Genomic DNA, 57,671 nt, shown 5'->3' with positions numbered 1-57,671 from the left:
TTTACAAACTGACCCGGTTCGGTAATTACTTTTCCAGGCTGAAAAACCAGCTCTTTTCCATTTTCCAAAAGAGCCTTCAAAAGTGCAGGATCTGTTATATTGGGTAATTTTTGTCTTAAATCTTCTAATTCCATAATCAAAGTTTGGTCAAAAATATCCTCGTCACAGAAGCAATTTAGTGACATCTGTCACAAAAAAAAAGCTGATGAAACAATCAGCCTTTTTAACCTTTATAACCCTATGAATTTAAATGTTGAATCCGCCATCCACTACATGGGTTGCCCCTGTGATATATTTGCTTTTGTCGGATGCTAGGAAAATGACCGTGGAAGCTATGTCTTCATTGGTAGCATACCTTCCCAATGGAATCTGACCCTCAAATCCTTTCTTGACCTCTCCTCCTGCACCGGGTGCAAACCCTTCTTCCAAAGACCGCATCATTCTATTATCCACAGGGCCTGGATGGACAGAATTGACCCTAATCTGATACGGTGCTCCTTCCAAGGCAGCAACCCTCATCGTTCCTATTACCGCATGCTTGCTTGTGGAATATGCCATCATCTGTGCAGTACCTGTAAGTCCGGCCACTGAGGAAGTGATGATTATGGATCCCCCAGATTTTTGCATGTGAGGAAAAGCATACTTCAATCCAAGCCAAACACCCTTGACATTAATATCAAGGACTTTGTCGAAGATATCCTCAGGATAATCTGCCAATGGTTTGACAACCCCTTCATAGCCTGCATTTAAAAATACAATGTCTAATTTTCCAAATAGCTCCACAGCTTTATCGGTGTAAGCCTTCACGTCATTGGCCTTGCTGACATCTGCTACAAAGGTATGCACACCAGGATTATCTAGTTTTTTCTTTACCTCATCCAATGCCTTTTGATTTAAATCTACCAAAAGGACATCCTTGCCGCCTTCAACAAGAAACATCTGTGCTGTAGCCACCCCAATACCGCCGGCTCCACCTGTGATAATTATAGATTTATTGTGTAATGGTTTCATGATTTTTTGATGTTGATTTACCAAATCTATCTCATTGACAATTACTTAAACAGGAATATAATCAGATTCATACATGATTTTGATCATAGAATCTTTTCCGGTAATTCAACACCTTTGTAGTATTAGCAACCAAAAATCCGAAAACCATGAAAAGAATAATCGTACCTGTAGACTTTTCCTCCTATTCAGATTTTGCCTTTTTGAGTGCTTTGAAAATAGCCCAAAAAGCCAATAGCAGCATTACTTGCGTGAATGTTGTCAGTACTTTATTAGATTGGAATAATCTTTCCAATGAACAAAAAGCCAAAAACACTGAAATTCAGGATCTGGAAGCGGAAGCAAAAGACAAATTAAAAGCATTTATTTTGGACCATAGACTTCATGGAGTACCTGTAGAATCTGTGATTGAAATCGGGGTTCCCCAGCATGTCATATTGGAAGTCGCCAAAAAACACAAAGCTGAGTTAATCGTAATTGGGGCTTACGGTACAGGATACCAAGACGGGAAATTCATAGGATCAACTATCCAACATGTACTCAGAAACGCCGAATGCCCTGTGATGGCCGTCAAAAAAACACTCACAGGAAATGACCTTAGAAAGATGGTCTTTGCCTCTATGTTCAATGAAGATTCCAGGCCCGCATTTACCAAAATGAAAGCAGTTTTAAAAGATTTTCAGACTTCTGTCCATTTCCTGTTTGTAAATACCCCGAGCCATTTTGTCAATTCCGAGATTGCAGAATCTAGAATGGATGCTTATGCCAAAGGATTTGAGGACCTAGTGATACACAAGCATATCTATTGTCATACAGAACCCGAAAATGGAATAGTTGAATTTGCGAAAACAAGAAAAATCGGATTTATTGGAATCGCTTCCGGAAATCGAAAAGGTATGTCAACGTACCAAGTGGGAGTGACTGATACGGTCCTTTATAAATCTGACATCGCTGTTTTAAGCATCAAAATAGAATAACCCAATCAACCATTTGTGGCAGGGGGCCTTTGAAACCTATTTTCAAAGGCCTCTTGGTTTTTTTTTCAAGGCATCACGTCTATAACCTCCTTTTTTTGGTGCTTCCAATGGATAATCGAACTGCCTAAGTTGTCCATGCTGGAAATCACCTGTTTGATGACGTTGGTAAGTGTAGAAATCGGAAATTCGAGATTATTGGACTTCAGGTCCTCGTATAATTCAGAAATCCAAATCTTGTACTGCTTTGCATTTTCATTGATCCAATCAGGTTCATTTTCGGGGATTACTTCCAAGGCTTTATACTCATCCATTTTTTCAAGGAAAGCCGTAACATAAGTCTTGATCGCACCGTGAAGGTCGACGACAAGCCGATCTTCTTCCCCTTCCATGTCTCGGATATTGTGCATGACATCTTTGATGTCCTTGGCAGCAAACACCATTGTTCTGAGAGAAAGCATCAGTGAAGTGAGTTTTTGGGCTTCCTTTTCATTGAGAAATTCTTCCTGAAGGAGAATGTGGTATTTGGTAATCTCATCTTCAAGTTTTTTGATTTGGCCATATTCTTCAAGCAGATTCACGGGTTGATAGAGAATTTTACGCCAGATGGATTTGTGATTTTCCTCCAATTCGCCATTTTCCAAGACATTCATGATAAAATTCACCGTGGAATCATAGGTCAGCAATATTTCTTTTTCCAATGCTTCCAAAGCCACGGAGGGCAGTTTTGGGCTCACGTTTTTGATGAACTTGGATAATCCCTGCGGTTCATCTTCTTTAAAGAGCATTTTGAGCACTCTTTCCAATTGGATAATGAAAGGGTAGAACACAATAATTCCTACAGCATTGAGGAAAGTGTTGAAAAGAACCAATTCCATAAGGGGATCATGGATTTCAAAAATCTTCATTGTAAAATCAATCACCCATTCTAAAAACAGAAATATTAAAAAACCTGTGACTGCATTGAATAAAAAATGGGCGAAAGCCAAACGTTTTTTGTCTGCCGTACCCCCCAAAGACCCAATCCCAAGGGTAACAGTAGTTCCGATATTGGCACCTATGACCATCGCAGCACCTTCGGTCAGACCGATCATGCCGGCATTCATGGTACTCAGCACGATCACTATAGCGGCTGAACTCGACTGCATAACAGCCGTTATCACAAGACCTACAATCAAGTAAATCCAGGAGCCATAACCTTGAAACTTCTCCATATCCATTCCATCGGCGATTTCTTCGATGGAGGTTTTCATAAAATCTAACCCCAAAAACAATAAACCAAACCCTATAGATATGGCTCCAAAATTCTTAAGGAAGGGCCTGTCTTTGAAAAAAAGGAACATCAAACTCCCAATTCCTAAAAACGGAAATGAAAAAGCTTCTACACTGAATTTAAACCCCAAAGTGGCCACAATCCAAGCAGTGGCGGTAGTTCCTAGATTGGCACCCAACACAACACCAAGGGCATTTTTAAGATTTAATACACCTGCCCCTAAAAATGCCAAAACCATCAAAGTCACCAATGAACTACTTTGTAACAATGCCGTCACGAGAGTTCCAATCAAAATCCCTTTCCAAGGCGCATCAGTAAAGCGGTGCAGCAACTGCCTAAAAGAATTTCCTCCTAGTTCTTTGATAGCATTTTCAAGGTGAAAAATCCCCCAAAGGAATATTCCAATGCCTGCAAAAAATTTCCAAAAGTCAAAGTCTATTTGATCCATAACCTTTCAGCCTAGACCAAATATAGAAAGCAATGGTGACAATTAGAATGATTTAAGTGACCTTCTGGTTTTTTAATTTTTTAATCATTTTAGGCAAATACCATAGAAAAAAACCTGTAAAACAAAGCAGTAGCAAGACAACTGAAGTCAAGGTGCTGTAGGTAATTTTGGAAATTTCTGAATCGGAAACCATCAAAAAATCTAAAATACTTCCATCATGGATTTTTTCCACCAAATCGGAATTTCTTTGACTTACTGACAGAATCTCGCCGGAAAATCCATCCACTTGGATTTCGGTAAAATGCCTTTGGAAGACAATCTTTGCAATGCCCTTTTCAGGTCTGACATCTATCCTGTCGATCAAATCACTTTTTTGTAGGCTGTCTCTTGCAAATGTCTGCCCGATAGCCATCATTCTCTCCAAGGGAATCCAATTGGAAGGATTCTCAACTTTAGTGGTTTGGGTTTTGGGGATGAGACCCAATTCTTTTTTCCAAGCCAAAAGAATAGCCGTAATGCCAATGACCACAAGGAAAAACACAAAGACTATGCTAATCCATTTGTGTATCCGCCTGTAGATTCGGGTTTGATGGGCTTTTTTGGAAATCATAAGAAATACTCAGTAACGATCGACGAAAATAATTAAAATCGAGGCAGATGTATTTTATTTTTTTTCAGACGGTCTTCTTATTGAGAAGACGAAACACAGTTTCTAGAAAATTATTGGAATTTGAAAAGCAGCCAGAACTCAAAATTCTGCAATTATTCTTCCGATAGTATTTACTTCAAAACATTAATAAATGAACCTTTCGTAGAAAATTCATGCTATTCAAAATTCTTTTCGCAAATATTCAACCAGAAAAGTTTATCGTTATTAGGATAAAAAAAATCTATTCACGATCCACCCTCTTTGCTTCATTTTCGTAGAAATCAAAAAAAGAAAATTTTGAAAAAGGCTACTTTGATTTTTCTTATTCTCAGTTATTGGGCTGCAAATGTAGAAGCGCAGGACAGTTTTCACAAAATTGGACTGGAAAGTCAATATGGATGGATAATTGCCCATAACCCTGAACTCCGGGATATAGCTTCTAGCCGACCCATTTCCCTTAACATATCTTCCCAATGGATGAAAACAACCCGCAAAAATTGGGAAGCCTGCAATTGCTTTCATTATTTAGGGCTGAATCTTTCAGTCGTAGATTTTCAAAATCCCAAGGAGTTGGGGCAGGCCTGGAACCTTTCAGGTAATTTTGAACCATACCTTTTCAGAACTGACAGGTGGTCGGCAAGTCTTTCTACAGGAATGGGTGTAAGTTACCTTACCCGTATTTATGACCCTATCGATAATCCAAGGAATACCTTCTTTAGTGCTCCAATCAGTTTTTTACTTTTTGTCGTTCCCAAACTTTCCTTTGTACTTAGCCAATATTGGGAATTGCAGGCCTCATTTTCATACAACCACATTTCCAATGGAGGACAAAGTCAACCCAATCGGGGGATGAATTTTCCGATGTGGGGTTTAGGAGTTGTTCATTACACGCGAAAAACTGATTTACCTAGCTATGAAAAAAGCCCTCTACGAGACAAATGGTCAATTTATGCAGACTTGGGATTCAATACTCAGGATTCTGACAATGGAACCCGTCAACCAAACTTTACCCTTGCGGGAGGTGCCTACCGTAAATTTACCGGAATAATAGGTTTGGGAGGAGGAATTGAGGTCGCTAAGGACTTTTCCCTGCCAATCCAAGAAAGCCGAAAAGAAGCTGTGATTCCTGGAATCTTTTTGGAGAATCATTTCCTATTTGGAAAATTTGATTTCAGTCAGCGAATAGTCAAGTACCTGTACAGACCAATGGGTTATCAAGAGGATAGGGAGTTTTACCAGCGGTATACATTGAATTACCTGATGGGAGAAAATATCCGTATTGGTGCAGGACTCAAGGCACATGGGCATGTTGCTGAGTATATGGATTTCAGAATAGGATATCTTTTTTAAAAAGAATTTTTCTTTTGTTTTAAAAAAACAAAGTTTATCACCTCCGAAATCTTTTCAATGGAACACCACTTTGGCCAGTTTCATCACCTCATCGAATTCCATCCTATTGAGGTCCAATTCATACCCTTCCTGTTCCAAAATCCGGATCAAGGATTCTGTGGCCACATTACCTACAAGGTCGTCATTGGCCATGGGACAACCTCCAAATCCCAATACCGCACTGTCAAACCGTAAACATCCTGCTTTCAATGCCGCTGTAATTTTGGATGAAAGCTGTTCCGGATGGGTATGTAAATGCATGCCAAACTCAATATTAGGATAGGAATGAGAACTGATCGTATACAGTTCCGAGATAAGTTCAGGTTGGGCAGTACCAACAGTATCGGCAAAAGAGATGATTTTGATGCCCATTTGATCCAAATTCCTTACAAATTCCGCTACCAGATCAGGGGAGTATGGATCACCATAAGGATTTCCAAACCCCATACTGAGGTAGGTGACCAAGGTTTTGCCTTTGGTCTCACAGAGGTTTTGGATTTCTTCTACCGCCTCCAAAGCTTCAGCAATTGACTTATTGGTATTGCGCTGCTGGAAAGTCTCCGAAAGGGAAAGGGGAAAACCCAAGTAATCTATTTCTTCGAAATAAGAAGCGTCTTCGGCACCGCGGACATTTGCCACAATGGCAAGTAACTTGGATTTGGTCCCAAAAAGATCCAATTGCTCCAAAACATCTGCCGTATCCCTCATTTGGGGTATGGCTTTGGGGCTGACAAAGCTTCCAAAGTCAATGGTGTCAAAACCGACCTGAAGGAGTTGGTTGATGTAGGCAGCCTTAATTGAAGTATCTATGAATTCGGCCCTGCCCTGCATGGCATCCCGGGGACATTCCACCAATTTGATCATGCTACTAATGTAACAAAATCCATTAAAAGACTTCTTTGGCTATTTTATAAGTGGCGTCAGCTTTACTCATGGTATAATAATGCAATACTTCCACCCCGTTAGCAACCAATTCTTTGCTTTGTAGGATAGCCCATTCAATGCCTACTTCTTTGACCTCAGCATTCGTTTTGCACTTTTCGAGCTCATCCATCAAAGCATCGGGCATATCAAGGAAAAAAGTCCTTGGCAACATGCTGATCTGACCCAAAGTGGTGATGGGCTTCAACCCAGGAATGATAGGAACGGTGATTCCCAAGGCCCTCACATTCTTCACAAAATCAAAATATTTTTGGTTGTCAAAAAACATTTGGGTAACGATGTATTCGGCACCGGAATCTATTTTTTCCTTCAGATGCTTCAGGTCAAATTTCATATTTGGAGCCTCAAAGTGCTTTTCCGGATATCCTCCTACCCCAACACAAAAATCAGTATGGAATCCAGTCTCTGTCTCCTCATGCAAATACCGTCCATGGTTCATCCCCACGATCTGCTTAACCAGATCCTTGGTAAATTCATGTCCATTGGGCTCAGGCTTAAATGTTCCCTCATTTTTTGGGGCATCACCTCTCAGGGCCAACACATTCTGAACACCAATAAAATTGAGGTCAATGAGTGCGTTTTCAGTTTCTTCTTTGGTAAACCCTCCACAAAGCAAATGGGGCACGGCATCTACTTTGAACCTGTTCATCAAGGCTGCGCAAATCCCGACTGTACCCGGACGCTTTTTGGTACTCACTTTTTCCAAAAGCCCGTTTGGATGCTTTTTATAAATAAATTCTTCCCTATGGTAGGTGACATCCACAAAAGGTGGCTTGAATTCCATCAAAGGCTCAATCCCGATACAAAGTTCATTTAAACTCTGTCCTTTTAAAGGGGGTAATATTTCAAAAGAAAACAGGGTTTTTTTCGCCTGTTCTATATGTTCAGTGATTTTCATGTCTTCTATTCTTGTACTTGTAACATTGGTGAGTATGCTAAGTTTGGCGATAACCATCTTTCTGCCTGCGCCTTACTGACTCCTTTTCGATTGGCATAATCCACAACCTGGTCCTCCCCTATTTTACCTAAACCAAAATACTTGCTTTCGGGATGTCCGAAGTAAAATCCGCTAACTGAGGATGTCGGATACATTGCAAAGCTGTCAGTCAGCGTGATTCCGATACTTTTTTCAATTTGCATCATATCGAAAAGTGTTCTTTTTTCGGAATGTTCAGGACAAGCCGGATATCCCGGTGCTGGGCGGATTCCTTGGTATTCTTCTTTGATCAATGATTCGTTTTCCAGCATTTCTGACTTGGCATAACCCCAAAGTTCTTTTCTGACAAGCTCGTGCAGATACTCTGCACCCGCCTCAGCAAGCCTATCCGCTAGAGCCTTGAGCATGATATCATGGTAATCATCGTGGTTTTTTTGGAATTCCTCCAGTTTGGATTCGATTCCCCAACCTGCGGTCACCGCAAATCCACCCATATAATCTGTCTTGGTAGGATGGATATAATCCACCAAAGACCTATTGGGAACACCTTTCCCCTTTTTGCCCTGCTGACGAAGGAAATGGAAGTTGAAGCCGGTCTCAACTCCTTGGGAGAGAACAGCTACATCTTCCCCATTTCTTTTTACAGGAAACATATTCGCTACTGCTTTGGCCTGAAGCCATTTTTCAGCAATCACCTGATCGAGCATCTTGTTGGCTTCATCAAATAATTTTTTTGCCTCATTTCCCACTACTTCATCCTCAAAGATTTTGGGATACCTTCCTGTCAGCATCCAAGTGCTGAAAAACGGTGTCCAATCAATGTATTTTCTCAACACTGAAAGATCAAGATCTTGGAAAATGGTTTCTCCCAATTTAGCTGGAATCACAGGTTCATAATGCTCCCAATCGATATACACAGGATTGGATTTGGCTTCCTCAAAAGTAACTAGCTGTTTCACATGTTGCTTTGCCTCATGCTCCATGCGCAACTGCCTGTAGGTTTCCTTAATCTGTTTGTGGTAAGCAGTCTTGGTATCCTCATTGATGGATTCTCCTGCTATCGGAACCGACTTGGAAGCGTCAGTCACATGGATGACTATTCCGCTGTAGACTGGATCAATCTTGACAGCAGTGTGGATTCTTGAAGTCGTAGCACCACCGATTAGCAGTGGAATCTGCATTCCCTGACGCTCCATTTCGGAAGCGACGTAAACCATTTCGTCCAGGGAAGGCGTGATCAGACCGCTCAATCCGATAATATCCACTTTGTTTTTGATGGCTTCATCGATAATTTTTTGGGCGTCTACCATCACGCCAAGGTCAATGATCTGATAGCTATTACAAGCCAAAACCACCCCGACAATGTTTTTTCCAATATCGTGGACGTCTCCTTTGACAGTAGCCAAGAGGATTTTTTTGATGCTGCTTTGCTCGGCATTGTAATCCAAATCCCCGATTTTGGGCATAAAAGGCTCCAAATAAGCAACGGCTTTTTTCATCACCCTCGCAGATTTCACCACTTGGGGAAGGAACATTTTGCCCTCACCAAATAAATCTCCGACCACATTCATCCCGTCCATCAGAGGCCCTTCGATGACTTTGAGTGGGTTTTGGTATTTCAACCTCGCCTCTTCAGTATCTTCAATGACAAAGTCAATAATACCTTTGACCAATGCATGTTCTATCCTTTTTTCAACAGGAAATTCCCTCCAGGCTTCATTGACAATTTCTTTCTTTCCGGAAGATTTTACGGTTTCTGCAAAAGCAAGCAACTGCTCTGTTGCATCTTCCGTCCTATCAAAAAGGACATCCTCCACTCTTTGGAGCAAATCTTTTGGAATATCGTCATAGACCTCCAGCATAGTCGGATTTACAATTCCCATATCCATACCATGACGGATGGCGTGGTAAAGGAAAGCGGCGTGCATGGCTTCTCGCACAGGATCATTGCCTCTGAAAGAAAAGCTCACATTACTCACACCACCACTTACTTTGGCTCCGGGGAGATTTTGCTTGATCCATTGCGTAGCGTGAAAAAAGTCAAGGGCGTTTTTCCGATGCTCGTCCATCCCGGTTGCAACAGGAAAGATATTCGGATCAAAAATGATATCCTGAGGATTGAATCTGACTACATTGACCAAAATATCATAGCTCCTCTTGCAAATATCTATCCGGCGCTGATAAGTATCGGCCTGACCTTTTTCATCAAAAGCCATGACCACCACCGCTGCACCAAATTTCTTTATCGTCTTGGCCTGATTGATAAACTCAGTTTCGCCATTTTTTAAACTGATCGAATTGACAATTCCTTTTCCCTGTATGCATTTGAGTCCTGCAAGGATTATTTCCCAACGTGAACTGTCTATCATAATCGGTATCCTGCTGATTTCCGGTTCGGAGGCAATGAGGTTAAGGAACTTTTTCATAGCCACCACACCGTCAAGCATGCCTTCATCCATGCATACGTCGAGTACCTGGGCGCCGCCTCTGACTTGATCCAAGGCAATTGTTAGGGCTTCATCATATTGGCCGTTGAGAATCAGTCTGGCAAATTTCTTTGACCCGGTGATATTTGTTCTTTCACCGACATTGACAAAATTGATTTCAGGAGTGAAAACCAAGGGTTCCAGTCCTGACAATTTCATAGCATTATATTTTTGGATTTTACTCATTTTCTGCTGTGACAAATTCAACCTTACGTGGGGCGTATTTTTCAGCCGCTTTGGCTATGGCAGCAATATGTTCGGGTGTCGTTCCGCAGCATCCTCCCAAAATATTGACATACCCTTCTTTCAAAAACTCCTCGATCTGACCCGCCATTTCAATTGCTCCTTGATCGTATTGGCCAAATTCATTTGGCAAACCGGCATTGGGATAGGCAGAAACCAAAAATGGTGCGTTGTCTGCCATAACTTTGAGATAAGGTCTGAGCTCCTTGGCACCAAGTGCACAATTCAACCCCACACTGAAAAGCGGAACATGAGAAACTGAAATCAAAAATGCTTCTGTCGTCTGTCCTGAAAGTGTCCTGCCCGAAGCATCAGTAATGGTTCCTGAGATCATGATGGGAATGCCACCTTCTTCAGGATTCAATGGGATATTTCTTTCCTCAAATACTTCCTGAATGGCGAAAAGGGCTGCTTTTGCATTGAGGGTATCAAAAATTGTTTCCACCAATAGAATATCAGAGCCTCCATCCAATAATCCCCTTACCTGTTCTTTGTAGGCTTCAGACAATTGGTCAAAAGTTATGGCCCGGTATCCCGGATCATTGACATCAGGAGAAAGAGATGCTGTTTTATTGGTCGGTCCCAATGCACCTGCCACAAAACGTGGTTTGTCCGGATTTTTGGCTGTGAATTCATCAGTAACTTCTCTGGCGATTTTCGCCGATTGGAAATTGATCTCGTAGGCAAGATGCTGCAAACCATAATCCTCTTGGGCTATGGATGTGCCGCTAAAGGTATTGGTCTCAATGATATCTGCCCCAACTTCAAGGTAGGCTGTATGAATGGATTTGATGACATCCGGTCTCGATAACGAAAGCAGGTCATTGTTGCCCTTCAATGGTTTGGGGTGATTTGCAAGTTCGGGTGTTCTAAAGTCTTCCTCATTGAGCTGAAAACGCTGAATCATCGTGCCCATGGCACCATCAAGGATAAGAATTTTTTTCTTGGCTAAAGAGAGTAATAACGCGGTTCTGTTCATGAATTATGGAGTATCAAAAACTTATGCGAGCAAGAACCGGAAAAAAGACTTTATTTTTCCGCTCATCTTCTTCCGGCTTCTCCGGAATAGGAATTAGCACCTTGTTTATTCAGGTTGCCAAGACGTCATAGGGCCTTTCCCTCGGTCTTTCTCGATAAGCTTTTCAAATTTAAAAGCAATTCTTGGATTTTATGGATTTTTATAAAGATTCTTTAATAGAATAGGCATATATTTCTCCTATATGCAAAATCAAATAGAATCCAGTAAAAAAAACAACTGATAAAACCCACTTCATCTTATTCTATGAAATTAAAATTAACTTACCCCAGATTCATTTTATTTATTTTCTCACTAACGCAATTGTACATTTCAACTTCCTGTAATTCTCCAGAGGCTAAAATTCAAGCAAAATCTGAGGTCAGTTGGGATGCTAATCAAAAACTTGTGGAATTGGGAATAGTTTTGCCTGAGGCAAGTTCTCCTGTGGCCAATTATGTCAATGCGGTCAGGAGCGGCAACCTCCTTTTCCTTGCAGGTAAAGGTCCCGGACTACAGGACGGTACATTTATTACCGGAAAGGTAGGCGAAGACCTGACTATAGAAGAGGGAAAAGCAGCCGCCCGTATGGTGGCAATCAACCAATTAGCGGTTCTCAAAGCTGAATTGGGCGATTTGAATAAAGTCAAACGCGTAGTAAAGGTATTGGGTATGGTGAATTGCAATTCCGATTTCACCCAACAGCCACAGGTTATCAATGGATTTTCAGATTTGATGGTGGAAGTTTTTGGTGAAAAAGGGAAACATGCAAGATCTGCCGTTGGCATGAATGCATTGCCGATGAATATCTCAGTGGAAGTGGAGTTGATAGTGGAAATCGAAGACAATTAATGTTTGATCCCTATACTCATCTGAAAATAAGGATTGGACATATAGCCAGACATTGGCATGTCGAGTAGTTTGTAATTGGCCAAGGGGATTTCATATCCACCATTAACTCCAAACATGATTTTGGAGGCGTGATTTGGTGATAATGGAATCCCATAGGCAACAAATACTTCAGGTTTAGCCATCAGTCCTCCTTTTCTCAAAAATGCATCATGAAGGGGCTCTTCAAATAATCTCGGAAAATCAGGTTTTGTATTATCAATTAGGCTATATCGAATATTGCCATAACCTAGACCTGCGGTGCCTCCAAGTTCAAGGTTTTTTCTCTCAAAAAATTTAAGCCCAACATTTCCATAAATCCTCAAGCTGTTTAGTGTGTGACTTTTGGTTTCATTTGCTTCTCCTTCAAGTCCAAGATTAAATAAATCAACCCCATACAAAAAGCCCTTACTTTCTCCCATTACTTTCAATCCGACATTGTTTGGTCTTCCTTTGAAAGGCGCTAAACCATTTTCCTGCAAAACAGCATTGAATCCTTCAGGTTTTGTGAAGTGAAAACCATAAACCAAGTGAGCGCCAATTGCGGCATCTTTATAAAAGAAATTGTGATCAGGTATCGTAACGCCTGCTCCCAACCTGAAAAAAGCACCGCTTTGGGTACTATTAAATCTGATATTGTTCAATTTCCAAGAGTTCTCAAAAGGGCTGAAAGAATATCCAAACCTCGCCAAAAACTCTATGGCTTCTTCCCTACCCGGAATCGGTACATCATAACTCATCTGAAACCCGATTTCGGTCAAAAACCCGGTCATATTTAATGTTCCTTTATGCAGATTGCCGTCCCGGAGGATAAATCCATGTTCCGGGTTTTCGAAGAATTCTCCGAGATTTTGAGCGGGGTTTTCTTTTAACATCTGAAAATTGAGAAATCCTGTCCCCACTGACATGTAGTGGATCAACTGAAAATTACCCTCCTCTGTAAAGGCAAATCCTACATTCAAATAAAACCTTGTCGTGTTATAATCTATTTGAAATTCATCAAAATTAGATTTAGGCCCTCCATTTTGAAAAAGCTCCAAGCCAATAATGAAATCATTGAATCTGGTAATGTAACCAAAACTCAGGTTGGAGTAACTGTTTCTCATGGGTGAAAGCCCCTTATTGGAAAGCATTTGGTTAAATTCCCTTAAGTTTGCCCCGGTCCTACCATAAGTCATATACATGGTAGACCTGTTGGATTTCTGGGATTGAGAAAAAACAGGAAATCCAATAGAAAATGAAATCAATAGTCCTAAGAAAAACCTCATACCGTTTTGTTTGATTTCAAAATTATAATGAAAGAGAGAATGACTAGCTCCTTTTTTCAAATTTATGGCTTAAGGTATTTGAGTATTTTGGTATAAAGATTATCAGGGTTAAACGGTTTGCTGATATAGTCATCCATTCCCACTTTATCCAGTTGGTCTTTAACTTCAATCAACGAAGACGCTGTAAGTGCAATTATCGGAACATGCTTCTTTTTTTCATCCTCCATATTTCTAATGAATTCAGCTACATGGAAACCATCCTTTTCTGGCATCTGAAGGTCAAGTAATATCAGATTAAAATCTTGTTTGACATAGGCCTCTATAGCCTCGTTGCCATCATTTGCCATCACTACGTTCTTAACTCCCCATTTATGAAGGAATTTTTTTATCATGATCTGATTGACAAGGTTGTCCTCAGCGACCAAAATACTCGCATCCTCCAAGAATTGTAATCTATCCGGGTGGTCATCCTGAGAAAAAATGGCCTTTGAATTGGGTTTTTCAAAAATTGCTGTAAATGTAAACCTCGTGCCTCCTTCTTCTCTTTGAAAGGCTTTGATATCTGCTCCTAAAAGTTGGACTAGCCTTTTGACAATGGCGAGTCCAAGCCCCGTTCCTCCATATTTTCTGGTAGTTGCAGCACTAGCTTGCGTAAATGCCTCAAAAACAAGATCAAGTTTTTCTTTGGGTATTCCGATCCCAGAATCCTCAAAGTCAAACCTGATTGCTATTTTCCTCTCATCCTCATTTTCCTTATTTAGTTTGATTTTAATAAAACCTTTTTCAGTAAACTTGACAGCGTTGGAAACAAGATTATTTACTATTTGTCCCAACCTGACAGGATCACCAATGAGGTATTGGGGCAATGTTGGATCTGACTCAAAAATTATCTGAAGTGCTTTTTCCCTTGCCTGATAGGAATAAGAATGCAGGATTCGGTTGAAAACATTGCTGAGTTCAAAATTGACTTTTTCAAGTTCTACCTTCCCTGAATCAATCTTACTGTAATCGAGGATATCGTTGATCAGTCCAAGGAGGTTCTCTGCCGAAAACTGAAGTGTCTTTAAATTTTCAAGTTGATCCGGCCTAGGATCATCCTCGATTAAGAGGTGGGCCATGCCAATAACTGCATTCATTGGAGTCCTGATTTCATGACTCATGATGGACAGAAACTGGGATTTTATTGTCGATGCCTGCTCTGCTTTTTCTTTGGCATGGAAAAGCTCCTTCTGGGCTTCTTTAAGGTTTGTGATATCCCTTGCGATACCTGTATAATACATTTTCTTTCCTTCTTCGTCAGTAACCAGCTTTCCATTCGAACTGAATACCCTGTAATCGCCTGTAATATGTCGAAGTCGGAATTCGAGGTATTGATTTTTTTCAAAAAAATTCGGCTCTGATTCAGTTTTTTCTGAAAAAACGGAAAGGTCTTCAGGATGTAAAAAATCTGCCAAACTTTTATTCACAACATCCTCTGAAGGATAACCAAGAAACTGCTTCACATTTGGAGAAATGTATGTGAGGTTCATACCAAGATCAAGAGAGAAAATAATCTCAGTAGATTCCTCCACGAGTTTTCTATACTTTTCCTCATTTTTCTTCAAATTTTCCTTTGCCTGATATTCCTCATTGACATCTCTCAATATCCCTAAAGCATATTCAATCTCACCGCCATACATAATTGGTGTAACGGTGATTTCATATACCCTACGTCGGAAAACCATATGCTTTTGAATGATTTCATTTTTGAGCAATGCACGAGTGACTATGGGCTGAATTTCATTGAGATTGCCGGTGTGTACTTCTGCAAGGGTTTTGCCTTCAAAATCCGATGCAGTCATTCCCCAATCAGCAAAATTTGTCCCTTGTGCAGCGATATACCGCAAGTCCCTATCTATCAAAAAAATACTTGTGCCCGGAATGTTAGATGCCAGCACCCTATATCTTTCCTGGCTCCTGAGGATTTCTTCCCTGTTGTTTTTTCTTTCTGTAATATCTTGAAGTATCCCCTCATGGACAAAGATCCTTCCCTCCGAATCGTACACTTCTCTTGTTCTATCTTCGACCCATCTGTAGGACCCATCACCTTTCCTGATCCTATATTCCCCTGAAAATGCCGGAATTCCGGTTTCGCTTTCTCTTGAATAATAATAATCCAAAAGCCTGACCACATCATCCGGATGAATCAAATCGAGAATGCTTGTTTTGGAATTGACAAGCTTGGACGAATTGTAACCAAACTGCCTGATATTTTCAGTGATGTAGAGAATCCTGAAATTTTCATTTGGGTCGACTGTAAACAATACTGCAGGACTGTTTTCGACAATCATTTGTGCTTTGCGGGCAATGGCTTCCTGCCTCACCTGAAGAGACAAATTTCTGATAACAAAAGAATATCCGATTTTTTCTAAATCATCATTCAAAAATTGTTGAACAGAGACCTCATAAGGATATACCACTCCGGTCCTAAGCCTGAGTTGCATCTGTTTTGTAATTCCTACATTGGAATTTAAGCTTCCTAAAAGCCTTTCAAGAGAATTGGAGTCTTCAAAAATAAACTCAAAAAGGTCAGTTATTTTTCCTTGAAAATTTTCGCCTTCAGTGATTTTACACTCCTTCAGTCCAGCCTTGTTGATATAGATAATCTTGAGTGAAGCATCAGTCACTACTATAGGGTCATCAACTTGGGTTAGGATTTGAGATTGTAATTTCAGATAGTTTTCAGCATCTTTTTTGTGAGTAATGTCCGAACAATACCCAAAGACTTCCACATCCGAGCTCTCTTGGATTTCCCTCACCTGGATGGTAAAGCTTATAAATTTTTCTTTTTCCTCTTTGGTAAAAATTGAAAACTCTCCATATGTTGTACTCCGGGTTTTGACTGCCTGTTTTAATTTTTCCAAGAAACCCCTCCTATCAGACTTTTTTATTCTATTTAAAAAGCCTTGAAAATCAGAGGAATAAATATCCTCCGGCAAATCAAAGATCCTTTTTAAACCTGAGGAATAAAAAATCCTCCTTTTTGTATTGCTAAACCTCCAAGATCCTGATTTGGCCAAAATCTCCGTAGAAGCAAGTAATTTTTCGTTCCGTTCAAGCCTCTTTTTGATGGCTCTATTTATAAAACTTCCGGCATAAATATCCCCCAGCTGACGAAGTACATATTCATCCTTTTCATGCCAGGCTCTTTTTTCATGGACTGCATCTAATCCGAAAAAACCAATCAATTTATTTTCAGAAAAAATAGGAATAAGCACAAAGGATTTAATTCCCTGTTGTTGATAAATCTCCCTTTCTGTTTGGAATTTTTCAGGCATCAAATCTACATCAGGCACAACCAAAACCTCTCCTTTGCGAAGATATTCGATCGTCAGGTTTTCATCAGTAATGGGGAGATTTTTGAGGTGTTGGATCTGAGGTTCAATGTTTTCTGCAGTCCATTCGTAGACATTCTCGATCTCTTGAAGCTCATCATGGACTATAAATATGTATGCTCGGTCAGCCTTTTCAAATTCACCCAACATCTTAAGTGACAATTTGAAAACCTGATCCACTTGATTGTAACCAACATTGACAAACTTCGCAGAAATCCTGTTGATTAAATTTTCAAGTTCGTATCTCTTCAGCAAAGACTTTTTTGCTTTCCAAAATGCCGTATTGTCTCTGGCACTAAAAAGTATCCCTCTGATATTGGGATCATCAATAAGATTTCTACAGTAGCTTTCAATGTATACTTTCTTACCTTCAGGAATATGGACCCAAAAATTAATGTTTATCTCGGATTTTGATTTATATACCTGATCAAGATCTCCTTCTTCTATTCGGATTATACCTTCATTAATAAAATCCTTGTAGGATTTGCCAATTATTTTTGAGGTATCAATGCCCAACTTGTCAATGACAGCAGCACTCAAAAATTTATATTTTCCTTCCTTATCCAAAATAACCACCATGTCGTGGCTATGTCTTAGGACGCTTGCGACAAAATTAAGATCGAGGACCTCATTAAATTCACCATTCTCAAAATTTTCAATTTTTTCTAACTCTACAGGCTTACCGATAGCAGCACAATACCTCTGATCTCCTTTGCCATATACACATTTAAACTCCCATCTATAATTTTGGGGAATACCGTTTGAAAGAATCAATGAAGAACAAAAGCCGTTTTTGGGCAAGTCTCCAGTCTTGAAGAAAAACAACAAATCCTGATTGATTGCATCGGAATGGAAAATTTCCCTCCAATCTACAAATTGGCTAAAAATGTTTTCTCTGAAGTACTCATTGAAAAAAAGGTCATTTTTATCGGAAAAAACAACAATTGGATCTTGTATATGATCAAAAAAACCAACTATATCTAAATTTTTAACTATACTCATGTATCGTGGAAAGAATACTCTTGCTATTTGAAACCACATCCTCGATTTTCAAAATCAGGAATGAAATATACACAGTTACAAAGTCTAAGTTTAATCATTTAAATAATAAAATCCATACGATGTTTCAAATTAAAATTTTCTTGAAATTGGGGTTTGGGTATTTAAACTACTCCCTTAAAACAAAAATCATAAAGCAAAATTTTCCTTTGATATCTATGGCACTGCTATGTCTCTAGGATCAATATCAAATCTGGTTTTGATTTTGATAAATACCATCAAAAAATGAAACGCAATATGCCGAAGAAAGGAAAATTAGGTTTGAAATTATGGTCAAGTAAAACGAATAAATCTTTCAATAATGTAATCGAATTAAGAAAGTTGTAGAATAAAATTTTTTCCCTACAAAATATTATTTTTTTAATTTTTTGGAGTTAAAAATACCCAGTATTGGTTATTTTTTGTATACTTTTAAATCCATAAGTTTGATCAACTTTTAGAGTTTCTCTAAGAAGTGTTTAAGTTCAATGAAGGGTTTATCCCAAATTAAAAATCCCCGATATTATCGGGGATTTTTTTATTTAGAATTAATTATATAATTAATTCACAGCAGTGGTATCAGCAGCAGCAGCAGTAGAATCCACAGGTGCTTCTTCTACAACTTCAGGAGCTACTTCCTCAACAGGAGATTCAACTACTTCAACTTCCTCAGTTGTTTTGTTGCCACAAGAAGCCATAAATGCCGTAGCAGCGATCATCATTGCAAAGATTGTCTTTTTCATAGTTTTGTTTGTTTAATGTCCTTTAGGACGGTTTGATTTTTGATTTTTGATTTTTGATTTTATAATTAATTTTTAATCGGTTTTTTTGTTCCTTCAATAGCCATAGGGTGATGTGCTTTTCTTGTTAAGAAAACACGATTACCTACACATTAAATGATAGGTAACACAATATGGGCTTTGTTATTTTGGGGGATTGCTCAGCAGTATTGCCTGAGCGAAATACAGACGGAATAAAATTCAATCAGGGAGCATGTGTATTCAATGAATACTTAAGGTTCTCTAATTTTGGTAAAAATATATGAGCTGTTTTATCAACAGATTGCATTTCAATAAAAAGTAAATCCAATGCCAAAAAAAATATGAAATTCGATAACTGGATTACTTCAATCTTATCAAGTTTGGAAATTTTATTTCCGGAAGGTATTTGAAGTGTATTGGGTAATTCAATGAACTTGAATTCAGCTTCAGAAACAAATTCACCGGAGTAAACTATGTCGGGTCTTTTGACAAAACTATCAAGAACAGCCAATAAAGTAAAAAATATAGCCATGGAACAGACAAAAAGCCTTATTCCTGTTGAAAGACCATATTTCAATCCTGTATTCATTTTACAAAATTATATAATTTTTTAATTATCCTAACCTTTTTTTTCTAATGGGTCAAAAAATAGCAGTTCCTTTAACAATAATCTAAAAAAATACCTGAATCATTGATAAACACAAAAAGTAAACTTTACTTATAAATTAATGCATTTAAGTTATTCTATTTGATTTAAATATGAAATTATGAAAATAAGATCTATTTGAAAACAATATAATTTTCTGACAAAAAGCCTGCAATTTTGATTAAAAAAACCTTTCCTTAAATGAATAAATTCCGACCTTTACAACCCGATTATATTGAAAAATGGATAAAAGTTTAAGAATAATTTTTATGGGGACCCCTGAGTTTGCGGTTCCTTCCTTAGAAATACTTGTAAAAAATGAATGGAACATCGTGGCCGTAATCACGGCCCCAGACAGGCCGCAAGGCCGAGGTCAAAAATTAGTCCATTCACCTGTAAAAGTGGCTGCATTGAAGAGCGACATTCCGGTGCTACAACCTACCAACCTTAAAGCACCTGATTTTATAGCAGAATTAAGGAGCTATAAAGCTGATTTGCAAATCGTAGTTGCCTTCAGAATGTTGCCTGAGGCGGTTTGGAACATGCCATCTAAAGGAACTTTTAATCTGCACGCTTCACTGCTTCCAAACTACCGAGGAGCAGCACCAATTAATTGGGCTATTATCCATGGAGAAAAGGAAACAGGGGTGACTACATTTTTTTTAAAACACGAGATAGACACAGGCAGCATCATTTTCCAGGAAAGGGAATCTATAGCCACCGATGATAACATTGGTAGTTTATATGAAAGATTGATGAAAAAAGGAGCCAAGTTGGTTTTAAAAACCGTGGAGGCGATATCTGAAAATAATGTCACAACCCAAGTCCAAGATGAAAGTCTTGCTGTGCATCATGCTCCAAAAATATACAAAGAAACCTGCGAAATAGATTGGAAAAAGCCTGCCTACAGCATTCATAATCTGATCAGGGGGCTTTCCCCCTACCCTGCGGCATGGACTTTATTGGATGGCAAAACATACAAAATCTATAAGAGCGAAATATTAAATAAAGATCTGAATGGGCTCCAGCCCGGAGAATATATGACAGACGGAAAGAAGGACTTGATATTTCAGACCGGTAATGGGGCTTTGAAAATATTGGAACTTCAGATGGAAGGAAAGAAAAGACTTGAAATTTCAGACTTTTTAAGAGGGTACAAATTACCTTGAATATACACAATCAAAGAAAAACCAACATGCTATTGAGGGTTATAACCTAATATTTTTTTACACTCTACTTTCCAGAAATAGGCGCTGAATAGTCAAAATAATTAGCTCTAATTTGGAGACCATCCACCTCCCAAAGCCCTGTAAAGATTGACCCTTGTCTGAAGTTGTTGGATCTTCAACTCAACCAATTCTATTTCTGCTTGGAGCGCTCTGCTTTGGGCATTTAATACATCTAAATAATTTGCATAACCCACTGTAAACATTGTGTTGGAATTATCTACTGATCTTCTTTGCACCATAACCTCATTTGATTTGTTTTCTAACTGACTGTCAAGGGTTTGAAATTGATTGACTAAATCCAATACCTCAACATAGCTTTTTAATACTGCCTGTTCATAGTCATACCAAGCGATTCTTTGGGAGGCATTTGCAACTTCAAATTGCATTTTGATTCGATTCCGGTTAAAAATAGGGGCTGACAATCCCGCCCCAAGTTGATAGACCATGGAAGCGGGATTTAGAAATAGTTTGCTAAAATCAAAAGAATTAAAACCTGCCATTCCAAATAAATTTACAGAAGGGAAAAAGGCTGCACGTGCTGCATAGACATCTGCATTTGCAGCAATAAGCTCACGTTCTGCCATTCGGATGTCTGGCCTAAACTGTAATAATTCAGCAGGTATACCTATTTTCAATATTTTTGATTGAATAAATGCATCATCCATAGTAGCCCTTTCAAATTCAGTATGGTAAGTACCCAATAGCGTTGTCAGCTGTAGCTCGGCAGATCTTCTCATCCTTTGCTTTTCATGGACCAACGCTTTAGAATTAAGCAAAAGAGCTTCAAACTGGTCCACGGCCAATTGATTGCTTTTACCTGATTCTTTTAAATCTTTGGAGAGTATAAATGCGAGTTCCTGAAGTTTGATGTTTTCTTGAAGAATTAATATTTCCTCATCTAGTCCCAACAATAAATAGTATTGGACTGCTACTTGGGAAATCAACCAAGTTTGAACATTATGAGCCATTTCTTGGGATGCTAAATATCGGGCTGATGCCGATTTTCTCAGGTTTTTATATTTTCCCCAAACATCCACTTCCCAACTAAAACTACCACCTATTATGAAGTCTCTGTAAGGATCGGGAATTTTTTGTTCTTCAGAGGTATTATCCGAAAGATTTGTGTCAAAATTTCCAACGCCATCCATTGTAAATTCCCCAAATTTCCTTATGGAACCTCCAGCGATGGCATTTACTTCTGGCATCCATCCTACTTTGGAAATCCTAAGATTTGCCTGAGACAACCTTATTTTTTGAAGGGTTTTTAAATTATCTTGGTTATTTGCCAAAGCAAGTGTAATCAGCTGCTTTAGTTTTTCATCTTCGAAAAACCTTTCCCAGCTTAATAATGTGTAAACTTCAGCAGTATCCAATTCCTGCTGCTCAAATGCTGTAGGAAGGATGCGGGAATCATTAGGTTGGTTTATTTCTAATGTTTTACATGCCGGATTGAAAAAAAACACCGACAAGAGTCCAATAATTAGGTGAATTCTACTTTTTTTCATGAAGCACTTCCTGTGTTAACAATTTGTCTTTCATTTTCTTCTATAAAATCTTTCTTTTTATATCTGGTGGCTAATGATTCAAATACCACATACAATCCTGGAATTAAGAAAACCCCTACAATAGTGCCTATCAACATACCTCCTGCCGCTGCAGTACCTATTGTCCTATTGCCGATAGCACCTGCACCGGAGGCGATCGTTAACGGTATCAATCCAGAAATAAATGCGAAAGAAGTCATCAAAATTGGTCTCAATCTTTCCACCCCACCATTGATAGCGCTTTGTAAAATGGAAAGGCCTTTCTGCCTATTTTGAATAGCTATTTCAATGATAAGGATGGCATTTTTACCCAATAGGCCTATGAGCATGACCAATGACACTTGGGCATAAATATTATTTTCGAGACCGGTCAACTTTAGAAAAAGAAAAGATCCAAAAATCCCTGCCGGAAGTGACAGAATCACAGGCAAAGGCAAGAAATAACTTTCATACTGGGCTGCCAACAACAAATACACGAAAACCAAACAAAGCAAAAATATATATACTGCTTGGTTACCTGACTCTATCTGTTCCCTAGTGATACCTGACCAGCTTATTTCAAAACCTCTAGGCAAAGTCTCTGCGGCGACCTCCTCTACTGCTTTAATTGCATCACCGGAAGAGAAACCCACTCCCGCATCCCCATTGATGAGTGCTGAGGTAAACATATTGTATCTCGTAAGCTGTTCAGGTCCATAAACTCTTTCCATTGTCAGGAAATTGGAATAGGGAACCATCTGACCATCCTTATTTTTGGCGTACATATCCAGAAGAGATTCTGGAGTAGTCCTAAACTCAGGGGAAGCCTGAATCATTACTTTATACATTTGGCCAAATCGAATAAAATTAGAAGAATAAAAGCTGCCAATATAGCTTTGTAACGTAAGCATAGATTCTTCTACAGACACACCTAGTTTGGCTGCTTTATCATGATCAACTATCAGGAGGTACTGCGGGAAATTTGGATCAAAATTGGTTGAGACTCCTTTCAATTCCGGCCTGGCATTCAAATCGTTCAAGAATTTTTGTGAAACTGCAGCCATTTCGCCCAGACTACCCCCCGACTTATCCTGAAGCCTCAATTCAAAGCCTGAAGCATTGCCAAAACCCGGTACCGGCGGGGGTGAGAAAAACTGAATATCCGCACCCTTGACATGGGAAGTCCTCTCTTGATAGTCTACTATAAGTTCATTGACATTTTTATCTCTATTGCCCCAATCCACCAGATTTATCATTCCCATTCCATAAGAGGCCCCTGCTGTTTCTGTCAATAAAGAATATCCGGCAAGTGTGGAGATAGTTTCCACTTCATCGAGTGGCAGCAAACTCCCCTGCACCTGATCCATTACGTCACTAGTCCGTTCCACGGTAGCTCCTGGTGGGGTAGTGACAGATACATATATCATTCCCTGATCCTCATTGGGAATAAAACCCGTCGGTACTATGGACATAGTGCCGTAAGTGAGAAAAAAGAACAGAACGAGGAAACCATAGGTAAACACTCTTCTATCAGCAATTTTTCCAAGTATAAAAGCATACTTATTAGAAAAGGCATCATATTTCTTATTGAACCAAAAAAAGAATTTTTGTAACCATCCTTTGGAAGGATCGTGTTCAACATTGGCAGGTTTTAACAAAATAGCACATAAAGCCGGAGACAAAGTCAATGCATTAATTCCGGAAATCACGATTGCTATTGCTAGGGTCAATGAAAACTGCCTGTAGAAAACGCCTACCGGTCCTGATAAAAAGCTAACAGGTACAAAAACTGCAGACATCACCAAAGTAATTGCGACAATCGCCCCACCAATTTCACGCATAGCAGCTATGGTCGCATCAAAAGCACCCATATGGAGTGTATGCATTTTTACGTGCACAGCTTCCACCACCACGATCGCATTGTCCACCACAATCCCAATAGCTAAGACCAATGCAAAAAGTGTCAATAAATTAATGGAGAATCCAAATAGCTGCATAAAAAAGAATGTGCCTATCAATGATACCGGTACAGCAATAGCAGGAATCAAGGTGGATCGGAAATCCTGAAGAAAAATAAAGACTACAATAAATACAAGAATAAATGCTTCAATCAGGGTTTTTATAACCTCAAATATAGAAGCATCCAAAAATCTTGAAACATCATATGATACGTTGAAAGTCATGCCGGGAGGAAAAGATTCTTCCTCTAATTCTGACATTTTGATTTTAATATTCTCAATTACTTCACGTGCATTCGAACCAGGTCTTTGTTTGATCATGATTGACGCAGAAGGTCTTCCATCAGTCATCGAAACCATACTATATTCCAAGGCATCGAATTGGATATCTGCCACATCCTTCAATTTTAGCAATGATCCATCAGGCAATGCCTTTAGGGTTATGTTTTCGTAGTCCTCTACTTCATTGAATTTCCCAGTGTATTTCAATACATATTGAAGTGCCTGCGGGTCTCTGTCAGATGCAATGCCAGATTTACCAGGCGCAGCCTCGACGTTTTGCGACGTTATTGCCTCAGAAATATCCTGAGGAGATAAATTGTAGGAAACCAGACGGTCAGGTTTTAACCAAACACGCATTGCATAATCCTTGAACCCCATAATCTGGGCAAACCCAACTCCGTCTATTCTTTTGAGTTCAGGCAAAATATTTATATCTGCAAAATTGTAAACAAATTTTTCATCTTGGAGGGAATCTGATGTGACAAGATTTAGGTACATCAGCATACTGTTTACGTCTTTTTCAGTCGTCACTCCGGCTCGAATTACCTCTTCGGGTAATTCGTCCAACACTGTTGTTACACGATTTTGTACATTGACAGCGGCTTGATCAGGATCAGTACCAACTTTGAAAACAATGTTAATCAAACAAATTCCGTCATTTGTATTGACCGAGGTCATGTAAGTCATGCCGGGAACACCGTTTATAGCCCTTTCGAGTGGAGTAGCGACAGCTTTGGACAATACCTCGGCATTTGCCCCTGTATACTTGGCAGTAACAGTAACCGAGGGAGGAACGATTTCAGGAAATTGGGTGATGGGCAAGGTGAATAAAGCCAAAATCCCCAATAACGTGATGAAAACCGAAATTACCGTAGATAATATGGGTCTTCTGATAAATATTTCAAACATGTTTGGTTTCAGATATCATGAAAAATAAATTACAAACTTATGCTTAGGGTATCATAAGCCTCTTTCTGACTGATAAGGTTCGGCAAAATGACCATACCGTCTTTTACCTGTTGGATTCCCTCATAAATGATTCTATCACCAATCTCAAAACCCTCTGCCACATAAAATAGCCCAAAACGCCTTACAGGCTTAAAACTTCTGACCTTGACAGTGTTATTCTTGTCAAGAATATAGACATAGCTATAATCCTGAATTTCAAAGGTGGATTTTTGAGGTACTAAAAATACATTATTGAGCTGATTGTTCATTTGGATTCTTCCTGTAGATCCATGCTTGATCAATTGATCAGGATTAGTAAAACGTACCCTTAAGGCAATGGAGCCGGTTCCTCTTTCAAAATCCGCTTCCATCGTTTCCAACTTGCCGGGGTATTGATAAGTCTCTCCGTCTGCCAAAATCAATTTTACATTTTCACCAATATCCCCCTGCTCCCCTTCCATTTTCGCCCTCATATACCTAAGATATTCATTTTCAGTTATTTTGAAGTAAGCAAAGACTTCGGAGATATCAGTGATATTGGTCAATAATTCCCCTTGAGGGATCAAAGAACCTTTCTTGTAGGGAATTCGGTCTACAATACCATCAAATGGTGCCTTAATTGTCGTATAGGATAATCCCGTCTTTGCATTTTTCAACATTGATTCTGCCTCTAAAATCCCAGACTCAGCTACTGCTTTCTTTGACCTAGCCAATTGCAATTCAGATGGAGATATAATGTCTTTTTCTACCAAAATCTTCAACCTATCCACCTCCACTTGGGCTGCTTGAGCTTCGGCTTTTGCTTGGGCAAGTTTTGCGTTTGCGGAGTTGACCATTTCCAAAAATTCCATTGAGGATAGCTGAAAAAGATTTTGCCCTTTCCTAACAAACTGACCCTCATCGACATAAATCTGATCAACGTAACCTTCTACTTTGGCTCTTACTTCGACAAACTGCACTGCTTGAATGTCAGCCACAAAAGTGACAGGTACTTCGATGCTCATTGGCTTCATTTCAAGGATGGGAATACTTTGAAGATCAAGTGTATTTTGATCTTTGGTTTTACCATTTTGGCATGACAGGAAAACGGTAGAGAACAATAAAATAGACAATACTGACATGCGCAGCTGTCTCATGCTTTTCCAAAAGGAAGAGCTTGAATCATTTGATTTCATGATTTTTAGGATAAGGATTAGATTGTCTTTCTTAGATCAATAGACCTTGGAAATAAAAAAGGGGATAAAGCATCCCGAAAAACAACTTTTGATTTCAGGGTGCGTTTTTTAAAATATCACCCTTTAAGAAAATTGAATTAAAGTGGGGCACGTAAATTTTATGTACTAGAGGATTAAAAAATTTATAAATTTTGACTGCATTAAATGAAAATATCCTGTCAATTACATTGATAACTCCGATTCTTTGAAATTTGACAACTTTACTAGATGACGTTCTGGTTAGTGAAGAAAGAGAAATTACCACATCAATTTCACTTTCTGAAACCAATTCTTCATTTGTTAAATTACTGTTTTGGTCGTTGTATTCATACACCACCGATAAAACAACAAAAAAAATAGCTAGGGAAATTGTCAGGAATTTGACACTATTATTAAGATTGTAGTGGTATAAATTTTTCATTGTGCAAAAATAAATGAGAGAAAATCAGATTTGCAATAATTATTTGAAAGTAATAATTTCATTTTGACAGCTGTTAAACAAAAATGTCTTTTCAAATCATACTTGCTATATTTTAAAAACACGGGATTTGAAATTCAGGATCAAAATCTGGTTCGTTCATATCAATTTTCAAGTTAACGAAAGAGTTATTGAATTGTTCAAATATTTTTTCTGAAAATCATACCAAAGCAACAAAAATATTGAAATGATTTCCCAGACTCTTGATTTTGCATTTTCTGTTTTGAGTACTTTTAACCATAGGTGAGATACCCACCCAAACGGATTCTATGCAAGGCCAAACATTACCTGTAAAAAATCCTTCCCGGACATTGATTGCAATTTGAAAATAAAGGACTTGGTCTTTGTGGCCGGTTATGGGGCTTAGTAAATATTGGTTCTTCAGATGGAAGGAAATAAAAGACTTGAAATTTCAGACTTTTTAAGAGGGTACAAGTTACAGTAGGAAGAATTTAGAGGGAAAGAAAACCAAGTTGAATTCAATATTGACATTATTTTACTTGCCTTTCTAAGGCAAAAGAAATAATTTACATTCCAATATTTAATTGAATTCCTTTAATAACAAATAAGTTTTCTTTCAATTAACATTCACCAAAATGAAAATAACAATCCAATTTTTCTCTGCCTTTGTTTTTTTATTGACCTCATTTTCGGTCAATGCACAATTTATCAATAAATTAAAAAATGCCGCAGAACGCGGCGTAAGTAGGGCGATTGAAAAAAAAGTGGAAAGTGAAATGGAAAAAATTGCCAGAAGAAAGCTGGACAAGATGTTCAAGGATGTCTATGGAACAGACGATCCAAGTACTATTCCGACAATCGATTTTGAAAAATTGATGTCTTCTATATACAATGACATCGAAGTAGATGATTCTTATGATTTTGAAGGTTATTCGATCTTAGAAATTACAGGTCAGGATGAAAAAGGAAAGCAAAATGAACCGATCTTATTGACTTCGTATTTTTCAATAAATCCTGAAATAACAGGAATGAAATTTACAGATCCTGACAAAAAAGAAGATGGAACCTATGTGCTAATCTATGATTTCAACAGGAATGCAGGCATCACTTTACTTGAAAATGAAGGTGAAAAAATGAGGATGACATTTGCCTATAATTATATGGAGATGAGCGAGTCTGTGATATCTGAGGGGATCGATGACCCAAAAGTTGAGGATGTCACTTTCAAAAAAACAGGGAATTCAAAAACTATTTCTGGCCTGGAGTGCGAGGAATACCTTATCGAAACAGAGGAAAACATCACCCATTATTGGGTCACGAAAACTCCAATAACAGGACGAACCCCGTTTTGGAGTCAAAACAATCCTTTTTTAACAGCAAGGATGAAAGACCAAAACCCCGATATGTTCAACAACCTTCCCAATGGTAATATGATGGAAGCGCATGTTGTAAGCAAAGTTGACAAAAGTAAAATCGACATGGTCACAGTAGAATTAAAGGAAAACAGCAAAGAGCGATTTGTGATGGCGGATTACCCAAGTATAACACAATCCATGAAATAATTGAGGATTTTAATATTTTATTTTTTTTGAAACAGCACTTTCTTCCTACAGGGAGTAGATTAAGAATAGTGCATTCTTTTCAGCCGGGATTTCTTGATTAAATAAACCTTGGTAACTTAGCCCAAAACTCAAAAAATCTTGAAAATATCTATCATCGTTGCCAAAGCAAAAAATAATGTCATTGGCAAAGACAACCAATTGATTTGGCGTCTATCAGCTGATTTACAGTTATTCAAAAACCACACCATAGGTCACCACATTATCATGGGGAGAAAAACCTATGAGTCAGTAGGCAGGCCGCTTCCCAATCGAACCTCCATCGTGGTCACCAGGAATTCTTTTTTTGAAGTCCCTGAAGGCCATATGGTAGCCCATTCACTCGAGGAGGCTATACAGATATGTATCGGCAAAAGACTAGACAATGTATTTATAATCGGAGGTGCTGAAATCTACAATCAGGCTTTGCCCATAGCAGATGAACTGATGATTACCGAGGTAAATGCTTTACCTGATGGAGATGTATTTTTTCCTGAATTTGATAAAAGTGAGTGGAAAATCGTGTCGACTACATCTTATTTCAAAGATGAGAAAAATGAATATGATTTTGACTTCGTGGTTTATAAAAAACTAAAACCATGAATCAGAACGTTATTTGGATCACCGGTGCAACATCCGGAATTGGAAAAGCCCTCTTTCAACAATATTCCAAAACTGATTCTAAATTGATCATTTCGGGAAGAAACAAAGCAGGATTGATTGAGCTGAAGGCATGTTCAAAAAAACCGGAAAATGTATTTGCCTTGCCTTTGGATCTTTCTGAAGCAAAAAATTTTCCAAATATAGTCAAAGAGGCTATTCAAGCTTTTGGAAGAATTGATGTTTTGATAAATAACGGAGGAATCAGCCAAAGATCTCTGATCATGGAGACTACCCCAGAAGTGGACCGAAGGATCATGGAGGTAAATTTTTTTGGAACCGTTGGATTGAGCAAAACACTCCTCCCCCATTTTGTTGGAAATAAAAGCGGACAGTTTGTTGTGGTTAGCAGCCTCGTTGGAAAATTTGGCTCGCCATATCGATCCACTTATGCAGCCGCCAAACATGCCCTTCATGGTTTTTTTGATACATTGAGGGCTGAGCATTATCGTGACAATATCACCGTGACAATGGTATGCCCTGGTTTTATTAGGACCAATGTTTCCCTCAATGCCCTTACAGGAAATGGGACACCCCTCCAAGCAATGGATGATGCACAAGAAAAAGGAATGAGTCCAGATTCCTGTGCCAAGCAAATAATTAAGGCTGTTTCAAAAAGAAAACAAGAAGTCAATATAGGGGGGAAAGAGATTTATGCTGTAAAATTGAAAAGATTTTTCCCCTTGTTGTTTTCAAAATTGATAAAAAAAGCCAAAGTAAGATAAGCCAAATCATGCTGAATTATAAAGAAGTAAAAGCTGAGATAATCGCTATCGGGGACGAGTTGCTCTATGGTCAGATTACAGACACCAACAGTCAGTGGATCAGTCAGGAACTCGACAAGATTGGTGTCCGAGTAGTCCATAGGTCGACAATAGGCGACAATAGAGATTCTATACTTGCTGCATTTGAAGCCGCTGAAAAAAGAGCCGATATCATTTTGATGACAGGCGGACTAGGCCCTACCAACGACGACCTCACCAAACCACTTCTGGCAGAATATTTCGGATGTGGGATTGAATTGGTGCCTGAGGCATTGGAAGCGGTAAGGACCTTTTTTGAAAAAAGAGGTAGGGAATTAACCAATCTGAACAGGCTGCAAGCCCACTTGCCCACCAAATGTGTCTATATCCCAAATGAATTGGGCACTGCTCCGGGAATGTGGTTTGACGAAAATGAGAAGAAATGGATGTCAATGCCGGGTGTACCTCATGAAATGAAAAACCTGATGAACCTGCATGTCATCCCCAAAATAAAATCACTCTTTACATTACCGAATATTTACCACAAAGTAATAAAAACTGTTGGTATAGGTGAAAGCTGGTTAGCCGACCTGATTAAAGATTGGGAAAATAACCTTCCCTCCCACATCAAACTCGCCTATCTTCCTTCTTTGGGTCAGGTAAAACTCCGTTTGACTGCATTTGGTGAAAACCTTTTCTCGCTTCAAAATGATGTGCAAATTGAAATCGAAAAAGTAAAGCCCTTGATTGAAAAATATATCTACGGCTATGACAAAGAAACTCTCGAGGAAGCCATCGGTAGAATGCTGAAACAAAATGGCAAAAAAGTGGCTTTAGCAGAAAGTTGCACAGGGGGGTATATTTCGCACCTAATCACAAGCATAGCGGGAAGCAGCGATTATTTTCAGGGAAGTCTCATACCTTACCACAACACATTCAAAAATGAGTTGCTTGACGTTGAAAATGAAACCTTGGAGTCTCACGGTGCGGTAAGCGAACAAACTGTCATCCAAATGGCTGAAAATATCAGAAAAAAATTCAATGCGGATTTTGGTCTGGCAAGTAGCGGAATAGCAGGCCCCGGAGGAGGATGGGCCGAAAAACCTGTCGGGACGGTTTGGGTTGCATGCGCTTTTGAAGGAAATACCGCGACTAAAAAGTTACAGCTTACCCAAGACAGGATGCTTAACATCCAATTGACTGCTGTAGCAGTTTTGAATTTGTTACGCTTAAGCATTTTAGGGAAAACAGAATAAAAATTATATTCGACGATTTTGGATTGGTAAAAATAAAATTTAATTTTAAAACTTGGAAATAAACCCAATTAAATAATATAAGAATGGCAAATGTAGAAATGCTGATGCCCAAGATGGGTGAAAGTATTATTGAAGGAACAATACTCACTTGGCTGAAAAAAGAAGGTGATCTCATTGAGCAGGATGAATCAGTACTAGAGGTTGCGACAGACAAAGTAGATACTGAAGTCCCTGCGACCCATGCCGGCATTTTGAAAAAAATATTGGTCAAAGAAGGAGAGGTCGTGGCAGTTGGTGCCCCAATAGCAATCATTGAATCGGAAACCGAAACGGTAGATTTACCAAAATCTGCAGGTCAGCCCTCTGTCTCTCCAAAAGAGGAATTACTCGCTGTGGCTCCGGCACAAACGACATCTGTAATTTCAGCAATTTCACAGGAACAATTGACCTCGGGAGACGACAGGTTTTATTCTCCTTTGGTATTGAGCATTGCAAAGGAAGAAAAAATTGGCAAATCAGAATTGGCCTCTATTCCGGGAACAGGTAAAGATGGCCGTGTCACCAAGCAGGATATGCTTTTATTTGTAAGAAACAGGTCAGAAAGAAAGTCTGTGATAACCGATTCTTCTAAAGGTCAATCTGCATATGCTGCCCCAAGGGTGGAAATGAGTATTTCTGCTCAAGATGAAATTATGGAAATGGACAGGATGCGAAAGATGATCGCCCAAAGAATGGTCGATTCAAGGCGTATTTCTGCCCATGTGACTTCTTTTGTAGAGGCCGATGTGACCAATATTGTTTTATGGAGAAATAAAATAAAAGACGCCTACAAGAAAAAAGAAGGAGAAGGATTGACCTTTACTCCTTTCTTTGTTGAGGCTGTTGCTAAGGCAATAAAGGATTTCCCAATGATCAATATCTCAGTAGATGGAGAGAAAATCATCTTGAGAAAAGATATAAATATCGGTGTAGCTGTTGCACTGCCTTCAGGAAACCTTATCGTTCCTGTGGTGAGAAATGCCGATCAACTTAATCTTATTGGTCTTTCCAAAAAAATAAATGATATCGCAAACCGAGCCCGCATCAACAAACTTTCTCCTGATGAATTGAGCGGAGGAACATTCACATTGTCCAATGTGGGTTCATTTGGAAACGTGATGGGAACTCCTATCATTATGCAACCGCAGGTAGCCATTCTTGCCGTTGGAGCTATACAGAAAAAACCCGCTGTAGTAGAAACCCCAACTGGAGATGTCATAGCTATAAGACATAAAATTTTCCTTTCCCATTCTTATGACCACAGAGTTGTCGATGGTTCTTTGGGCGGGATGTTTGTCCGGAGGGTTGCTGACTACCTTGAAGCTTTTGACTTGAATACCGAATTATAAAAAGAGAGGTCAGTTGACCTCTCTTTTTATGTTATTTTTTTCGAAACAAGATCTAATAATGCTCGTAATTTCGTCTATTTTCAAAGGTTTGGTAATGTAAGAATCCATCCCTGTCTCCATAGCTTGGTCTACATCTTCCTGAAAAGCATTTGCTGACAATCCGACAATGGTAATTTCCTTGCCTTTTGTCTTTCGGATTATTTTCGTGGCTTCCAGCCCATTCATTACAGGCATCTGAATATCCATTAAGACAAGATCATAATCAGATTCCTTTACCTTGCGAACTGCCTCTGAACCGTTTCTTGCTACCTCATAATTATATCCAAGCTGTCCCATCAGCATATCCATAAAGAGAAGATTAGTGGAATTATCTTCTGCTAACAATATCCTGAGAGGATATTCCCGAGCCATATTTTTCCATACAAAATCTTCCTCCTCTTCCTCCTCATGAATATTTTCCGAAAGATTCTCGTCCCTCTTCCAAATTTTCCCGAAAATATTAAATGAAAATTCTGAGCCCACACCAAATTCACTTTTGATAGTAAGTTCCCCACCCATCAATTCAATAATCTTTTGGGATATCGCCAACCCTAGTCCCGTGCCCTGATGTCTTCTAGTACTGCTGCTGTCAAGTTGGACAAATGGTTTGGCAAGCATCTCAATTTTGTCTGAAGGAATTCCAATACCGTTGTCTATTACCTCAAAATTTAAAATAAGATTTCTATCAAAAATTACTTCACCAGAAACATTGACTGAAATTTCACCACCTTCAGGAGTGAATTTAATGGCGTTACCAATAATATTGATTAGTATTTGTCGTAGCTTGTCCTTATCTAACTCTACAAACTCAGGCAAATTCTCGTCAAAATGGGAGGAGAAATAAATGCTTTTTTCCTTGAGAAGTCCTGAGAAAATTTTAAAGGTTTTTTCTATTTCGGTTTTCAACTTGAATACAGTGGTGGAAAGAATCATTTCACCAGATTCAATCTTGGAATAATCAAGGATATCCCTGATGATATTTAGCAGAGAATCACCGGAATCTTTGATAATGTGAAGGTATTCCTTCTGCTTTTCATCCAAAGATGTACCTTCCAAAAGTGGAATAATTCCCAAAAGTCCATTCATTGGAGTTCTGATTTCGTGGCTCATATTTGCCAGAAATTCAGACTTGGCTAGGTTAGCTTGTTCAGCTGCCTTTTTAGCCTCCATCAGGCCTCTTTCCCAAAGTTTTTGACCAGTAATATCCCTCGCAATGGACATTACCTTATCATTGTCAAGTCTAAAAAATCTCGCTTCAAAGAGCCTTCTTCCCGATGAAATTTCCACTTCATATTCCGCGGTCTGCATATTACCGGTTTTGACGGTTTTGTTGAAAACTTGTTGTATGTCTTTTGCAAGCCTTCTAGGCAAAATATCCGTAATTTTTTTCCCGATTGCCCCTTCTAAAGGAGCAACCAATAAGCTTCTGTCTTTAACATAATAATCAAGGTATCGCCCCTCATTGTTGTAAATAAAGATAAGATCCGGCAAACTGTTCAAAACTGCCCTTAACCTGTTTTCGCTGTTGACGATTTCTTGTTCCCTTTCGTACTTTTCTTGGATATCGGTACATATCCCGACATTCCCCAAAAAATTCCCATTATGATCAAATTCAAGTCTTTCGAAAATTTTTGTTCTTTTTAATTTGCCCGCTTTTGTTATAAAATCCAATTCAAACGAAATGCTATCTTTTTTCTTTAGGATAGATTCTGCGATGGTTTTATCAAGCTCAGGAAGGTCATTTTTTGAGATGTACTTTTTAAAATTCTGTTTAAAATCTTCATTCTCATATCCCAGAATTTCTTTGACTTCTTTCCCTACGCTGGTCATTTTTCCAGACGCATCCTGAAAGTAAATAAAACCTTTTGTCTCATGTAAAAGCAATGCTTGTCTTCGAAACAATTCAGAAATTTCATCCGCATTTTTGGAAAGTACCTCATTGGTGACTTGGGTGTTTTTTATTGACTTATATAAAATCAAAATCACTAATGCCAATAAAATCAGCAAAGCTAAAATCAAGTAAAAATATGAACTGAAAATACCTGTTGTAATTATATTTCGGTCGACCACAAATACAGTGGTGAATTTACTTTCTAAAGGAAAAAGTGAAAAAGGGTAGTGATGGATCAATGCTTCAAACTCTTTCTCCTCGTTTTCATTGGTGAAATTTCCTCGAAAATCTCCTTTAAGGCCCTCCTCAGCCTGAGCCATAATTTCACTTAAAACATTTTGCTCTATTTTATATCCATCTTTAAGGGTTTGATCATGGGCTCCCCGCAGCTTTCCATCACAAAAAATAAGTTTCTCGCCCGAAATACCAAGGTAATAATTTGTCATCTCGTCGAAAAAAAACCTTTCGAGATTTACCTTGGCTCTGATGATAACTTTAGTGGAACTATTGTAAAGTTGAAGTTCATTCTTAAAAGGATCCTGAAGGACTTTTGGGCTTTCTAGATGGGTTTTGATAAAATTGTTTCTGTTGTCAAAATGAAATACCACAGCCTGATTTGGAAACAATACAGTAATTGTATCTAACAAATCACGGTGGTTGTTGAAAATTCTCCTCGCTCTTTTCTCAAATGCCAGAATTTCACTTTCTCCCTTCTCATAAGTCCATGGCTCTAGGTTATTTACAAAAAAAGACATGTCATCGTAGAATGAGGTAAACCTCCTTTCAATTTGTTTGGAAGCAAGTTCAACTTGCTCGTTAAGGTTGGTTTTACTTGAACTGATCTGATTGTCATTAAGAACCTGAAAAAATGCCAAACCCAAAAAAGTAATCAAAGCGACGACAAAAATCCCCAATCCTACCAGAATTCTGTAAAGACCTGTTTCAGATTTCGAGAATTTATAACTTTTAGAATTCATTTAAAATTGGATTTCAAGTACATACCAATCAAGCTTGGTCATTTTTTGACATATGATTTTAAGCTTTGACTTGCCTTCCGAAAGCCATAAGGTTTTCTCATTAGAATCTATAATCTTATCAGCGATGATACGAACATTTTTGTCCTTACTCTTGAACAAATTAAAATTTTCTTTTCGAAAACTGTCTGAGGTGATGGTTTGTGTGTAGGTATAATTCTTCAATGAAGGTAGTGAAAGCGCTTCAATGGCCTTAGTCTTTCCCGCAACTACAGTCCCTGTCCCATCAATGATAAGGAGTTGATTTGATGTTTTGTTGATGTAATTTTCTATGATATCATTCAATGTAATGTCAAATCCCAATACCATTTTTAATTCACCCTCTGCATAAACCGGATTTGTTAGAGTAATCATCCACCCCCGACCCACAGGATCAATATAAATCTCATCAACCCAAACCGGCACCTTCGAAGGATTATTCTTCTCATCTCCCTCGTAGTAAAAATTAAATTTTGTCACATCAATATCCGGCTCCAGCAAATTTACATCATAGGGTGGAAAAAGTCTGTTAAGATGGTATTTGGAATTAAAATAAACCTGCGAAACAACCGGAATATCCTTAACAATCCTCTTGAATTCATCATCCAAAGGATTGGTTAATAACATGAGCTCTTTGACCAACTCTTTATTATCTGAAATAGTTGGAATAAAAAGAGAACTTTTTTCGGGATCAGCGCCAGGTTCTGAATTGGCCGAAACTCCTGCTATTTTGTATTTATCGGGATCAGCATTTGCCAGTTTGGCTTTTTTGTCCTGAAAAAGTTCCTCAGAGAACCTGCCAAGACGCACAATTTCGTCTTCAATAACTTCAAGGTCATATTCGAGTAATGAAATGAAAGAATTGATTTCAAAGAAATCCGTTTTGCCCTCAGAATCTTTAGGCTGTGAGCAAGAAAATAAACAGATAAAGGAAAAAAAACAGAAATAGAATAAACCCTTCATGTTCAGCAATTAAGTTGATCCTTAAATCTAAAGATTTTCAAGCTGTTTTTGAAAGCTTTCTCCCATTTCTTTAAACCTTAGGACAACTTGATCAAAAAATGCACCCTCACAAAATAAATTAAGGTCAGATTCCTCCAAGATGTCCGTTTCCGGAATCTTGAAGGTCTGTTCCATAGGACCCAATTCATATTTTAACAGGTATTTATTGTTCCATGAAAACACCGAAATCCTGATCCCTTCTTTTGAAAATTCTCTGACTACCCTCATTCTGGTCTCTTGACTTCAGAAATATGTCTGATTTCTGACTTTAATGATGAAGCTACAGAACAATATTTTTCCACTGAAAGGGTCACGACCTTGGCAAATTCTTCCTCGGTAGCGTCTGGAGAAACCAAGACAAATTTCATATCGATCTGGGTATAATATTTTGGAATGCCTTCGTGCCTATTGCCTATTATTTCAATAAAAAAATCAGTGATTGTCCTTCTCTTCTTTTTCATCATCAGGACGGCATCCACAGCGGAGCAACCCCCTAAAGCCGATAAAAGCAATTCCATGGGAGATTGGGCTTTCTTGTGCTCGCTGTCGTACATATCGATATCCACTTTGTTGCCAAAGTGATTGATGGATTCATATTCCATATCCGCCTTCATTCTGACGGTGACGTGTTTTTTGCTCATTGCGGTTGGTTTATTAGGTTAATGGTTATTGGGTTCTAGTTGTTGTAATTGTTATAGTGGTTGTAATTGTTGTCTGCTTTGCATCGTCTGGTTATTAAGTTTTCATCACCTTTGACTTCCAACTTCCATACATCCTTACATCCTAACTTCCCACTTAAAGACTTCTATACTTCCCACCTCGCCTACATGTTCCTTCTATACTGACCACCAACCTCGTAAAGTGATCTGGTGATCTGTCCCAAGGAACAGGTTTTGGCAGCTTCCATCAGTATTTCAAATATATTTTCATTGCGAACAGCGACAAGCTGAAGTTCGTTCAACTGGCTCGGTGTAAGATCTGCGTTTTTTTCATGAAGTTGGAGAAGCGTCCGAATCTGGGCTTCTTTCTCTTCCTGCGTGGCACGGATTACCTCACCGGGAATGACAGTCGGTGAACCTTCAGATGACAGGAATGTATTGACACCGATAATCGGATATTCTCCGGTATGTTTCAAAGTCTCGTAATAGAGGCTTTCTTCTTGGATTTTACCCCTTTGGTACATCGTCTCCATAGCACCTAGGACTCCTCCCCTTTCGGTAATTCTGTCAAATTCTTTATATACCGCTTCCTCCACCAAATCTGTGAGTTCTTCGATGATAAAAGCCCCCTGAATCGGATTTTCATTTTTTGCCAATCCCAATTCCTTGTTGATGATGAGTTGGATGGCCATAGCCCGCCTAACGGAAGCTTCTGTCGGTGTGGTGATGGCTTCGTCATAGGCATTGGTGTGAAGGGAATTGCAATTGTCATAAATCGCATACAATGCCTGAAGTGTCGTCCGGATATCATTGAAGTCAATCTCCTGCGCATGAAGCGAACGCCCTGAAGTCTGGATATGGTACTTGAGCATTTGTGATCGCTCATTCGCGCCGTACTTCAATTTCATAGCTTTCGCCCAAATTCTCCTAGCAACCCTGCCGATTACTGCATATTCCGGATCAATCCCATTGGAAAAGAAAAAGGAAAGATTCGGCGCAAATTGGTTGATGTCCATTCCCCTAGACACATAATATTCCACATAGGTAAATCCATTGGAAAGTGTCAAAGCCAATTGAGTAATCGGATTGGCTCCGGCCTCAGCAATATGGTAACCCGAAATAGAAACCGAATAGAAGTTTCTGACATTTTGGTCAATAAAATACTGCTGCATGTCCCCCATCAACCTCAGGGAAAATTCAGTGGAGAAAATGCAGGTATTCTGAGCCTGATCCTCTTTAAGAATGTCAGCCTGTACAGTTCCTCTGACATTGGCCAAAGTAAAAGCCTTGATTTTTTCATAGGCTTCCTTCGGCAAAACCTGATCACCTGTCACGCCCAATAGCATCAGGCCAAGCCCGTCATTTCCTTCAGGAATAGGAGCATTGTAAGTAGGCCGTATTGCACCCTTCTCTTTATAGATGGCTTCAATTTTGGAATTGATATCTTCCTCCAACCCATTTTCTTTGATATAAATCTCACATTGCTGGTCAATGGCTGCATTCATAAAAAATGCCGTCATGGCAGCTGCAGGACCATTTATCGTCATCGATACCGATGTCATCGGGTAGGCAAGGTTAAACCCTGAGTACAGCTTCTTGGCATCATCCAAGCAACAGATGTTGACACCGGAATTTCCGATTTTACCATAGATATCAGGCCTGTAATCCGGATCTTCACCGTACAAAGTCACTGAATCAAATGCTGTAGAAAGTCTTTTGGCAGGCAATCCTTTAGATACATAATGGAAGCGCTTATTGGTCCGCTCGGGTCCTCCTTCTCCTGCAAACATCCTCGTTGGATCCTCTCCTTCCCGCTTGAAAGGGAATACTCCTGAGGTAAAGGGGAATTCCCCGGGTACGTTTTCTGTCAGTCCCCATTTCAACAAATCTCCCCAAGCTTCATATTTTGGAAGGGAAATCTTCGGGATTTTGGATTGTGAAAGGGAAGTGTAATAAGTCTGTATCTTGATTTCCTTATCCCTGACTTTGAACACATAAAAATCATCTACATACTTTTGCGCTTTTTCAGGCCACTGTTCCAGCCATTTCTTATTCTTTGGATCGAGTTCCAATTCTAACTGCGCATAGACTTCTTGAAGTTCTTTGACCAACCTGTCTATGTCAGCCACTTTCATGGATTTGACTGTCTCTATGGATTTTTTGATGCTGTAAAGCTTTTGGGCTACTTCCTTTTGGGCAGCCACCCATTTGTCATAACCCCTGTTATTCTCGGAGATTTCTGACAGGTATCTGGTTCGGGCAGGTGGTATGATGTAGATCTTTTCAGACATTTCCTTACTGAGCTTAAAGGAAGTCTGCAGGTCAACCCCTGTTTTTTCTACCATTTTATGAATGATTCCTTTGTAAAGGTTATTCATCCCGGGATCATTGAACTGCGAAGCAATGGTACCGAAAACGGGAATATCCTCGTCGGCTATATCCCAAAGATTATGGTTGCGCTTGTATTGTTTTTTGACGTCTCGGAGTGCATCCTGCGCACCTCTTTTATCAAATTTGTTTAGAGCAATGATATCCGCAAAATCAAGCATGTCGATTTTCTCCAGTTGGGTGGCGGCCCCGTATTCGGGCGTCATCACGTACAGAGACATGTCTGAGTGCTCAATGATCTCCGTGTCTGACTGACCGATTCCTGAAGTTTCCAAAATAATCAAGTCGAAATCAGCTGCTTTGACAATATCTACCGCATCCTGCACATATTTGGAAAGGGCAAGATTGGATTGCCTTGTGGCCAATGACCGCATGTAAACACGTGGATGGTTGATGGCATTCATCCGTATTCTGTCACCCAAAAGCGCACCTCCGGTCTTCCTTTTGGAAGGATCTACCGAGATAATGGCAATGTTTTTATCAGTAAAATCAATCAAAAACCTCCTGACCAATTCATCCACAAGGGAAGATTTACCCGCTCCTCCTGTACCGGTGATTCCCAAAACTGGAGCTTTGCTGTTGCTTGCCGATTTTCTGATTTCTTCCAAAAGGGATTTACTTTCCTCAGGAAAATTCTCCGCCGCAGAAATGATCCGCGCTATACTCGATTGGTTGGATTTGTCCAATTTGATGTTTTGGAAATCATCCCCAACCGGGAAATCAGAGGTACTGACAAGGTCATTGATCATACCTTGCAAACCCATCGCCCGTCCGTCGTCGGGTGAATAAATCCGGGTGATCCCATATTCATGCAGTTCTTTGATCTCCTCGGGCAAAATCGTGCCTCCACCTCCACCAAAAATTTTGATATGTCCTGCACCTTGCTCCTGAAGCAAATCAAACATGTATTTGAAAAATTCCACATGGCCACCTTGGTAAGAAGTGATCGCAATCGCCTGCACATCTTCCTGAATGGCACAATCGACGATTTCCTGAACAGACCTGTTATGTCCGAGGTGGATAACCTCACAGCCTGTCGCTTGGATGATCCGCCTCATAATGTTGATCGCAGCGTCATGTCCATCAAAAAGCGAAGCTGCCGTGACTAATCTGATGTGGTTTTTGGGTTTATAAATCTCTTGCGTGATTGACATTTTATTTGGGTTAATATTTTGAAATGGATATATTCTTCTTTTCCAGTAAACTTATATTCTTATTCACAAGGGATGGAAGACAGAAGTCAGAAGTTGGAAGACCCCCGCCTGTCGTCGGGCAGGGATGTACCGGGCACTCTAGTCTGAAGACAAGAATCAAACAGATATCCAATCTAGTGGCAAAATTCCGAACATACCTGTTTTTATTACTCAACCGAAATTCGATCTCGATTTAGGGATATTGTAGTTACGAATGGTTCTCAATTTCTTGTTGCGAATATAAGAAAAATTAAAAAGTTGGCGAGCTAAAAAATAGGGTTTCCCAAACATTATTCTGAATTACCCGTCAATTATGTGAATTACAAAACAGGCTTTGGAATTATATCAGAATCACAATGAAATAAGCAAGCTGCTTCAAAAAAAAGAGAATCATTTTTATTACTGACGAATATCAGCGTTTTTGAGACTTTTGACTCATTTATTTGTAGGGTACACCGATAAAATGGCTTAAATTCGGATTCAGCCATACACTTTAACTTGATTCTTATGAAATTATCCTTGTCTTTGGGAAGTTACAAAAATGTAAAGGTTTATATCCATTGGACTTTTTCACTTTTGCTTCTTTGGATTATCATCTCTAATTCACGTCAGGGAATGCCAGGAATGGACATTCTGTGGATCATCATCTTTGTTTTGGCTCTTTTTGCCTGTGTTGTTTTTCATGAATTTGGGCATGCCTTGGCCGCCCAGAAATATGGAATCCAGACAAAGGACATCGTCTTGTATCCTATTGGTGGTATTGCCAGGCTGGAAAAATTACCCGAAGAACCCAAGCAGGAACTCTGGGTCGCCATAGCAGGTCCTTTGGTGAATATTGGGATATTCTTGATTTTGTCTCTTGTCCTGAATTTTACGGGATTTGACATGACCAATCTCGAGCAGCTCGAAAGCATCAAAATCGGCCCAAGTACCATAGTCCTCTACCTTGCTTCTGCTAATTTGATCTTGGCACTTTTCAATCTCATTCCTGCATTTCCTATGGATGGAGGAAGGATTTTGAGGGCATTTTTGGCGATCCGTATGCCAAGGGCAAGAGCGACCAAAATCGCAGGGAGCATTGGTCAGTTTTTGGCTATTTTCTTTATATTCTTTGGTCTTTTCAATAACCCCATTTTGGTTCTGATCGGGGTTTTTATTTTCCTTGGTGCTGCAGCCGAGGTGAGCCATACCCAACAGGAAAGTTTGCTCAAGGGCTTTAAAGTAAAAGATGCAATAATGATGAAATTCCAGATTCTCGGTTTTGATGCACCGCTTTCTAAGGCAGTTGAAAAGCTACTCAATTCTCAGGCAACACATTTTGTGGTGGTCAAGGACGATGTCGCGGTAGGGACTTTAAGCAGAAATGAAATTATCAAGGGATTGCAGGAGGGGGGAGAAAACCTGTTGATTGAAAAAGTCGCTGATATGAATCCTATGAAAGTGGAAACTGAAGAAGACTTAGATGAGGCTTGGAAAAGGATGCTCACAGAAAGTAGGAAAGTTGCATTTGTGATAGAAAACGGTCATTTTCTTGGGATATTGGACCAGGAAAATATCAGTGAATTTGTCATGGTGAAGACGGCTATCCAAAAATAATGGCAATGCGGAAACTCCCCCAGTGCCATCTTGAAGGATTTTTTTGAAAGTATTAGAACTTGATTTTATTAAGGTTGATCTTAAAAGAGGAAGCCCGAAAAGTTAAAAAAAGAGTTTTCAGAGCTATCAAGGATTCAAATGATTGTCCATAAATAATTTAACGATGATTGACAAAGCACTTCTTCAGGAAAAGAAATGGCATTCCTTGAAATCCGAGGAGGTGATGACCATGCTCCAAACCTCCCCGGAAGGACTCAGCAATGCAGAGGTTCAGGAAAGGCAGATTGCATATGGGCGAAATACGCTTCCCGAAAAACACCGTATCAACATTTGGAAGATTGTCTTTAGCCAATTGGTCAATCCATTGATATTCATTCTCATAGCTGCGGCTATTGCTTCTTTTGCAATCGGAGAACCCAAGGATGCCATTTTTATTTTTTTGGTGATATTGATCAATACTGCTATCGGTGCCTTTCAGGAATATAATGCTGAAAAAAGTGCCGCCAACTTACAAAAGCTTCTCAGAATCACTTCCAGAGTTATTAGGGAAGGCTCCGAGCAATATTTAGACTCTGAAGAACTGGTTCCCGGCGACTTTATTTTGCTTGAATCAGGAAGCAAAGTTCCGGCCGATATAAGGTTAATTGAAGCCAATGGTCTGGAGATTGATGAAAGCTTCCTTACCGGGGAATCTCAAGCAGTCCTCAAGAACACGGATGCAATAAAAAAAGAGGTCGTTGTGGCTGATAAAAAAAACATGGCTTTTGCAGGTGCGACAGTCATGTCCGGCAGAGGTAGCGGAATAGTCATCTACACAGGACTTGATACGGAGGTAGGGAAAATTGCCCAGAATGTCTCACAAGGAGAATCTGCTAAACCTCCTTTGATTCTCAGAATGGAAAAATTCACCAAAAACATTGCCTACTTCATTGTTGTCCTTTGCGTGATTCTTGCAGTTTTGCTACGCTTTCAGGGTATGGACATGTCTGCCATATTTTTCTTTGTGGTTGCTTTGTCCGTTTCTGCCATTCCGGAAGGGTTGCCAGTTTCTCTGACAGTAGCCCTGGCAGTTGCCACCAAAAGGATGGCCAAGAGAAATGTCATAGTCAGAAAACTTACTTCCGTTGAAAGTTTGGGAAGCTGTACAGTAATAGCGAGTGATAAAACCGGAACGCTAACAGTTAACCAACAAACTGTGAAAAAAATCTACCTTCCAAACGGTAAATCATTCGACATTTCAGGGGAAGGATATAATGGAGAAGGTGAAATTTACACCACGGAACCCTATGAAAGGGTGAGGGATCTTTCCGATTTTATTGGATTGAAACAAATCATTGAAATTTCCATTTTGGCAAATGAAGGTGTGCTGGAAAAGAAGAAGGAAGGATGGGATTACCATGGTGATGCCATGGATGTCGCCCTCCTTGGGTTGGGATATAAAGCCGGAATATCCCCCGTGCAGATCAGTAAAGTTTTGCCTTGTCTGGGCAAAATACCCTATGAATCGGAGAAAAAATTTTCTGCATCTTTTTATAAAAGAGGATCCAATACTTATTGTGGGATGAAAGGGGCTGTAGAGACTGTATTGGATTTTTGTGTAGTTCCGGAGGAAAGAGGGTTTTCCAAGCAACAAGTCCTGGACCAGGCAGAAGAACTTGCAAAGAAGGGCTATAGGGTACTTGCTTTTGCTGAAAATACTGTCGGCTTATTCCAACCAGAAGATCATGCTAGGGAAGAAGATATACCGAAACTTGAATTTGTAGGCCTGATTTGCTTCATAGACCCATTGAGATCGGAAGCCAAATCATCGATAGACAAATGTAAAAAAGCAGGGATCAAAGTCATCATGATTACAGGAGACCATCCTGCAACCGCTGCTAATATTTCCAGAGAACTTGGCATCCAAAATGATGATCAGCCTGTAGTTACCGGGAAAATGCTTCTCCAAGCAGGCAATCCTGACGGAAGTAAATTTAAAGAATTGGTCTTGTCGACATCCGTATTTGGAAGAGTTTCTCCCCAACAAAAACTTGAAATCGTCGATGTTTTGATAAAAAGTGGAGAATTTGTCGCAGTAACCGGAGATGGAGTCAACGACGCCCCGGCACTGAAGAGGGCAAACATAGGCGTTGCGATGGGTTCAGGCACTGATGTTGCAAAAGATGTTGGGGCAATGATTGTCGTGGACGATAACTTCAGCTCTATCGTTGCGGGCGTAGAGGAGGGAAGATTTGCTTATGACAATGTGAGGAAGGTAATTTACTTATTGGTATCTACAGGTGCCTCAGAGGTATTTATGGTTCTATTAGCTATTATTTTTGGACTTCCGTTGCCTTTGTTAGCTGTCCAACTACTATGGCTTAATTTGGTTACAAATGGCATTCAAGATAAAGCTTTGGCATTTGAAGCAGGTGAACCTGAAACAATGAAAAGGAAACCTAGGAAGCCAAGTGAAGGGATTTTTAATAAAATCATGACCATGCAAATTCTACTTTCCGGTTTAATAATTGGCAGTATCGCCTTTGGATTTTGGTACTACCTGATCAAACAGCTGCAAATGGAAGAAGAATCAGCAAGAAATCTGGTTTTGCTTTTTATGGTTTTGGTGCAGAATGTACATGTTTTTAATTGCAGGTCAGAAAGAAAATCAACCTTTAAGATTTCAATAGTCAAAAACTATTGGTTGATAATTTTTATTATTGCTGTTCAGGCCCTCCATATCAGCAGTATGTATATCCCATCTATGCAGGAGATGTTAAGAATTTCTCCGATATCCTTAAATGATTGGGTTACTGTACTTATTTTAGCTTTTCCAATTGTCATTGTAATGGAAATTTTCAAATTAATTTACAACAGAATGGCAAGTGATAACAACGAACATTTCCCAAAAAGGAATTCAATTCCTTCTTGAGGTATTTATCCAGACAAAATCAAATAAGCTTCATGAAAAAGCACATCATACTCCTTGTCGTTTTCTTCCTTTTCCCAATATTAATATGGGCACAGACCCTGCAATCCCCCGATGGTAATCTGAAATTAAAGTTTGAACTGAAGGAAGGACATCCTACATACCAACTGACTTTCAAAGGAAAGGAAGTCATCAAGCCAAGCAAATTGGGTTTGGAGCTCAAAAACAAGCCTTCGCTTACAGATGGATTCAGCCTGAAAGATTCCAAACTTGACTCCAAGAATGAAACCTGGACTCCGGTCTGGGGAGAGGAAAAAGAGATCCGAAACCATTACAATGAGTTGGCTGTCACCCTAACGCAGCCGGAAACAAGCAGGACTTTGGTCATCAGGTTCCGTCTTTTTGATGATGGTCTAGGCTTCAGGTATGAATTCCCTTCCCAGCCCAATCTCGCACATTTCGTGATCAAGGAAGAAAAAAGCCAGTTTGCAATGACAGGTGACCATACTGCTTTTTGGATTGCGGGAGATTATGACACGCAAGAATATGACTACACCGAATCCAAACTTTCTGAAATCCGTCCTTTGATGGCTTCTGCTGTCACAGCCAATTTGGCGCAAAAGCCCTTTTCCCCTACAGGAATACAGACATCGCTGATGATGAAAACGGACGATGGCCTCTATATCAATCTTCACGAGGCGGCCTTGATCGATTACTCGACCATGCACCTCAACCTCGATGATAAAAATATGGTTTTCGAATCTTGGCTGACACCCGATGTATTGGGGGACAAAGGCTATTTGCAGACCCCAAGTCATTCGCCATGGAGAACCATCATCGTAAGCGATGATGCAAGAAAAATCCTCGCATCAAGGATGACCTACAACCTCAACGAACCATCCAAAATCGAAGACACTTCTTGGATCAAACCCATGAAATATGTTGGTGTTTGGTGGGAAATGATCACCGGGAAAAGTTCTTGGGCATATACAGACGAGTTTCCTGCTGTGAGAATCGGCGAAACTGATTTTTCCAAAGCCAAGCCAAACGGCAAGCATGGTGCGACGACAGCCAATGTTAAAAAATATATCGATTTCGCCGCTGAGCATGGTTTTGATGGTGTTTTGGTGGAAGGATGGAATGTGGGGTGGGAAGATTGGTTTGGCAATTCAAAAGATTTTGTATTTGATTTCCTCACGCCCTATCCTGATTTTGACCTGGTTGGAATCCGGGATTATGCCAAGAGCAAAGGCGTAGAAATGGTCATGCACCACGAAACGTCTTCTTCTGTCAGGAACTACGAAAGGCATATGGATGAGGCCTACAAATTCATGAAGGACAATGGCTACAATTCCGTGAAAAGCGGCTATGTGGGATTTATACTTCCCCGTGGAGAGAATCACTACAGTCAGTGGATTGTCAACCACTACCAATATGCTTTGGAAAAAGCAGCTGACTACAAAATTATGGTCAATGCCCACGAGGCTGTCCGCCCGACGGGGATCGGCCGGACCTACCCCAACCTGATCGGAAATGAATCAGCAAGGGGAACAGAATACCAGGCATTTGGCGGTTCAAAACCAAACCACGTCACCGTTCTTCCATTTACCCGATTGATCGGAGGGCCGATGGACTATACTCCGGGGATTTTTGAAATGGATATCAGCAAAATCAATCCACAGAATAATTCCTGGGTCAACAGTACTTTGGCCAACCAACTTGCACTTTATGTGACCATGTACAGTCCGCTTCAGATGGCTGCTGACTTGCCGGAAAATTACGACAGGTTCCCGGATGCATTTCAGTTTATCAAAGATGTGGCATTGGATTGGGATGAAAGCAAGTACTTGGAAGCAGAACCGGGATATTACCTTACAATTGCAAGGAAAGAAAAGGGGGCTTCGGACTGGTTTGTCGGAAATGTGAACGGAACGAGCGAAAGGGTTTCCAACATCAATTTTGACTTCTTGGATGCAGGCAAAACTTACATTGCGACCATTTATTCAGATGCAAAAGATGCTCACTATAGAAAAAATCCCCAAGCCTACAACATCAGAAAAGTGGTCGTCACCTTCAAATCCAAGCTTTCCCAAATGAGCGCTCCCGGCGGTGGCTATGCCATCAGCATCAAGGAAGCAAGTAAAGAGGAAATAAAGGGGGCGAAGAAGCTTTAAAATATTTTGAGCTGCCTTAATTATTTGGATTATTAACCACAAAGGAACAAAGAATACAAAGTTGAATCAGGTCCTTATGTATTTTTTTTTGTGCTTCATTTAATAATTCCAAGAAAATAAAAATACCGATTCAAAAAATCATAACAGCATTATTCAATCCAATGAGAAGCAAAAAGAATCTTTCTTAGTTACTTTATCCAGATTTACAACCACAAAGGAACAAGGAATATAAAGCCATACATTTCTTTTGTTTTTGTGACTTTGTTATCTTTTGTCTCTTTGTGGTTCGTTTAATATTTCGAAGAAAAGACAATACCGAATCAAAAAATCATAACAGCATTATTCAATCCAATGTGAAGTAAAAAGAATCTTTCTTGGTTACTTTATCCGGATTTACAACCACAAAGGAACAAAGAATACAAAGCCTTACATTTCTTTTGCTTTTGTGACTTTGTTATCTTTGGTCTCTTTGTGGTTCGTTTCCTTTTTTCAAACTTACCTTTAAATAATAAAAATTTAATCTATTTTCTTTCTTATTGAGGCCTTATTTTGTAGTTTTTGAATAAACTATAAGCAAGCCACTTCTCATGATAATTACAAAAACTTATCTAAACAATCTCACCTACAAAATCAATGGTGCAGCTATTGAGGTTCATAAACATTTGGGGCCAGGTCTCTTGGAAAGTGTCTACCATAAATGTCTGGCGCACGAACTTGAGCTTCGAGGAATACAATTTATTTCTGAAATGTCAGTTCCTGTTAATTACAAAGGTTTAGAAATAAGGACTGATTTTAGGTGTGATTTTTTTATAGAAAATATCATAACAGTCGAGCTAAAAGCAGTAGAAAAAATACCCAACATTGATGAAGCTAGGCTTTTAAATTACATGAAACTATTAAAATCCCCTAAAGGAATCATGTTCAATTTCAATGTGATAAACCTCTTTCAGGAATGTCAAAGAACTTACGTAAATAATTTCTTTACGGAATTACCAGAATAATTTTTTCCCAATCTAATCCCAATTTCATATTGATCTTTTTATTCAATCTCCAGAATTTGTGATTAGATTGAATTTAATTTCAAATCAAAGTATTTCTTTCTACCTCCACTGTTATTGATAACAAGCCAAAATGATAAAAAATATTCTTCAATCAGCCCCTTTTCTATTCCTAATTCTGACTACTTCCTGTGATCAGAAAGTACCTGAGGTACAAGAATCTACCAAAGAATTTAACGAACCTCACCGGCCTCAATACCACTTTACACCTGCCGCTAATTGGATGAATGATCCAAATGGCATGGTGTATCTCGATGGGGAATACCATCTGTTTTACCAATATTATCCTGACAGTACAGTTTGGGGACCGATGCATTGGGGACATGCGATTTCCACTGATTTGGTTCATTGGGAGCACCTTCCTGTGGCCATCGAACCCGATTCTTTGGGATATATTTTCTCAGGTTCGGCAGTGATCGACCATGAAAACACGAGCGGATTGGGAACCAAAGAAAATCCTGCCATGGTAGCCATTTATACCTACCATGATCCTGTGGGAGAAAAAGAAAAAAGAATGGATTTCCAGACCCAAGGGATAGCATTCAGCACGGATAAAGGCAGAACCTGGACTAAATACGCCGGGAATCCTGTGTTGAAAAATCCGGGAATCAAAGACTTCCGAGATCCGAAAGTATCTTGGATAAAAGGAGAAGATGGTTCTGGCAAATGGGTCATGGCCTTGGCAGTATTGGACAGGATCAGTTTTTATTCTTCCCCAAACCTGTTGGACTGGACATTGGAAAGTGACTTCAACCCGGATTGGGCGGCTTATGGAGGCGTTTGGGAATGCCCTGATTTGTTCCAATTGAAAGCAGCAGACGGAACTGAAAAGTGGGTTCTGTTTGTCAGCATCAATCCCGGAGGTCCAAACGGCGGCTCCGCAACCCAATATTTTATTGGAGACTTTGATGGAAAAAACTTCTCAGCAGAACATGAAGATGTCAAATGGTTGGACTATGGTGCGGACAATTACGCGGGAGTTACTTGGTCAAATGTACCGGAACAAGACGGTAGAAGGCTTTTTATTGGTTGGATGAGCAATTGGGATTATGCCCAAGTTGTACCAACCCACCCTTGGAGGTCGGCGACTACTTTGCCCAGAAGTCTCGAATTGGTTAAAGTCGGTGATGGCTATCAAGTAGCTTCAAGGCCTGTAGCAGAATTACAAGCCTTAAGAAAATCCACCAAAGAAATCTCGGGTGAATCTGTTAATCTGGAGGAAGAATTGATCGAATTAGAACTTACACCCACCGTCGGAAATGATTTTGAGATGGAACTTTCAAATGAAAAAGGAGAAAAATTGATTTTAAAAAAGTCAGGGGATGGTTTGGTTTTTGACAGAACAGCATCAGGTTTGGTTGATTTCGAAGCAAGATTTGCCAAAGTCCATACCGCTCCGCTCAATGGTTTGGAAGTAAAATCCTTAAGAATCTTTGTTGACCGCTCCTCTGTAGAGATTTTTGTCAATGATGGAGAAATGGTCATGTCAGAATTGGTTTTCCCGACTGAAGCTTACACCAAATTGGATCTGAAAGGATTTGAAAGAGAAAACAACATACATTATCTCAAGTCAATTTGGTAATCAAAAAAGTCTATCGCCTTTGGCAGTGTCTCCACTGCCAAATGTACATATTTAGCCAATGTTCGTGTCATTACGGACATTGGTGAATTTTTTACCAATTCCAGAGTGTTTAATGCCAATATTATTAAATTATTATTCAGAGAATTTCTGAAAACCTTTTCGAAAATCCAAAGGATCACTTTCCCCCTCATAAAAAGTGAATTTTATCCAATTAGCATAAAAATTTTTGATTTTGTAACTGAATCCAGTTACTTTGTGTTGTGTCAAAAAAGGGAAAACTGATCAATAGGTTTTTGAGAATACCTACTGATTTTCATTAAGATGAAATGGTTACTCTCCTAGGTTATTTTGGGTTTATAGAAGTCAAAATAGGAAAAACTTCCGGTTCAAGAGTAAAATTTGAAAATTCGGAAGGAACACCCATTATGCTACATAAACCGCATCCAAATGGAATTATGAAAAAATACCAATTGAAACAATTAAAGGAAATATTAGACTTATGAAATATTTAGAATACAAAGGTTATACAGGAACAATTGAGTACAGTCAAGAAGATAATTTGTTGTTTGGGAAAATATTGGGAATCAAAGCTTTAATTTCCTTTGAAGGTGAAACAGGAAAATTATTGGAAGAAGATTTTCAACTGGCTGTAGATGCTTACTTAGATGATTGTAAGGCATCTGAAATTGAACCCGAAAAACCTTACAAAGGCAGTTTCAATGTGCGAATTCCATCAAACCTTCACCAACAAGCAGCATTAAAGGCAATGGAGTTAAAAACATCTTTGAACAGTTTTGTGGAAGATGCCATCAGGATGCGTGTCTTTAAAGAAGTAAAATGATGGACTATGATTACAGCAAAGGACTCAATGGTTTCGCAAAGCCAATCCTTTCCTTCATTTTCTCTGTGTTCTCAGAGCGCTCTGCGGTAAATTATTTAACCGCAAAAGACGCAATGGCCGCAAAGGGAGAAGTGTAAATTCACAACAGGAGATCACCGAGAACTCAGAGAAAATCGCCGCCAATGTTTGTGTCTCCACAAACATTCCTCATTCTTAATTTCCCCCTTTTCCTCTGAGCGCTCTGTGGTAAATTTTTAAACTGGAAATGACTTAATGATTTAGCAATGGGTTTGGATACTCACCTTCCACAAATTTCTGAATAGGGGCAATACTTACATTTTTCCAAATTATCGGTCTGCGAAAAATGAACTTCAGGATCATACATTTCTTCCAACATAGTCCTCAAACCTGATTCATATTCTGATTGATAATGCCTATAATCGGCAACTTCTACAGCCATTGCTCTTGGCTCTTTTTGTTGAAGATAGGGATTGAAATCCTCCTTGAAAATCTCCTTGAAATTAAAAAGCGCAGGTTTCAGAGGTTTGGAATTTTCAGGATGCATGGCCTGATATAGCAATCCATAATACATGGTCTGCATGGCTGCTTTGTTCCGGTTTTTATCCTCCCGGTCAAATAGACTTTGCACATTGGAAAACACTTTCTTGTCCCCGCCGGATTTATAATCAATCAACCTAATCGTACCCTCTTTCTCATCCACCCTATCAATAAAACCTTTGAGACTGATCTTTTTGATTCCGTTTAAAGTCTTGATTTCAAATTGGGCCTTGTGGGCTTTTTCCATGGATACCAAACGGAAAGGTGCATCTTCCTCATCGATCTCGAGCAAGCGGACCATGTATTTTTGCATCACATCCCGGACAATGGCCATTTGTCCACTGAGTTTGGTATCGGCATTTTCTTCAAGGTGATAAAACTTCCTCACCCCCAGTTCGATCGATGGAAAAACCCAATTTTTCCTCAAATCCTCGAAATCACCTTTTTCAAGTACATCTCTGTTTTTTCTTTTCCTAAATCCATCATAAAGGAATTCCATGCTGTAATGGGCAATATTCCCAAAAACTGCTGCGTCAATCTCTTCTTTTACCTCATCTTTTTCTTGGATGCTGGCGAGGTATTGCAGGTAAAACTTAAGCCTGCAATCCAGATATACGCTCAGAGCGGAAGGTGAAAATGAAGTCTGCGCAAAACCTTCCGCGGAAATCACATATCTATCCAATAGATTGAGCACTTCGGGAGTTTTGGAAATGGAAATGGCATCTGTATTTTTCAAGTCAATGGGTACATAGACGATTTCTTCCTTCATCTCAATTCCCAACTCCACCATCATCTGTTGGATATACCGGCTCTTTTCACCGGCCTTGCCCTGATCGGAAGCAGTCGTATAGATCATATGTACTTCCTCCGCACTATGCAAAAGCCTATAAAAAGTATAGGCATAAATAGCATCATTCTGTTCCTGAACAGGAAGACCAAACGCCTTTCGGATATTAAAAGGAATCATGGAATTGAGCCCGGCTGAAGGAGGAAAACTGTCCTCGTTCATATTGCAAATAATCACACGTCGAAAATCCAGGTTCCTGGATTCCAACACACCCATGACCTGCAATCCCTGCAACGGTTCACCTTCAAAAGGCAATTTCACCTCTCTGAATACTTGTCTGAACAATCGGATAAAAAACTCGCGGTCCACAGGCGTCGATTCCTGCTTTTCAAAAATTTCCCTTAACCTGTTCAACTGCTTGAAGCATTGGTACAAATAGGAGCGCTGCAAGGGTTCATCGGTCAATCTCTCTGCAAGCTGTTCCATCAGGACAGAGAGGTAAGGAAATAGGATTTCACTTTTGAGTTGCTGAAAGATAAGCTGGAACAAAGCGCCACCTTGATGGAGCGTAGACTCAGGAATATAAATTTGATTTTTCTCCTGCATGTCTGCCAAAGTCTTTGCTACAAAAGATTCATTTTCAGACTTGAGGTAAATCGAAGACAGTAGATTTTTGACAGGCTGATGGTAAAATAAAACCTTCCCTTCCTCGACTTTGATAAAGCGCTGCATTTCCAAAACAGCCTCCAGAAAAGCATAGACAGGGGCGTTTTTGATAGGATAGCCCATCGTCACATTGACCTTATCGATTTGACCGGGTAAGGTGTGAAGGATCGGAAACAGCATCTGCTCATCCGGCAAAATCACCACTGTCTCCTCCCAATTTTCATCCTGTCCTCCTTTTTCTAAAATAGACCCAACCAAATTCGCCTGATTGGTTTTGAGTGGAGTGGCATAGGTATGTATTTTGGCTTTTCGGTCTTGGATATGAGTAGGAATTTCCTTTGGAAATGTCGGCCCAAAAATTTTGTCTTTTTGGTATTCTCTAAAGAAGAGACCGGATTCCTGATTGGCATCATCCAAATAATACCCATCGATATCCCAAAAAATCCTGGCCCCAAACTCAGAAATGAAATGCCTGATCAATTTCTCTTCCGTACCTGTAAATGCATTGAACCCGATGAAGATAAAATGCTTTTCAGGCTTTGAAATCTCATCCAATGACTGTGCTACTTTTCGGTACAACTTTCCTGAATAAGCCAATCCTGAAACTTCCAGAGAAGCCTGGTAAGCTTGGTATATTGGACTGAGCATTTGCCAAAACTTCAGAAATTTTTCCTGATGGCTTCTGTCCTGTCTTTCAAAAGAATTCCAGAATTGACGGATCAATTCAATCTGACTGTTGCTCAAAAAGCTAAGGTCAGATTCCAATTCCTTGATTTCTGACAAATGGAGATAGAGTTTTTTGGCATCAGCCATAAACTGATCCAAGTCATTGAAGTCTTTGAGGATCATTTCTCCCCAAAAATAAAACCTGTCAAAAGTCTCAGGTTCAGGATGCAGGCTTTGGTAAACTTTATAAAGCTCAAATATCAAAGTCAGATCATCCGATGGTCGCTGCCCGGCATATTGGTAAAAAACATCCTCAATCGTCTTTACCTCCGGCATCCAAGTCGGCTTCTCTATCAATGCCCCCAAATGTTGTGTAAAGAACAATCCAGCCCGGCGATTGGGCAAAACGATTACCAGATTTTGGAGTTCCTGATATTCTTGAAGAATTGAAGCTGCTGTATTTCTTAAAAAACTATGCATTGATTTTGACTATTTCTCCCGTTTCCAAATAACATATAAATCCTTTGACCGGCTTTGCAGCCAGTTTACCTACCAAGTCCATGTATTCGCGAACCTGCTTTTCATACTTTTCATAGGCTTCACCTGTCTTAAAATCCACGATGAGAGCCTCGGTATCTTTGAGAATAATCCTGTCCGGACGCTTTTGCTTTCCTCCCGGAAGGAGAATTCCCTGCTCGGCCAACAAAACCCCTTCTGTATCAAACCAAGAAGCAAAAATCGGATCCGCAAACAATCCCTGAAGTTGGCTTTCTACTTGTAGACGCTCCTCTTCTGAAATTCTTCCTTCATAGTAAAAGGCCTGCAGGATGGATTGGCATTCAGTCAATGTCCCGGATTTCTCCAAAATCTCATGAACCAACAACCCGAAATTCTGCTTTTTCCGCTGCGCAATTCCTTCTGCAGAAAAATCAACGGCATACTGCTTTACTTTGAGCAGTTCAGACCAATTTTGGTAAGCCCACCGGAGTTGTGGCATATGCTTCTCCTCCTTTTTCTTGGTTTCTGTTTTTGGCCAAGATCCAAAATCAAAGACCTTGGTTTCAGGATCAAAATATTCGGAAAGACTCAACTCCCCAACCTGATCCATAGAATAGCTGAGAATCTGTTGAAGATGTATTTCCAAGTTGTTAAGAGATGGATCCTTCTTTATTTCTTTAAATGGTACCAAACTCCAAATCACTTCCTCAGCCCTGGTCAAAGCCACATAAATCATGTTGAGACTGTCCAGATATGCCAAAGTAGCCTCCTCAGAATAAGTCTCATTGAAATCTGATTTGGCCAATTTGCCATTCAAAGTCAAAGGAATGACTAACGAAAGGTTCTTCTCTCGGTCTTCAAAAGGTGACCAAACCACATTGCCTTTTGATGTATCAAAAATTGTCCAATTCAAAAAGGGCATCAGCACCACTTTGAATTGTAGTCCTTTGGATTTGTGGATGGTGAGGATCCTCATGGCATTATGCCCTTCAGGAATTTTGATAGTGCGCTTTTCTTTGTTTTCTTCCCACCACTCCAAAAATCCTGATAAATCTGCTCGGTTGTTGGCAGTAAAATCATAAACCGCTTCTTTGAAACCCGAGATGTACGCTTTCTCCAATCCATTTTGCTGAAGCTCCAATTCCCCGATCAACTCCTCCACTGCCTCCATCAAAGGCAACTGCAGGAGAATTATCTCCTTCTCTTTGAATGACCTTTCCTTCTTGATCAAGTATTCGGGGGTTTTCTCCAAAGCAAACAAATCATGGTTGACCGCTTCGTTTTTCAGAACGGAATAGTAGTACCACATCGTCTTGAACTGTACCTTGTCTTCCGTTTCGTTTAGGTATTTCAATCCAGCGACCAAAGCTTTGACAGAAGCCGACTTCTGCAGGTACATGGACTCATCCGAGAGTACATCGAAGCTGTAAGGAAGTTCGGGATTTTCTGCTCCAAATCCCATCAAAGTATCTGCGATCGCCACTCCCTGATCTTTCTTTCTGACCAAAAAAGCTATATCACGAAGCTGATACCCCTTATCTTGCAACTCCATCACCATTCGTGGAAGCCGGGAAAGTGCCTGTTCATCAAATTTACCCTCTTCCTCACTTTCCTTGACATCGATAAATTCGAATCGAACTTTTCCTTTTGATTCCAGAATGGCTTTTCGGTCTGAGACCTTTTGATATACATCATGGTATGCCCGGGAAATAATCCCCGCATCACTTGCACTATAGACTCTTTCCACTACTTCTTCAAAAACCTTAGGAAGCTGCTTAAAAAGTGCATTGTTGAAGGCAATGATATTGGGAAGGCTTCTGAAATTGGTATCCAGGTTTTCGTTTCTGACCCTTTGAGCACCGATTTCTGATTCCACTTGCTCAAGCAAAAGCTTCATCTCCCCTCCCCTCCAACGGTAAATCGACTGCTTGACATCTCCTACAAGCAGGTTGGTATTTCCTTGGGAAAGGGAGTTTTCAAGCAATGGTTTGAAACTTGCCCATTGAAATCCGGAGGTGTCCTGAAATTCGTCAATGAGGTAATTCCGGTATTGATTGCCCATTTTTTCATAGATAAAAGGCGCATCGTTTTCTTTGGTGATTTCTTTCAAAAACTCATTGGCATCAGAGATCAACAGGATGCTTTCTTCGTCTTTGAGAAGGGTCAGTTCTTCAAGGAGGTTTCTAAAAATCCCAAAAACAAAAATATTCTTGGATATTGCCTCGATCGTATTCCATTTGGTCAATAGGGTATCAAACTGAGAAAGAATCAGGTTCAAGCCTTGATGGTAAGCACTTTCGATCCGCTCCATATTCGGATCTTTTTTCTTGTACCACTTATCAGGGTTGTCGATTTTGTCCACCTGCGTCGGACTCAATTCAGGGACAAGACAGTATCTGTCTCCCAAAAGATCAAACTTTTTGGCAAAAGAATTCCCGGCACCGGTAAAATCAGTCCATTCTAATCCATTGTTGATTCGGATTTGGTTGGCTTCTTCCTTGAGTTCCTTTGTTACCTTTATGAGTTCCGCTTTCCTTTCGCGGGTAAAAGCATTCAGGTTTTTGATGTTTTCTTTTTCCTTCAAAAACTCCCTGATCTCATTCCCATACTTCTTGAAATCTTCCTGAAAGATCTGTCTTCCTAGTTCTTTTATATTTTTCCGGATATCCCAGGATTTGCCGTTTTGGATTTGCTCGACAGCATAATCCACGAGCCATTTGTGCAAAAACTCATCGTCCATCACTTTTGCCACCACCCTGTCTACTACGCGGTCTAGAACTGCATCCTGATCCATTTCTACCTCAAACTTTGCATTGAGATCCATTTCCCTGGCAAATGAGCGGACAACTTTCTGGAAAAAACTATCTATCGTACTGACAGAAAACCTCCCGTAATCATGCAGTATAGCTGTCAGGACTTTAGTGGCACGGGATTTCAGTTCGTCTTCACCGACTTTCAAACCGTCCAATAATTCCCTATCCATTTTTTGGTCAGGCTGTACAGTATGTTTCAGCCTTTTGAGTTCTTTGATGATTCTCTCCTTCATTTCGGCAGTTGCTTTATTTGTAAAAGTCACCGCCAAGATGGATTTGAAACTGTCAGGAAATTTTAAGGCCAATTTGAGGTATTCCATGGTCAGAGTATATGTCTTACCCGACCCTGCAGAGGATTTGTAAATGATAAAGTTTTTGTCTTCCATTTTCAAAAATCAAGATAGACAAAACAAGTAGAATTTAGGAGGATAAAAAAACTATTGACAGATAATGTCGCATTAATTGAAAGATCGAATTTCTCTTTATGAAACCTCAATCTTTCTATCAATTTCTTGAAATCAAAACATAAGCATTATCATGAATGCTATCAACAATAGAGATTTTGCAAAACTTCACGAAATCAATCATTCAATTTTCAGTGTATTTATTGCAAAAAAAATAGCCCTTAAAGAGAGTTTTCGGAACAAGACAGTTAATCAAATATTAATAAAAACCCGTGTTTTAACCCGAATTATGCATTAGAATATGTAAATGGGAGGCTTAGGTTGGAGATTTGAGAGAATATTCCATCCATCCAAGGCC

The 57,671-nt window shown here is 39.5% G+C and carries 38 protein-coding genes and 1 riboswitch (1 of these 39 running past the window's edge); of the genes, 16 read left to right on the top strand and 22 right to left on the bottom strand.

Annotated elements, in window-relative coordinates:
- Both MMU07_RS06380 and MMU07_RS06375 read right to left on the bottom strand, forming a co-directional pair.
- Positions 1-134, bottom strand: partial view of a Crp/Fnr family transcriptional regulator gene (locus MMU07_RS06380; RefSeq protein WP_241125018.1) — the start only. The gene continues 520 nt to the left of window position 1, outside the view; the window shows 134 of its 654 coding nt (coding positions 1-134); it begins with the start codon at positions 132-134; its stop codon lies beyond the left edge, outside the window.
- A gap of 112 nt (positions 135-246) precedes the next feature.
- Positions 247-1,011, bottom strand: coding sequence for an SDR family NAD(P)-dependent oxidoreductase (locus tag MMU07_RS06375; RefSeq protein WP_241125017.1), 765 nt, complete (start codon positions 1,009-1,011; stop codon positions 247-249).
- 146 nt (positions 1,012-1,157) lie between these two features.
- On the opposite strand from MMU07_RS06375, the gene MMU07_RS06370 reads away from it, so the two are divergent.
- Positions 1,158-1,985, top strand: a complete 828-nt coding sequence (locus tag MMU07_RS06370; RefSeq protein WP_241125016.1) for a universal stress protein — start codon at positions 1,158-1,160, stop codon at positions 1,983-1,985.
- A 65-nt stretch (positions 1,986-2,050) separates the two neighbouring features.
- Here MMU07_RS06370 and MMU07_RS06365 read toward each other — a convergent pair whose 3' ends face one another.
- Both MMU07_RS06365 and MMU07_RS06360 read right to left on the bottom strand, forming a co-directional pair.
- Complete coding sequence (locus MMU07_RS06365; protein ID WP_241125014.1) at positions 2,051-3,703, bottom strand: Na/Pi cotransporter family protein; 1,653 nt, start codon at positions 3,701-3,703, stop codon at positions 2,051-2,053.
- Positions 3,704-3,755: 52 nt separating this feature from the next.
- Positions 3,756-4,313 (bottom strand): PepSY-associated TM helix domain-containing protein, encoded by a 558-nt coding sequence (locus MMU07_RS06360; protein ID WP_241125013.1) that lies wholly within the window; start codon positions 4,311-4,313, stop codon positions 3,756-3,758.
- A 336-nt stretch (positions 4,314-4,649) separates the two neighbouring features.
- On the opposite strand from MMU07_RS06360, the gene MMU07_RS06355 reads away from it, so the two are divergent.
- On the top strand, positions 4,650-5,702 hold the full coding sequence (locus tag MMU07_RS06355) for an acyloxyacyl hydrolase (RefSeq protein ID WP_241125011.1): 1,053 nt from the start codon (positions 4,650-4,652) through the stop codon (positions 5,700-5,702).
- A 54-nt stretch (positions 5,703-5,756) separates the two neighbouring features.
- On the opposite strand, the gene MMU07_RS06350 is transcribed toward MMU07_RS06355, so the two are convergent.
- From MMU07_RS06350 to MMU07_RS06335, 4 genes are read right to left on the bottom strand one after another with little or no spacing between them, the layout of a single operon-like run.
- A complete protein-coding gene (locus tag MMU07_RS06350) occupies positions 5,757-6,605 on the bottom strand; it encodes a hydroxymethylglutaryl-CoA lyase (RefSeq protein WP_241125010.1) in 849 nt (282 codons plus the stop codon).
- 22 nt (positions 6,606-6,627) lie between these two features.
- On the bottom strand, positions 6,628-7,581 hold the full coding sequence (gene metF / locus MMU07_RS06345; protein WP_241125009.1) for a methylenetetrahydrofolate reductase [NAD(P)H]: 954 nt from the start codon (positions 7,579-7,581) through the stop codon (positions 6,628-6,630).
- A 5-nt stretch (positions 7,582-7,586) separates the two neighbouring features.
- Positions 7,587-10,292, bottom strand: a complete 2,706-nt coding sequence (gene metH, locus MMU07_RS06340) for a methionine synthase (RefSeq protein ID WP_241125008.1) — start codon at positions 10,290-10,292, stop codon at positions 7,587-7,589.
- On the bottom strand, positions 10,285-11,328 hold the full coding sequence (locus MMU07_RS06335) for a homocysteine S-methyltransferase family protein (protein WP_241125007.1): 1,044 nt from the start codon (positions 11,326-11,328) through the stop codon (positions 10,285-10,287). Before MMU07_RS06335 ends, metH begins: the two co-directional genes overlap by 8 nt.
- 59 nt (positions 11,329-11,387) lie before the next feature.
- Positions 11,388-11,489: riboswitch (SAM riboswitch) on the bottom strand.
- 283 nt (positions 11,490-11,772) lie between these two features.
- Here MMU07_RS06335 and MMU07_RS06330 point away from each other — a divergent pair.
- On the top strand, positions 11,773-12,216 hold the full coding sequence (locus MMU07_RS06330; protein ID WP_418884505.1) for a RidA family protein: 444 nt from the start codon (positions 11,773-11,775) through the stop codon (positions 12,214-12,216).
- Here the strand turns inward: MMU07_RS06330 and MMU07_RS06325 are convergent.
- The 4 genes from MMU07_RS06325 to MMU07_RS06310 all read right to left on the bottom strand — a co-directional run bounded on the left by MMU07_RS06325 (position 12,213) and on the right by MMU07_RS06310 (position 19,282).
- On the bottom strand, positions 12,213-13,520 hold the full coding sequence (locus tag MMU07_RS06325; RefSeq protein WP_241125005.1) for a hypothetical protein: 1,308 nt from the start codon (positions 13,518-13,520) through the stop codon (positions 12,213-12,215). The genes MMU07_RS06330 and MMU07_RS06325 overlap by 4 nt on opposite strands.
- Before the next feature lie 62 nt (positions 13,521-13,582).
- Positions 13,583-17,896 (bottom strand): PAS domain S-box protein, encoded by a 4,314-nt coding sequence (locus MMU07_RS06320; RefSeq protein ID WP_241125004.1) that lies wholly within the window; start codon positions 17,894-17,896, stop codon positions 13,583-13,585.
- 596 nt (positions 17,897-18,492) lie between these two features.
- Positions 18,493-18,675, bottom strand: coding sequence for a hypothetical protein (locus MMU07_RS06315; protein WP_241125003.1), 183 nt, complete (start codon positions 18,673-18,675; stop codon positions 18,493-18,495).
- Between the two features lie 241 nt (positions 18,676-18,916).
- A complete protein-coding gene (locus MMU07_RS06310) occupies positions 18,917-19,282 on the bottom strand; it encodes a hypothetical protein (RefSeq protein ID WP_241125001.1) in 366 nt (121 codons plus the stop codon).
- A gap of 299 nt (positions 19,283-19,581) precedes the next feature.
- Here MMU07_RS06310 and fmt point away from each other — a divergent pair, with 299 nt between their 5' ends.
- Complete coding sequence (fmt, locus tag MMU07_RS06305; RefSeq protein WP_241125000.1) at positions 19,582-20,508, top strand: methionyl-tRNA formyltransferase; 927 nt, start codon at positions 19,582-19,584, stop codon at positions 20,506-20,508.
- Between the two features lie 107 nt (positions 20,509-20,615).
- Here fmt and MMU07_RS06300 read toward each other — a convergent pair whose 3' ends face one another.
- Genes MMU07_RS06300 through MMU07_RS06290 form a run of 3 tightly spaced genes read right to left on the bottom strand, consistent with a single transcriptional unit; the run spans position 20,616 to position 26,454 of the window.
- Positions 20,616-22,073, bottom strand: coding sequence for a TolC family protein (locus MMU07_RS06300; protein WP_241124999.1), 1,458 nt, complete (start codon positions 22,071-22,073; stop codon positions 20,616-20,618).
- Entirely contained in the window at positions 22,070-25,240 is a 3,171-nt protein-coding gene (locus MMU07_RS06295) for an efflux RND transporter permease subunit (RefSeq protein ID WP_241124998.1), read from the bottom strand. Before MMU07_RS06295 ends, MMU07_RS06300 begins: the two co-directional genes overlap by 4 nt.
- Positions 25,241-25,269: 29 nt before the next feature.
- Positions 25,270-26,454: an efflux RND transporter periplasmic adaptor subunit gene (locus tag MMU07_RS06290; protein WP_241124997.1), complete on the bottom strand. Its 1,185-nt coding sequence runs from the start codon at positions 26,452-26,454 to the stop codon at positions 25,270-25,272.
- A gap of 1,113 nt (positions 26,455-27,567) precedes the next feature.
- Here MMU07_RS06290 and MMU07_RS06285 point away from each other — a divergent pair.
- The 5 genes from MMU07_RS06285 (at position 27,568) to MMU07_RS06265 (ending at position 32,577) form a co-directional block, all read left to right on the top strand.
- Entirely contained in the window at positions 27,568-28,494 is a 927-nt protein-coding gene (locus tag MMU07_RS06285; RefSeq protein WP_241124996.1) for a DUF4412 domain-containing protein, read from the top strand.
- A 138-nt stretch (positions 28,495-28,632) separates the two neighbouring features.
- Entirely contained in the window at positions 28,633-29,133 is a 501-nt protein-coding gene (locus tag MMU07_RS06280; RefSeq protein WP_241124995.1) for a dihydrofolate reductase, read from the top strand.
- Positions 29,130-29,915 (top strand): SDR family oxidoreductase, encoded by a 786-nt coding sequence (locus MMU07_RS06275; RefSeq protein ID WP_241124994.1) that lies wholly within the window; start codon positions 29,130-29,132, stop codon positions 29,913-29,915. Before MMU07_RS06280 ends, MMU07_RS06275 begins: the two co-directional genes overlap by 4 nt.
- Positions 29,916-29,923: 8 nt before the next feature.
- Positions 29,924-31,189, top strand: coding sequence for a competence/damage-inducible protein A (locus MMU07_RS06270; RefSeq protein WP_241124993.1), 1,266 nt, complete (start codon positions 29,924-29,926; stop codon positions 31,187-31,189).
- 83 nt (positions 31,190-31,272) lie between these two features.
- The gene (locus MMU07_RS06265; RefSeq protein WP_241124991.1) at positions 31,273-32,577 is read left to right on the top strand and encodes a dihydrolipoamide acetyltransferase family protein; all 1,305 of its coding nucleotides are present in this window, start codon (positions 31,273-31,275) and stop codon (positions 32,575-32,577) included.
- A gap of 9 nt (positions 32,578-32,586) precedes the next feature.
- On the opposite strand, the gene MMU07_RS06260 is transcribed toward MMU07_RS06265, so the two are convergent.
- The 5 genes from MMU07_RS06260 to MMU07_RS06240 form a co-directional block, all read right to left on the bottom strand.
- On the bottom strand, positions 32,587-35,484 hold the full coding sequence (locus tag MMU07_RS06260) for a PAS domain-containing hybrid sensor histidine kinase/response regulator (RefSeq protein ID WP_241124989.1): 2,898 nt from the start codon (positions 35,482-35,484) through the stop codon (positions 32,587-32,589).
- Positions 35,485-36,483, bottom strand: coding sequence for a cache domain-containing protein (locus MMU07_RS06255; protein ID WP_241124988.1), 999 nt, complete (start codon positions 36,481-36,483; stop codon positions 35,485-35,487).
- A gap of 27 nt (positions 36,484-36,510) precedes the next feature.
- Positions 36,511-36,750 carry a hypothetical protein gene (locus tag MMU07_RS06250; RefSeq protein ID WP_241124987.1) on the bottom strand — a complete coding sequence of 80 codons (240 nt, stop codon included), beginning with the start codon at positions 36,748-36,750 and terminating at the stop codon, positions 36,511-36,513.
- Positions 36,747-37,163 (bottom strand): OsmC family protein, encoded by a 417-nt coding sequence (locus tag MMU07_RS06245; RefSeq protein WP_241124986.1) that lies wholly within the window; start codon positions 37,161-37,163, stop codon positions 36,747-36,749. The genes MMU07_RS06250 and MMU07_RS06245 overlap by 4 nt, the downstream gene beginning before the upstream one ends.
- Positions 37,164-37,345: 182 nt before the next feature.
- Positions 37,346-40,723 (bottom strand): methylmalonyl-CoA mutase family protein, encoded by a 3,378-nt coding sequence (locus MMU07_RS06240; RefSeq protein ID WP_241124985.1) that lies wholly within the window; start codon positions 40,721-40,723, stop codon positions 37,346-37,348.
- A 546-nt stretch (positions 40,724-41,269) separates the two neighbouring features.
- Between MMU07_RS06240 and MMU07_RS06235 the strand changes: the two genes are divergently transcribed.
- The 7 genes from MMU07_RS06235 (at position 41,270) to MMU07_RS06205 (ending at position 50,921) form a co-directional block, all read left to right on the top strand.
- Positions 41,270-42,358 carry a site-2 protease family protein gene (locus MMU07_RS06235; protein WP_241124984.1) on the top strand — a complete coding sequence of 363 codons (1,089 nt, stop codon included), beginning with the start codon at positions 41,270-41,272 and terminating at the stop codon, positions 42,356-42,358.
- 163 nt (positions 42,359-42,521) lie between these two features.
- The gene (locus tag MMU07_RS06230) at positions 42,522-45,269 is read left to right on the top strand and encodes a cation-translocating P-type ATPase (RefSeq protein WP_241124983.1); all 2,748 of its coding nucleotides are present in this window, start codon (positions 42,522-42,524) and stop codon (positions 45,267-45,269) included.
- A 32-nt stretch (positions 45,270-45,301) separates the two neighbouring features.
- A complete protein-coding gene (locus MMU07_RS06225) occupies positions 45,302-47,440 on the top strand; it encodes a glycoside hydrolase family 97 protein (RefSeq protein WP_241124982.1) in 2,139 nt (712 codons plus the stop codon).
- 587 nt (positions 47,441-48,027) lie between these two features.
- Positions 48,028-48,441 carry a GxxExxY protein gene (locus tag MMU07_RS06220; RefSeq protein ID WP_241124981.1) on the top strand — a complete coding sequence of 138 codons (414 nt, stop codon included), beginning with the start codon at positions 48,028-48,030 and terminating at the stop codon, positions 48,439-48,441.
- A 130-nt stretch (positions 48,442-48,571) separates the two neighbouring features.
- The gene (locus MMU07_RS06215) at positions 48,572-50,080 is read left to right on the top strand and encodes a glycoside hydrolase family 32 protein (RefSeq protein WP_241124980.1); all 1,509 of its coding nucleotides are present in this window, start codon (positions 48,572-48,574) and stop codon (positions 50,078-50,080) included.
- 326 nt (positions 50,081-50,406) lie between these two features.
- Entirely contained in the window at positions 50,407-50,583 is a 177-nt protein-coding gene (locus MMU07_RS06210) for a type II toxin-antitoxin system HicA family toxin (RefSeq protein ID WP_241124979.1), read from the top strand.
- Positions 50,580-50,921, top strand: a complete 342-nt coding sequence (locus MMU07_RS06205; RefSeq protein WP_241124978.1) for a type II toxin-antitoxin system HicB family antitoxin — start codon at positions 50,580-50,582, stop codon at positions 50,919-50,921. The genes MMU07_RS06210 and MMU07_RS06205 overlap by 4 nt, the downstream gene beginning before the upstream one ends.
- Before the next feature lie 298 nt (positions 50,922-51,219).
- Here the strand turns inward: MMU07_RS06205 and MMU07_RS06200 are convergent, their stop codons facing one another.
- Complete coding sequence (locus MMU07_RS06200) at positions 51,220-54,078, bottom strand: PD-(D/E)XK nuclease family protein (protein WP_241124977.1); 2,859 nt, start codon at positions 54,076-54,078, stop codon at positions 51,220-51,222.
- Entirely contained in the window at positions 54,071-57,295 is a 3,225-nt protein-coding gene (locus tag MMU07_RS06195) for a UvrD-helicase domain-containing protein (protein WP_241124976.1), read from the bottom strand. Before MMU07_RS06195 ends, MMU07_RS06200 begins: the two co-directional genes overlap by 8 nt.
- Positions 57,296-57,671 lie beyond the last annotated feature (376 nt).

This window comes from Cognataquiflexum nitidum (assembly GCF_022538055.1).
In the GTDB taxonomy this organism is placed as follows: Bacteria; Bacteroidota; Bacteroidia; order Cytophagales; family Cyclobacteriaceae; genus Cognataquiflexum; species Cognataquiflexum nitidum.
This window is presented reverse-complemented; position numbering and strand designations above follow the sequence as displayed.

Coding starts and splice junctions, on each gene's coding strand:
- MMU07_RS06375 (WP_241125017.1), bottom strand. CDS start 1,011: ATGAAACCATTACACAATAAATCTATAATTATCACAGGTGGAGCCGGC.
- MMU07_RS06370 (WP_241125016.1), top strand. CDS start 1,158: ATGAAAAGAATAATCGTACCTGTAGACTTTTCCTCCTATTCAGATTTT.
- MMU07_RS06365 (WP_241125014.1), bottom strand. CDS start 3,703: ATGGATCAAATAGACTTTGACTTTTGGAAATTTTTTGCAGGCATTGGA.
- MMU07_RS06360 (WP_241125013.1), bottom strand. CDS start 4,313: ATGATTTCCAAAAAAGCCCATCAAACCCGAATCTACAGGCGGATACAC.
- MMU07_RS06350 (WP_241125010.1), bottom strand. CDS start 6,605: ATGATCAAATTGGTGGAATGTCCCCGGGATGCCATGCAGGGCAGGGCC.
- metF (WP_241125009.1), bottom strand. CDS start 7,581: ATGAAAATCACTGAACATATAGAACAGGCGAAAAAAACCCTGTTTTCT.
- metH (WP_241125008.1), bottom strand. CDS start 10,292: ATGAGTAAAATCCAAAAATATAATGCTATGAAATTGTCAGGACTGGAA.
- MMU07_RS06335 (WP_241125007.1), bottom strand. CDS start 11,328: ATGAACAGAACCGCGTTATTACTCTCTTTAGCCAAGAAAAAAATTCTT.
- MMU07_RS06325 (WP_241125005.1), bottom strand. CDS start 13,520: ATGAGGTTTTTCTTAGGACTATTGATTTCATTTTCTATTGGATTTCCT.
- MMU07_RS06320 (WP_241125004.1), bottom strand. CDS start 17,896: ATGAGTATAGTTAAAAATTTAGATATAGTTGGTTTTTTTGATCATATA.
- MMU07_RS06315 (WP_241125003.1), bottom strand. CDS start 18,675: ATGAAAAAGACAATCTTTGCAATGATGATCGCTGCTACGGCATTTATG.
- MMU07_RS06310 (WP_241125001.1), bottom strand. CDS start 19,282: ATGAATACAGGATTGAAATATGGTCTTTCAACAGGAATAAGGCTTTTT.
- fmt (WP_241125000.1), top strand. CDS start 19,582: ATGGATAAAAGTTTAAGAATAATTTTTATGGGGACCCCTGAGTTTGCG.
- MMU07_RS06300 (WP_241124999.1), bottom strand. CDS start 22,073: ATGAAAAAAAGTAGAATTCACCTAATTATTGGACTCTTGTCGGTGTTT.
- MMU07_RS06295 (WP_241124998.1), bottom strand. CDS start 25,240: ATGTTTGAAATATTTATCAGAAGACCCATATTATCTACGGTAATTTCG.
- MMU07_RS06290 (WP_241124997.1), bottom strand. CDS start 26,454: ATGAAATCAAATGATTCAAGCTCTTCCTTTTGGAAAAGCATGAGACAG.
- MMU07_RS06285 (WP_241124996.1), top strand. CDS start 27,568: ATGAAAATAACAATCCAATTTTTCTCTGCCTTTGTTTTTTTATTGACC.
- MMU07_RS06275 (WP_241124994.1), top strand. CDS start 29,130: ATGAATCAGAACGTTATTTGGATCACCGGTGCAACATCCGGAATTGGA.
- MMU07_RS06270 (WP_241124993.1), top strand. CDS start 29,924: ATGCTGAATTATAAAGAAGTAAAAGCTGAGATAATCGCTATCGGGGAC.
- MMU07_RS06265 (WP_241124991.1), top strand. CDS start 31,273: ATGGCAAATGTAGAAATGCTGATGCCCAAGATGGGTGAAAGTATTATT.
- MMU07_RS06260 (WP_241124989.1), bottom strand. CDS start 35,484: ATGAATTCTAAAAGTTATAAATTCTCGAAATCTGAAACAGGTCTTTAC.
- MMU07_RS06255 (WP_241124988.1), bottom strand. CDS start 36,483: ATGAAGGGTTTATTCTATTTCTGTTTTTTTTCCTTTATCTGTTTATTT.
- MMU07_RS06250 (WP_241124987.1), bottom strand. CDS start 36,750: ATGAGGGTAGTCAGAGAATTTTCAAAAGAAGGGATCAGGATTTCGGTG.
- MMU07_RS06245 (WP_241124986.1), bottom strand. CDS start 37,163: ATGAGCAAAAAACACGTCACCGTCAGAATGAAGGCGGATATGGAATAT.
- MMU07_RS06240 (WP_241124985.1), bottom strand. CDS start 40,723: ATGTCAATCACGCAAGAGATTTATAAACCCAAAAACCACATCAGATTA.
- MMU07_RS06235 (WP_241124984.1), top strand. CDS start 41,270: ATGAAATTATCCTTGTCTTTGGGAAGTTACAAAAATGTAAAGGTTTAT.
- MMU07_RS06230 (WP_241124983.1), top strand. CDS start 42,522: ATGATTGACAAAGCACTTCTTCAGGAAAAGAAATGGCATTCCTTGAAA.
- MMU07_RS06225 (WP_241124982.1), top strand. CDS start 45,302: ATGAAAAAGCACATCATACTCCTTGTCGTTTTCTTCCTTTTCCCAATA.
- MMU07_RS06220 (WP_241124981.1), top strand. CDS start 48,028: ATGATAATTACAAAAACTTATCTAAACAATCTCACCTACAAAATCAAT.
- MMU07_RS06215 (WP_241124980.1), top strand. CDS start 48,572: ATGATAAAAAATATTCTTCAATCAGCCCCTTTTCTATTCCTAATTCTG.
- MMU07_RS06210 (WP_241124979.1), top strand. CDS start 50,407: ATGGTTACTCTCCTAGGTTATTTTGGGTTTATAGAAGTCAAAATAGGA.
- MMU07_RS06205 (WP_241124978.1), top strand. CDS start 50,580: ATGAAATATTTAGAATACAAAGGTTATACAGGAACAATTGAGTACAGT.
- MMU07_RS06200 (WP_241124977.1), bottom strand. CDS start 54,078: ATGCATAGTTTTTTAAGAAATACAGCAGCTTCAATTCTTCAAGAATAT.
- MMU07_RS06195 (WP_241124976.1), bottom strand. CDS start 57,295: ATGGAAGACAAAAACTTTATCATTTACAAATCCTCTGCAGGGTCGGGT.